Annotated in this window: 56 protein-coding genes and 1 other annotated feature (1 of these 57 running past the window's edge); of the genes, 49 read left to right on the top strand and 7 right to left on the bottom strand. The window is 47.2% G+C overall.

All coding sequences use genetic code 11. The features are described 5' to 3' along the window. The first annotated feature begins 232 nt into the window (after positions 1–232). From DWZ40_RS04225 to ugpC, 9 genes are all read left to right on the top strand, one after another. The gene (locus DWZ40_RS04225) at positions 233–1909 is read left to right on the top strand and encodes an alpha-glucosidase (protein WP_118541088.1); all 1677 of its coding nucleotides are present in this window, start codon (positions 233–235) and stop codon (positions 1907–1909) included. A gap of 24 nt (positions 1910–1933) precedes the next feature. Continuing rightward, complete coding sequence (locus DWZ40_RS04220; RefSeq protein ID WP_118541086.1) at positions 1934–4423, top strand: glycoside hydrolase family 31 protein; 2490 nt, start codon at positions 1934–1936, stop codon at positions 4421–4423. A gap of 177 nt (positions 4424–4600) precedes the next feature. Further along, positions 4601–5926 carry an extracellular solute-binding protein gene (locus tag DWZ40_RS04215; RefSeq protein WP_118541084.1) on the top strand — a complete coding sequence of 442 codons (1326 nt, stop codon included), beginning with the start codon at positions 4601–4603 and terminating at the stop codon, positions 5924–5926. A gap of 92 nt (positions 5927–6018) precedes the next feature. Beyond that, complete coding sequence (locus DWZ40_RS04210) at positions 6019–6948, top strand: sugar ABC transporter permease (RefSeq protein WP_118541082.1); 930 nt, start codon at positions 6019–6021, stop codon at positions 6946–6948. Between the two features lie 12 nt (positions 6949–6960). After that, positions 6961–7788 carry a carbohydrate ABC transporter permease gene (locus DWZ40_RS04205; protein WP_118541080.1) on the top strand — a complete coding sequence of 276 codons (828 nt, stop codon included), beginning with the start codon at positions 6961–6963 and terminating at the stop codon, positions 7786–7788. 48 nt (positions 7789–7836) lie between these two features. Continuing rightward, on the top strand, positions 7837–9621 hold the full coding sequence (locus DWZ40_RS04200) for a histidine kinase (protein WP_118541078.1): 1785 nt from the start codon (positions 7837–7839) through the stop codon (positions 9619–9621). Next, positions 9596–11107 (top strand): response regulator, encoded by a 1512-nt coding sequence (locus DWZ40_RS04195; RefSeq protein ID WP_118541076.1) that lies wholly within the window; start codon positions 9596–9598, stop codon positions 11105–11107. The genes DWZ40_RS04200 and DWZ40_RS04195 overlap by 26 nt, the downstream gene beginning before the upstream one ends. Next, entirely contained in the window at positions 11104–11568 is a 465-nt protein-coding gene (locus tag DWZ40_RS04190) for a DUF6106 family protein (RefSeq protein ID WP_118541074.1), read from the top strand. Before DWZ40_RS04195 ends, DWZ40_RS04190 begins: the two co-directional genes overlap by 4 nt. 27 nt (positions 11569–11595) lie before the next feature. Further along, the gene (ugpC, locus tag DWZ40_RS04185) at positions 11596–12708 is read left to right on the top strand and encodes a sn-glycerol-3-phosphate ABC transporter ATP-binding protein UgpC (protein WP_118541072.1); all 1113 of its coding nucleotides are present in this window, start codon (positions 11596–11598) and stop codon (positions 12706–12708) included. Between the two features lie 93 nt (positions 12709–12801). Here the strand turns inward: ugpC and DWZ40_RS04180 are convergent, their stop codons facing one another. Beyond that, positions 12802–13671, bottom strand: coding sequence for a MerR family transcriptional regulator (locus DWZ40_RS04180; protein WP_118541071.1), 870 nt, complete (start codon positions 13669–13671; stop codon positions 12802–12804). 256 nt (positions 13672–13927) lie between these two features. On the opposite strand from DWZ40_RS04180, the gene DWZ40_RS04175 reads away from it, so the two are divergent. The 8 genes from DWZ40_RS04175 to DWZ40_RS04145 all read left to right on the top strand — a co-directional run bounded on the left by DWZ40_RS04175 (position 13928) and on the right by DWZ40_RS04145 (position 20137). Then, positions 13928–14518, top strand: a complete 591-nt coding sequence (locus DWZ40_RS04175; RefSeq protein ID WP_118541069.1) for a DUF3793 family protein — start codon at positions 13928–13930, stop codon at positions 14516–14518. Positions 14519–14564: 46 nt separating this feature from the next. Continuing rightward, complete coding sequence (locus tag DWZ40_RS04170) at positions 14565–14990, top strand: flavodoxin (RefSeq protein WP_118541067.1); 426 nt, start codon at positions 14565–14567, stop codon at positions 14988–14990. A gap of 348 nt (positions 14991–15338) precedes the next feature. Then, positions 15339–15569, top strand: coding sequence for a hypothetical protein (locus DWZ40_RS04165; protein WP_118541065.1), 231 nt, complete (start codon positions 15339–15341; stop codon positions 15567–15569). Between the two features lie 18 nt (positions 15570–15587). Beyond that, entirely contained in the window at positions 15588–15713 is a 126-nt protein-coding gene (locus DWZ40_RS20285; protein ID WP_279220623.1) for a hypothetical protein, read from the top strand. Between the two features lie 167 nt (positions 15714–15880). Continuing rightward, positions 15881–17200, top strand: coding sequence for a metal ABC transporter substrate-binding protein (locus tag DWZ40_RS04160; protein ID WP_118541063.1), 1320 nt, complete (start codon positions 15881–15883; stop codon positions 17198–17200). Continuing rightward, entirely contained in the window at positions 17200–17910 is a 711-nt protein-coding gene (locus DWZ40_RS04155) for a metal ABC transporter ATP-binding protein (protein WP_118541061.1), read from the top strand. Before DWZ40_RS04160 ends, DWZ40_RS04155 begins: the two co-directional genes overlap by 1 nt. After that, complete coding sequence (locus tag DWZ40_RS04150; RefSeq protein ID WP_118541059.1) at positions 17907–18734, top strand: metal ABC transporter permease; 828 nt, start codon at positions 17907–17909, stop codon at positions 18732–18734. The genes DWZ40_RS04155 and DWZ40_RS04150 overlap by 4 nt, the downstream gene beginning before the upstream one ends. 818 nt (positions 18735–19552) lie before the next feature. Then, on the top strand, positions 19553–20137 hold the full coding sequence (locus DWZ40_RS04145) for a hypothetical protein (RefSeq protein WP_147354130.1): 585 nt from the start codon (positions 19553–19555) through the stop codon (positions 20135–20137). Between the two features lie 146 nt (positions 20138–20283). Here DWZ40_RS04145 and DWZ40_RS04140 read toward each other — a convergent pair whose 3' ends face one another. Next, a complete protein-coding gene (locus DWZ40_RS04140; RefSeq protein ID WP_118541055.1) occupies positions 20284–21573 on the bottom strand; it encodes a sensor histidine kinase in 1290 nt (429 codons plus the stop codon). 310 nt (positions 21574–21883) lie between these two features. Between DWZ40_RS04140 and DWZ40_RS04135 the strand changes: the two genes are divergently transcribed. The 12 genes from DWZ40_RS04135 to DWZ40_RS04080 all read left to right on the top strand — a co-directional run bounded on the left by DWZ40_RS04135 (position 21884) and on the right by DWZ40_RS04080 (position 32082). Next, entirely contained in the window at positions 21884–22099 is a 216-nt protein-coding gene (locus tag DWZ40_RS04135; protein WP_347560041.1) for a FeoA family protein, read from the top strand. A gap of 183 nt (positions 22100–22282) precedes the next feature. Then, positions 22283–22501, top strand: a complete 219-nt coding sequence (locus tag DWZ40_RS04130) for a ferrous iron transport protein A (RefSeq protein WP_118541053.1) — start codon at positions 22283–22285, stop codon at positions 22499–22501. 129 nt (positions 22502–22630) lie between these two features. Next, positions 22631–24814 carry a ferrous iron transport protein B gene (feoB, locus tag DWZ40_RS04125; RefSeq protein WP_118541051.1) on the top strand — a complete coding sequence of 728 codons (2184 nt, stop codon included), beginning with the start codon at positions 22631–22633 and terminating at the stop codon, positions 24812–24814. Between the two features lie 224 nt (positions 24815–25038). Beyond that, positions 25039–25203 carry a FeoB-associated Cys-rich membrane protein gene (locus tag DWZ40_RS04120; RefSeq protein ID WP_118541049.1) on the top strand — a complete coding sequence of 55 codons (165 nt, stop codon included), beginning with the start codon at positions 25039–25041 and terminating at the stop codon, positions 25201–25203. 109 nt (positions 25204–25312) lie between these two features. After that, positions 25313–25588 carry a transcriptional repressor gene (locus DWZ40_RS04115; RefSeq protein WP_118541047.1) on the top strand — a complete coding sequence of 92 codons (276 nt, stop codon included), beginning with the start codon at positions 25313–25315 and terminating at the stop codon, positions 25586–25588. Between the two features lie 213 nt (positions 25589–25801). Beyond that, on the top strand, positions 25802–26122 hold the full coding sequence (locus DWZ40_RS04110) for a DUF6110 family protein (RefSeq protein ID WP_118541045.1): 321 nt from the start codon (positions 25802–25804) through the stop codon (positions 26120–26122). Positions 26123–26307: 185 nt separating this feature from the next. Continuing rightward, positions 26308–28398 carry a heavy metal translocating P-type ATPase gene (locus tag DWZ40_RS04105; protein WP_118541043.1) on the top strand — a complete coding sequence of 697 codons (2091 nt, stop codon included), beginning with the start codon at positions 26308–26310 and terminating at the stop codon, positions 28396–28398. A gap of 228 nt (positions 28399–28626) precedes the next feature. Beyond that, positions 28627–28992: a metal-dependent transcriptional regulator gene (locus tag DWZ40_RS04100; protein WP_118541041.1), complete on the top strand. Its 366-nt coding sequence runs from the start codon at positions 28627–28629 to the stop codon at positions 28990–28992. A 169-nt stretch (positions 28993–29161) separates the two neighbouring features. Continuing rightward, positions 29162–30409 carry a CobW family GTP-binding protein gene (locus DWZ40_RS04095; RefSeq protein ID WP_118541039.1) on the top strand — a complete coding sequence of 416 codons (1248 nt, stop codon included), beginning with the start codon at positions 29162–29164 and terminating at the stop codon, positions 30407–30409. Between the two features lie 75 nt (positions 30410–30484). Continuing rightward, positions 30485–31435 carry a GTP-binding protein gene (locus tag DWZ40_RS04090; RefSeq protein ID WP_118541227.1) on the top strand — a complete coding sequence of 317 codons (951 nt, stop codon included), beginning with the start codon at positions 30485–30487 and terminating at the stop codon, positions 31433–31435. Positions 31436–31561: 126 nt separating this feature from the next. Next, positions 31562–31750, top strand: coding sequence for a hypothetical protein (locus tag DWZ40_RS04085; RefSeq protein ID WP_147354129.1), 189 nt, complete (start codon positions 31562–31564; stop codon positions 31748–31750). 29 nt (positions 31751–31779) lie between these two features. After that, complete coding sequence (locus DWZ40_RS04080) at positions 31780–32082, top strand: GGDEF domain-containing protein (RefSeq protein WP_243035190.1); 303 nt, start codon at positions 31780–31782, stop codon at positions 32080–32082. A 215-nt stretch (positions 32083–32297) separates the two neighbouring features. Here DWZ40_RS04080 and arcC read toward each other — a convergent pair whose 3' ends face one another. Then, the gene (gene arcC / locus DWZ40_RS04075) at positions 32298–33236 is read right to left on the bottom strand and encodes a carbamate kinase (protein ID WP_118541035.1); all 939 of its coding nucleotides are present in this window, start codon (positions 33234–33236) and stop codon (positions 32298–32300) included. 192 nt (positions 33237–33428) lie between these two features. On the opposite strand from arcC, the gene DWZ40_RS04070 reads away from it, so the two are divergent. The 18 genes from DWZ40_RS04070 (at position 33429) to leuS (ending at position 53766) form a co-directional block, all read left to right on the top strand. Next, positions 33429–34382: a CPBP family intramembrane glutamic endopeptidase gene (locus DWZ40_RS04070; RefSeq protein WP_118541033.1), complete on the top strand. Its 954-nt coding sequence runs from the start codon at positions 33429–33431 to the stop codon at positions 34380–34382. After that, complete coding sequence (locus DWZ40_RS04065; protein ID WP_118541031.1) at positions 34379–35398, top strand: glycosyltransferase family 2 protein; 1020 nt, start codon at positions 34379–34381, stop codon at positions 35396–35398. Before DWZ40_RS04070 ends, DWZ40_RS04065 begins: the two co-directional genes overlap by 4 nt. A 539-nt stretch (positions 35399–35937) precedes the next feature. Beyond that, positions 35938–36429: a TRAP transporter small permease gene (locus DWZ40_RS04060; protein WP_118541029.1), complete on the top strand. Its 492-nt coding sequence runs from the start codon at positions 35938–35940 to the stop codon at positions 36427–36429. Further along, on the top strand, positions 36426–39770 hold the full coding sequence (locus DWZ40_RS04055) for a TRAP transporter large permease subunit (RefSeq protein ID WP_118541027.1): 3345 nt from the start codon (positions 36426–36428) through the stop codon (positions 39768–39770). Before DWZ40_RS04060 ends, DWZ40_RS04055 begins: the two co-directional genes overlap by 4 nt. 230 nt (positions 39771–40000) lie before the next feature. Next, the gene (locus tag DWZ40_RS19375; RefSeq protein ID WP_182430554.1) at positions 40001–40420 is read left to right on the top strand and encodes a hypothetical protein; all 420 of its coding nucleotides are present in this window, start codon (positions 40001–40003) and stop codon (positions 40418–40420) included. 78 nt (positions 40421–40498) lie between these two features. Next, positions 40499–40720, top strand: coding sequence for a hypothetical protein (locus DWZ40_RS19370; protein ID WP_182430555.1), 222 nt, complete (start codon positions 40499–40501; stop codon positions 40718–40720). Beyond that, entirely contained in the window at positions 40686–41528 is an 843-nt protein-coding gene (locus DWZ40_RS04045) for an ATP-binding protein (RefSeq protein ID WP_182431609.1), read from the top strand. The genes DWZ40_RS19370 and DWZ40_RS04045 overlap by 35 nt, the downstream gene beginning before the upstream one ends. Positions 41529–41579: 51 nt before the next feature. Beyond that, entirely contained in the window at positions 41580–42158 is a 579-nt protein-coding gene (locus tag DWZ40_RS04040) for a M48 family metallopeptidase (RefSeq protein WP_118541023.1), read from the top strand. Between the two features lie 61 nt (positions 42159–42219). Continuing rightward, positions 42220–43236, top strand: coding sequence for a tRNA-dihydrouridine synthase family protein (locus DWZ40_RS04035; protein ID WP_118541021.1), 1017 nt, complete (start codon positions 42220–42222; stop codon positions 43234–43236). A gap of 129 nt (positions 43237–43365) precedes the next feature. Further along, complete coding sequence (locus tag DWZ40_RS04030) at positions 43366–43737, top strand: response regulator (protein ID WP_118541019.1); 372 nt, start codon at positions 43366–43368, stop codon at positions 43735–43737. Positions 43738–43793: 56 nt separating this feature from the next. Next, complete coding sequence (locus tag DWZ40_RS04025) at positions 43794–44951, top strand: FprA family A-type flavoprotein (RefSeq protein ID WP_118541017.1); 1158 nt, start codon at positions 43794–43796, stop codon at positions 44949–44951. Between the two features lie 266 nt (positions 44952–45217). Beyond that, positions 45218–45604, top strand: coding sequence for a metalloregulator ArsR/SmtB family transcription factor (locus DWZ40_RS04020; RefSeq protein WP_118541015.1), 387 nt, complete (start codon positions 45218–45220; stop codon positions 45602–45604). A 94-nt stretch (positions 45605–45698) separates the two neighbouring features. Next, the gene (locus DWZ40_RS04015) at positions 45699–45923 is read left to right on the top strand and encodes a cation transporter (RefSeq protein WP_118533398.1); all 225 of its coding nucleotides are present in this window, start codon (positions 45699–45701) and stop codon (positions 45921–45923) included. 15 nt (positions 45924–45938) lie between these two features. Next, the gene (locus DWZ40_RS04010; protein ID WP_118541013.1) at positions 45939–47801 is read left to right on the top strand and encodes a heavy metal translocating P-type ATPase; all 1863 of its coding nucleotides are present in this window, start codon (positions 45939–45941) and stop codon (positions 47799–47801) included. A gap of 246 nt (positions 47802–48047) precedes the next feature. Next, entirely contained in the window at positions 48048–49385 is a 1338-nt protein-coding gene (glnA, locus tag DWZ40_RS04005) for a type I glutamate--ammonia ligase (protein ID WP_118541011.1), read from the top strand. Between the two features lie 67 nt (positions 49386–49452). After that, positions 49453–49995 (top strand): ANTAR domain-containing protein, encoded by a 543-nt coding sequence (locus DWZ40_RS04000; RefSeq protein WP_118541009.1) that lies wholly within the window; start codon positions 49453–49455, stop codon positions 49993–49995. A 92-nt stretch (positions 49996–50087) separates the two neighbouring features. Next, a complete protein-coding gene (gene dapF / locus DWZ40_RS03995) occupies positions 50088–50906 on the top strand; it encodes a diaminopimelate epimerase (RefSeq protein WP_118541007.1) in 819 nt (272 codons plus the stop codon). Between the two features lie 108 nt (positions 50907–51014). After that, positions 51015–51290 (top strand) — a binding site (T-box leader). A gap of 64 nt (positions 51291–51354) precedes the next feature. Further along, positions 51355–53766 carry a leucine--tRNA ligase gene (gene leuS / locus DWZ40_RS03990; RefSeq protein WP_118541005.1) on the top strand — a complete coding sequence of 804 codons (2412 nt, stop codon included), beginning with the start codon at positions 51355–51357 and terminating at the stop codon, positions 53764–53766. 18 nt (positions 53767–53784) lie between these two features. Here the strand turns inward: leuS and DWZ40_RS03985 are convergent, their stop codons facing one another. Both DWZ40_RS03985 and DWZ40_RS03980 read right to left on the bottom strand, forming a co-directional pair. Then, positions 53785–54072, bottom strand: a complete 288-nt coding sequence (locus DWZ40_RS03985; protein ID WP_118541003.1) for a hypothetical protein — start codon at positions 54070–54072, stop codon at positions 53785–53787. Then, positions 54069–54398: a hypothetical protein gene (locus tag DWZ40_RS03980; RefSeq protein ID WP_118541001.1), complete on the bottom strand. Its 330-nt coding sequence runs from the start codon at positions 54396–54398 to the stop codon at positions 54069–54071. The genes DWZ40_RS03985 and DWZ40_RS03980 overlap by 4 nt, the downstream gene beginning before the upstream one ends. 216 nt (positions 54399–54614) lie before the next feature. Here DWZ40_RS03980 and DWZ40_RS03975 point away from each other — a divergent pair, with 216 nt between their 5' ends. Continuing rightward, complete coding sequence (locus tag DWZ40_RS03975; RefSeq protein ID WP_118540999.1) at positions 54615–54821, top strand: hypothetical protein; 207 nt, start codon at positions 54615–54617, stop codon at positions 54819–54821. 259 nt (positions 54822–55080) lie between these two features. Here the strand turns inward: DWZ40_RS03975 and DWZ40_RS03970 are convergent, their stop codons facing one another. Both DWZ40_RS03970 and DWZ40_RS03965 read right to left on the bottom strand, forming a co-directional pair. Continuing rightward, a complete protein-coding gene (locus tag DWZ40_RS03970) occupies positions 55081–55305 on the bottom strand; it encodes a chorion class high-cysteine HCB protein 13 (RefSeq protein ID WP_118540997.1) in 225 nt (74 codons plus the stop codon). 144 nt (positions 55306–55449) lie between these two features. Then, entirely contained in the window at positions 55450–55686 is a 237-nt protein-coding gene (locus tag DWZ40_RS03965; protein ID WP_118540995.1) for a polya polymerase, read from the bottom strand. Between the two features lie 337 nt (positions 55687–56023). Here DWZ40_RS03965 and DWZ40_RS03960 point away from each other — a divergent pair, with 337 nt between their 5' ends. Further along, positions 56024–57671: the 5' portion of a VanW family protein gene (locus DWZ40_RS03960; RefSeq protein ID WP_118540993.1), read on the top strand. 332 nt of this gene lie beyond the right edge of the window; the window shows 1648 of its 1980 coding nt (coding positions 1–1648); the start codon lies at positions 56024–56026; its stop codon lies beyond the right edge, outside the window.

The raw sequence follows: 57671 nt of genomic DNA, 5'->3' as shown, positions 1-57671 counted from the left end.
AGGAAGACGGAATAAGAAGAATAAAATAAGAAGAATGAAGCACGGATAGAAAGAATTACCGTAAAAACCATCCCATAATGAATGAAAACTCTCTGTAAAAAAGGGACCTGTAAAAAGGTCTCTTTTTTTATTTGTATCTTAAAAAAGTGCATACATCCAATAAAAATGCACAACGACTTTCTAAAAGAAACATGTTACGATAAGTTTATCATAAAAAGAGTGGAGGTACTTTATGAAAAAATGGTGGAAGGAAGCGGTTGTCTATCAGATTTACACAAAGAGCTTCTATGATTCCAATGGGGATGGCATTGGAGATTTGCAGGGAATTATCCAGAAGCTAGATTATATTAAGAAGCTGGGGGCAACGGTCATCTGGCTGAATCCGATCTACAAATCACCGGATGTCGATAACGGTTATGATATCTCGGATTATCAGAGTATTGATGAGCGTTACGGCACCCTGGACGATTTTAAGGAGCTGTTGGAAAAGGCGCATGCGCGCGGCATCCGTCTGATCATGGACATGGTGCTGAACCATACATCCGATGAACACCGGTGGTTCCAGGAGTCAAAGAAATCAAAGGATAATCCTTACCGGGATTATTATATCTGGCGTCCGGCAAAGAACGGGAAAGAGCCGAACAACTGGGGCAATTATTTTTATGAGGGACGTGGTTCGGCCTGGGAGTTTGATGAAACCACCCAGGAATATTATCTCCATAATTACTCGAAAAAAATGCCGGATTTGAACTGGGACAACCCGAACATGAAAGAGGATATGTGCCGCATGATGCGCTGGTGGCTTGATCTGGGGGTCGATGGGTTCCGTATGGATGCGGTGAACCGCCTGGTAAAGCCGAAGGGGCTTCCGGATTCTCCGAATCCGCCGACACCACCGGTAGGAATCTATGGTTATGTGGTCGACCGGACCATGTGCGCAAACTGCCCGGGTATTCATGAACTGCTTCACGAACTGAACCAGGAAGTGTTCCAGAAATACGATATGATGGTTGTCGGGGAGACCGGAAACGTCGATGCTGCCATTGCGATCGATTACGTGAAAGAGGAACGGGAAGAAATCAATATGGTATTCCATTTTGAGATCGCAAAAAATCCGGTCTTAAAAACGGCGGTAGAGATTAAGGAAATTGAGCGCCGCTGGAATCACGTGGTTATGGAACAGAACGGATGGATCACCCAGTATCTCTCCAATCACGATACGCCGAGACAGGTTTCTTTCTTTGGAAACGACAAAGAGTACCGCTATGAGTCTGCCACGATGCTGGGACTGCTGATGCATACCCATCCTGGTACGGTTTATATCTACCAGGGAGAAGAAATCGGCATGACCAATGTGGATTTTCCGTCGATCGAATATTATAACGAAAAATATACCGTAGGAAAATATGAGACGATGGTAGAAAGCGGAGTGGATCCGGAAACAGCCCTCAATTCCCTGAAGCATACCAGCCGCGATAATGACCGGACCCCGATGCAGTGGGACGACAGCGACAATGGAGGATTTACAACAGGAACCCCGTGGATGCACAGCAATCCGAACTATGTTGATATTAATGTTGTGCGGGAAGAAGAACGGGAACATTCGGTTCTGCGTTTTTACCGGACACTGACTTCCTTAAGAAAAGAACATCCGGTTATGGTATATGGCGATTATCACCAGATGTTAGAGGACGATGAGGATCTGATCGTTTACTTAAGACAATATGAAAAGGAAACATGGCTTGTGATCTGTAATTTCTATGGGAATGAGCGCAGCATGCCGCAAAAGGTTCAGGAAATCCTGGATCAGGAACATGGGACACTGCTTCTTGGAAATTATGACGATGTGACAAATGAGACTGCAGAACAGATTCGTCCGTATGAAGCAAGAATTTATCAGTTATCATAAACAATCACCCAAAGGAGGAAAAACATGGCAAAACTGGATTCAAGATTTGCGTTGGGTCTGGATGGAAGCTGCTATCCGGACTGTGTCGTACAGGGAGAAAAATACCGCTTTACGGTTCTGACCTCCCGGATGCTGCGCATGGAATACGCGGAGGACGGAGTATTTGAGGACCGTCCGACCCAGGTGGTGTGGAACCGTAAATTCGATCATCCGCAGTTCCAGGTAAACGATCAGCCGGACTGTCTGGAAATCGATACGGAATTTTTCCATCTGGTTTATGACAAAAAAGAATTTGGTCCGAATCATCTTTACATTGATGTAAAATACAACTTTACAAACTACGGCGGCAGATGGTATTATGGCCGGACTGATTATGGAGATCCGCTCAGAGAGCATAATTTAAAGGGAACGACACGTACCCTGGACCGATGCGACGGGGAATGGTTTGTAGGAGCAAATATTCTGGAAAAAATGCGCACGAACGGTACCACAACCAACCGGGAGGATGGAGATGTGGATCTTGGCATGGGACTGTGCGATACCAGCGGACGCACCTTTTTTGAGGATGGAAAATCCCTGATCATCGATGAGGAAGGCTGGGTACATCCGCGGAAGAAAGGGTGCATTGATACCTATTTCTTCGGATATGGTCGGGATTATTTTGGGGCGATCCATGACTTTTACCAGTTATCCGGCGCAGCACCGCTTCTGCCGAAATATGTTCTTGGCAACTGGTGGAGCCGTTACTGGAAGTATACGGAAGAAAGCTATATGGCTCTTTTAACAAAATTTGAGGAGCTGGATATCCCGTTTTCCGTTGTCGTGATGGATATGGACTGGCATCTGGTTGACATTCCGGAAAAATACGGAAAAGGCTGGACCGGATATACCTGGAATAAGGATTTCTTCCCGGATCCAGAACGTTTCCTAAATTGGCTGCATGAGCACAACTACCGCATTACCTTAAACCTGCATCCGGCTGACGGCGTGCGGGCCTTTGAAGAGCAGTATCCGGAGATGGCAAAAGCCCTGGGGGTTGACCCGGATTCCGGATTCCCGGTACGTTTTGATTTTACCAACAAAGAATTTGTGGAGGCTTATTTTAAATATCTGCATCATCCGGAGGAGAAAAAAGGGGTTGATTTCTGGTGGATGGACTGGCAGCAGGGCAATGTTTCTGCCGTGGAGGGCATGGATCCGCTCTGGATGCTGAACCATTATCACCACTATGACTTAAGACGTAACGGAAAGAGAGCCGTTATGCTGTCCCGTTACAGCGGTCTTGGAAGCCACCGTTACCCGATGGGCTTTTCCGGCGATACCCATGTGACCTGGAATGCGCTCCAGTATCAGCCGTATTTTACAGCAACGGCAGCCAATGTCGGATATACCTGGTGGAGTCATGATATTGGCGGTCATATGAATGGAATCAAAGACAATGAGCTATATATCCGGTGGCTGCAGTTTGGTGTACTGTCTCCGATCAACCGTCTTCACAGCAATTCCAAGCCATTCTGCGGAAAAGAACCGTGGCGCTATCCGAAGCCGTACGATGAAATCGCGGCGGATGTCCTGCGGCTTCGCCACAGACTGATGCCGTACATTTACACGATGAATTATCAGTGTCATACGGATATGGTGCCGATTCTGGTTCCGGCTTACTATTACTATCCGATGGATCCGGACAGCTACCGTTACCGTAACGAATATTTCTTCGGAAGTGAGCTTCTGGTTCAGCCGATGGTGCATCCAACCGACAAAGAAACCGGATATACAACCGAGCCGACTTGGCTTCCGCCGGGAATCTGGACCGATGTCTATGAAGGTGCCGTATATCATGGCGGAGAACATGGCGGTTTAAGACAGATCAGCCGTCCAATCGAACAGCAGGGAATCCTGGCAAAAGCAGGCGCGATCATTCCGATGGCAGCACATACACAGGGAAGCAACAGCATCGAAAACCCGGAGACGCTGGAACTTTCTGTATTCCCTGGCGGAGACAATGAATATGAACTTTATGAGGATGCCGGAGATGGTTTTGCTTATGAACAGGGTCAGTATGTGAAAACGGCCATGAAACTGACCTGGACTCCAAAGAAGGCTTCTTTCACACTTCACCCGGCAGGTGATTTCACCGTTCTGCCAGAAGCGCGCCGCTATGTGCTGCATTTCCGCGGCTTCCGGAATCTCGCAGTCAGCCAGATAAACGCAAGCGAGGCGTTTGCAAAGCAGTACGATGAAAAGACCCGTACCCTGACCCTGACATTGGAAGGAACCGATGTGAAGCGCGATATTTCCGTGATGCTGGAAGGCGAACTGCTGCCGCAGGATGAAAATCTTTCCGAACGTGTATTTGAATTCCTGGACCGTGTGCAAGGCAGTGTTGTGCGAAAAGATGAAGTCATGAAATGCTTCCGTCAGGCATCTGGAAAAGAAGAGATCGCCAGTGGACTGATGGGCATGGATCTTCCAGAAAGCTGGAGAGCGGTGCTTATGGAAATGGTGATGCGCTAAAAATTAAAGTAAAATCCATTGTATGATCTTAAAAAAGTGCAGACAGAAATTTATTAATGCACAATAGATAAAAAATCGGGAAAAACAATTATTCCATCATACAAAAATACCAAATATAATAAAGACATCTTAAACATCTCGTGGAAAAGATGAGAAAACGAAGGAGGTATTTGTTTTATGAAAAAAGTTTTGGCCGTATCGATGGCAGCGCTGATGGCAGCGGTTTCCTTAGCAGGCTGTGGTGGTGGTTCCTCCACTACAGAGACAAAAGCAGCAGACACGACGGCTGCAGCAGCTGAATCCAAGACCGAAGAAACCACAGCAGGAGAAACAAAAGAACTTACCGGCGACCTGGCAGTGATGGTAAATAATGCATTTACCGGAATGGACGACCCGGCAATCATGCGGGCAGTAAAACAGTTCGAGGCAGACCATCCGGGTGTCACCATTACGATCGAAGGTTTATCTGGTAAAGAACTGGTCAGCAAATTTACCACATCCGCAATGGCAGGCTCTGGTCCGGACATTGTTGCATTGGACAATGCCGGCTGGCCGATCGACCTTGCAGCGATGGGACTGATCACACCGCTTGATGATCAGATCAAAGCGTCTGAGAACGATTATTTGCAGGGACCGCTGGAATCCGGACTGTATGAAGGCAGCTATTATTCTGTTCCATGGTATTTCAACAATACCGGATTATACTACAACAAGCGGATCCTGGAAGAGATCGGAAAGACCGAAGCACCGACCACCTGGGATGAACTGGAAGAGGATATCAAGCTTGCAACCGAGAAAGGTTATGCAGGTATCTCCACCAGACTGGATGGCTACGCAATCTTCAATGCATTTATGGAGAATGACAACCCGATCATCGATACCTCAGGTGAGACACCGGTTGTAACGGTAAACAATGAGTCTGGTAAGGAAGCATTCGACTTCTGGACAGGCCTTCACACCAAGTACAAAGCATTCCCGGAAGGCATGAAAGATGCTTCTGACTGGGCAACTGCTTACACCACATTCGTGTCCGATGACTGTCTGTTCTTTGTCTGCGGTGACTGGGCTTACAAGAACATCGCGACCGGCAACCCGGATATGCAGTTTGGTCTGGCTCCGATGCCGAAAGGAAAAGTAAACGCCGTATGTCTTGGCGGTTACAACCTGGCGATCAACGAGAACAGTGCAAACAAAGATCTGGCATGGGCCTTTGTTGAGTATTTGACCAGCAAAGAGTGCGATTATGTTTTAACCGAGCAGGGTCGTATCCCGGGCAGAACCGATGTGGATTACGCACCGATCATTGAGATGAATCCGGATTATCAGGTATTTATCGATGAGGCTGCTTATACCGTTCCGAGACCGCGTGTAAAGAATGCATCTTCTGTTGATGAGATGGTTTGCGACGCATTCAAGAAGGTATTTTTCGATCAGAGCACTGCTGAGGATGCACTGAATGAATTAGAGACCGAACTGAACGATTTCATTACAGAAAACTACTAATTTGGTTGTAAGGACCGCCAACGCCTTATAAGCAGGCGGGCGGTCCTTTTTTTACGGTTGACTTCTGAAAAAATCTGGAAAGAGAGGGCAGCATGAAGGCAAAAACAAAGAAAACAAAACTGCGTCTGAGGGAATATTCATTCCAGCAGAATATGCATGGTTATATGTTGATTGCCCCGGCAGTCATTGCAATTATCCTGTTAAGTATTTACCCGCTGCTGCAGGGTATCTGGATCAGCTTTTTGAACTATGACATGACGAAAGCAAACAGTGCAGCATTCGGTACGTTTACCGGATTAAAAAACTATCACGTCATTTTCAGCAATTCCAAATACCGGAATGCGGTAGCCAATTCGGTTGTGTGGACTCTGGTCAATATTGTCGCACAGCTGGCACTTGCCATGGTTGTGGCACTGGTTTTAAATGAAAAACTGAAAGGACGCGGCCTGTTCCGTACCATTGCTCTTTTGCCATGGGCAATCCCGGCAGCAATCAGTGCCCTGACATTCAGTGCCTTGTACGATACCAAGATCGGTATTTTTAATGTTATTTTGATCAAACTCGGTATCCTGAAAGAGGGATTTTCCTTCCTTGGAAATGTGCAGACAGCGATGCCGGCGGTTATCCTGGCCAACGTCTGGAAAAGCACCCCGTTTTTGATGATCTTTATCCTGGCAGCCTTGCAGGGCGTGTCCTACGACATGTATGAGAGTGCTGCAATTGATGGCGCAGGAAAGCTGAAACGCTTCTTATACATCACCCTGCCGAATATCAAAGAGCCCATGGCCGTAGCGGTAATCCTGAATGTGATTTCTATATTCAACAACTTCAATGCAATCTGGCTGCTGACCAAGGGTGGTCCGCTTGACAGCACCGAGATCATGTACACTTATGCATACCGGCAGGCATTCGTGGATCACAAATTCGGTTATGCAGCAGCAACATCGGTGGTCATTTTTATCGTCATTGCAATTCTTACCGTAATCTATGTAAAGATGATCGCGTCAGACCGGAAAGAGTAAGGAGGAGACAGGATGAAGAGGACAAAACTGGAACTGGCAGTGCTGTATATCCTTTCGATTATCATAGCATTGTGTGCGGCTTTGCCGTTTGTATGGGTACTTCTGACCGCATTAAAATCACCGGAACAGATCTTTAATGCAAGCCAGATCATCCCGACTTATATCACATTTGACAACTTCAAACAGGTATTATTTCACTCAAATTTTGCACGTTATTTCTTAAACAGTGCCGCGATTTCCATTGCAGTTACCCTGATTTCCATGATATTTGCAGTCATGGCAGCGTATGGATTTTGCCGTTATCACATCATGGGATCTGAGCGGATCAAGATGGGAATCTTGTTCACCAAGATGTTTCCGGGCGTGTTGCTTTCCATTCCTTACTATGTTATCATGAAAAAAATGGGCCTGATCGATACACATCTTGGCCTGGTTATTATTAACTGTTCGTTTGTTTTGCCGTTTGCAGTATGGAATATGTGCACCTTCTTTGCACAGATGCCATGGGAGATCGAGGAGGCTGCGCTGGTAGACGGATGCAACCGTTTCCAGGCATTTACCAGAGTCATTTTCCCCCTTGCAAAGCCAGGTATTTCTGCAACAACACTGTACTGTTTTTTGATGTCCTGGGATGAATTTATGTATGCAAATACGTTTATCAATACCGCAGTCAAGAAGACCGTACAGGTCGGAATCCGCGACTATATCGGAGAGTATTCTACCGAATGGGGACCGCTGATGGCGGCTGTTATTTTGAGCCTGATTCCGGTAATCGTATTCTTTGTATTTGTCCAGGATAACTTGGTTGGAGGACTTTCTGCAGGAGCAGTAAAAGGTTAATCGTTTCCCCGCGGCAAAAGAAAAACAGCACAGAAAAGGGGATCAAGTTTGAGGAAAAAGCAGCAGGCACCAAGCATAAAATTCAGTCTGATCATCAGCATTATCGCAGGGGTTTTATTACCGTTATTTGCAGCACTTCTGGTATTGTGTGTGATGATGCAGCGGACCATTTCTTCCAACATTGCAGAATCTTATCAGATGATGTTTGACCAGAATATCCGGGAAATTGACATGGCGATTCTCCAGTCGAACTATGTCAGCAGTGCAATGATCACTTACACGGAAAATAATGGTCTTCTGCGGGAATACTATCAGGCTGGCAATGCCTATGAACGGAGCGTGGCTGCTAAAAAGATCCGGGATATGATCTTAAACCGTAATGTCATAAACCTGGCGAGCTTTGGCGGTGAGATGATCCTTTTGATGAACGATGGTCTTCTGATCAGCTCGGAAAAAGCAGTGGAAACGGGATTGTCGCTGGAGGGGCAGGCGTGGCTGAAAAAGGTGCGGGAAGAAAAATCCAATCCTTACTGGGACACCGCAATCAGTGCTTTATTTGACCAGTTGAATCCAGATAATTACGTGACATACGGAAGAGAGTTAACCCGTTATGGTCAGAAAGTTTACGGATATGCCCTGATCGCACTTCCGAAAAAACTGTTTTTTCAGTCCCCGGATGATATCCGTTATCAGAAGGGAAGGCTGTTCATGTTTTCTTCGGATGAGCGTCTTTTAACCGGTGCATGCGAACACTATTCCGAAGAAAGACTGGCTGAAATTTTGCAGCAGTGGAAAGCAAATGACCAGAAAAACGGAAACTATGATGACTGTTACGTGCTTGGCAAACGTCTCTCTTCCTGCAGCAATGTAGTCCTTTATGTGGGAAACCGGCATGCGATCTTTGAGCGGAGTGAACAGATCTTTTATTATCTCTGGATCTTTATGGCTGTGATCACGGCGCTTTCCGTTGCCATTACCTGGTGCATTTCCCAGTATATCACAAAGCCAATTCTGCTTCTGGCCGGAAAAATCCAGCAGATTGAACAGATTGACACAAAGGAACTGGTACTGGAAAAGAATCATTTCCAGGAGACACTGGAACTGGAACATGGAATGCTGCGTGCAAAGGAGCGAATCCGGATTTTACTGGAAGAAGTTCGGCATGAAGCGAAAATGAAAGAAAAAGCCCGGTTTGATGCATTAAAGGCACAGATCAAACCGCACTTTCTGTTTAATACGCTGAATGCGATTCACTGGAAAGCTTCGATCAATGGAGATCAGGAGGTTGCAGAAGTTTTATCCAATCTGGGTGTGCTTCTGAGTGAAACTTATAAAAATGATAATGAACTTGAGACCATAGACAATGCGATCTATATCCTGGAAGCTTATGTCAAGATCATGGAGGTCCGGTTTGGCAATAAGGTGGAATTTTTCTGTGTGAATTCGGATGAACTTGGAGAATACCTGATTCCAAGATTCTGTCTTCAGCCGCTTGTGGAAAACTCCTTTATCCATGGCATGAGTCACACGGAAAACGGACTTATTGTTTTAAGGGGAGAACAGAATGGAAACGATATTGAGCTTACCCTGATCGATAACGGAGAAGGTCTGCATGGAAAAGAATTGGATCTCTCAAAAGAAAGTGAGGACAATAAACGCGGAATTACGGGAATCGGATTATCCAATATCCATAAGCGGATCCAGACACTTTATGGTCCGGATTATGGACTGAACATCGATACAACCGTGGAAATCGGGTTTAAAATATCGCTGCGGATTCCGGCGATGAAACGGGAGGCAAAAGCAGATGAAAGCGCTGATAGTAGAAGATGAATTACTTGCAAGGTTGGGAATGCGCTCTCTGATTGACTGGGAGTCTTTGGGAATTACATTGTTAGAAGACGCAAGTGACGGGGCGGAAGCATTAAAGAAAATGGAAAAGGAACAGCCGGATCTAATCCTGCTGGATCTGAACATTCCGGAGATCAACGGACTGGAACTTCTGCAGATGATCCGGCAGAGAAATCTGCCGTGCAAAGTGATCGTAGTCAGCTGTTATGAGGATTTTGATACGGTAAAAAAAGCGATGAAACTCGGAGCTGCAGACTATATCCGGAAGTTTGGATTATCGAAAGAAGAATTGTTATCTTCTTTAAAAAATGTGATGGAAATGCCGGCAGAAGTCCCTTCTTATCTGCAGCAGTCAGCGGTGCAGAGCAGCATGAAAATGCGGAAAAAACTGCAGCAGATTCCAGAAGAATTTCTTTCCGGATATGTTTTAAGCTTCTATATGCTTTGGAAATATTCGGAAGAAATCACGGACATGAAAATCGTAGAAACGGTTGCCTGTCAGTATTATCAGAAGCTTGGAAGAACCCTGATGAGTGCTTTTTATGAAGGGAAACTGCTCATTCTTTTGAAAGAAGAAACAACGCTGGAAGAGGTGGAAAAACTTCGGAAACTGATCTTTCAGTTTGTCACAAACCGCTGTTACATCAGTATCACACCGTATCATTTCAAGGAGCAGGATGACCAGTTTTTTATCCATGTGGCAAATGCCATTGAGGTATATGGTTTCTACGAATGTGGTCCCAAAACCGTATTCATGGAGAAACCGCTGGAGATCAACAAAACTTTTCCTTTTGATGTGGGAAGTTACATGGAACAGCTGGAGCATGGAATTGCAAAGATTTCGGAAACAGATATCAAAAATACGCTGCAAAAGCTGTTCGATGAGATTTCCGGGAATCCGTATTTGTCTGTGAACCTGGTAAAAAAACTGATGATTGAAATCCTGAGCCGGTTTTCCAAAAAGGCCGGACTTCTGGGCGGGTCGATTGAGGAGATTGAAGTCCAGGAAAGCTACAAGCACTATCAGAAAATTGTAAATATGACCAGCTTTCAGGGACTTCAGAACTGGTGGATGGATTTTATCCCCAAATTTACCGGTCAGTTTTTTACAAGACAGAAAAAATCGGAATCCGATATCATTCAGAGTGCACTGAATTATATCGAAGAGAATCTGGATAAGCCGATTCAGTTATCCGATGCGGCAAGACTGATCGGAGTATCGGAGCCGTATTTAAGCTCATTCTTTAAAAGTTCCATGAATGAGAATTTTATTCCATATGTGAACCGGCAGAAAATGAAACGGGCAAAAGAACTGCTGGCGGACGGAAAACTGGTTTACCAGGTGTCAGATATTCTGGGATATGAAAATACAACCTATTTTTCCAAAGTATTTAAACGGGTCGAGGGTATGACACCGGAGCAGTACCGGAAAAATCTGTATGAAAGAAATGGGGGCGGGAATGAATGAACGATGTTGCATTTGAATGGAGCATCCCCTATGTGCCAGGAAGAAAACAAAAATGTTTTAAAGTTCTCCTGATTGTAGAAACGATCGTTTTTTTATTCAACGGCCTGTTTCTTATAAGGGCACTTCTGGTAGTCAGTGCTGCGCTGGCTGTGATCAGTTTTCTGCTGATTCAGAGCTGGAAAATAGAATATGAATTTGAGTATGTAAATGGAAGTATGACAATTTCCAAAATCATACGAAAAGAAAACCGCAGAGAGTTATATCAGGTTTCTGTAAGTGAAGTGGAATCTTTTGTAAAAGGCAGACAGCCGGCTGGCAGCCGCCGGGTGCGCGATTATACATCAAACCGTCCGGATGCTTCTGTTTTTACATTAAACACGAAAAACGATGCGATTTATCTGGAGCCGAATGAAGCATTTTTAAATGAGATGCATTACAGAAGGCTGTGGAATGAGAAGTAAAATAATGGTAGAAAGAAGGATGGGCATATGGCTAACGTACAGTTAAAAAACGTATTCAAGAGATATCCGAACGGATTTGAGGCAGTAAAAGATTTCAATCTGGAAATTGAAGATCAGGAATTTGTAATTTTTGTCGGACCATCTGGCTGTGGAAAATCCACGACGCTGCGTATGATTGCCGGTCTGGAGGAAATTTCGGATGGCGAATTGTATATCGACGGACAGCTGATGAACGAAAAACAGCCAAAAGACCGCGATATTGCCATGGTATTCCAGAGCTATGCATTGTATCCGCATATGACAGTTTATGATAACATGGCATTTTCCCTGAAAATGCATAAGGTTCCGAAAGATGAAATCGATAAGGCAGTAAGGGAAGCTGCGAAAATCCTGGATCTGGAACCGCTTCTGGAACGTAAGCCAAAGGCTCTGTCTGGTGGTCAGCGTCAGCGTGTGGCGATGGGACGCGCCATTGTCCGCAAGCCAAAGGTATTTTTGATGGACGAGCCGCTTTCCAACCTGGATGCAAAACTGCGCGGACAGATGCGTGTGGAAATTTCCAAGCTGCACCAGCGCCTGGGAGCAACCATTATCTACGTAACCCACGACCAGACCGAGGCCATGACCCTGGGTACCCGGATCGTTGTTATGAAAGACGGTGTGATCCAGCAGGTAGACAGCCCGCAGAACTTATACAGCTGCCCATGCAATAAGTTTGTTGCCGGTTTTATCGGTTCCCCGCAGATGAATATGATAGAAGCACAGGCGGTTGAAGAGGGGAATACCGTGATCCTGGAGTTTGGCGGCATCCGGGTTCCGTTAAACGAAAAAAAATCGAAAGCACTGCGAGACGGCGGATACATTGGAAAGAAAGTCATCATGGGAATCCGTCCGGAGCATATTTATGGGGGAGAAACAGAAAAAGAGAAAGCAGACCTGGTACATTTTGATGTGGATGTCAAGGTATATGAGATGCTTGGAGCAAATGCGCTGATCTATTTCGATGTGGACCAGACCGGATGGGTTGCATCCTTAGATACTTCCATTCCGTTAAAGAGCGGGGATCAGGTCCGGCTTGGACTGGATGCTGAGATGGTTCACGTGTTTGACTGTGATACAGAAAAAACCATTACAAACTAAAAAAGAAAAGCGGACGTGCCGGTTGGTGCGTCCGCTTTTGAATTTTCGTACGGCTGAAAAAGCCTTTCGCAGCAGTTTTTCAGCCTTTCGTTTTTAACAACCCGATACTGCAAGAAAAAGCTGCATGTAATAGCATTGCTCTTGTCCGCGTATTCCCTGTATAAGAAAGGTGGAAAACAGCTGATTTTGGCAGTTCAGACCATTCTTTTGCGCATGTGCGATCATATCCTTTATCACCTGGACGGGCGGAATGCGGTCCTGCGAAGTGCAGAATGCAGACAGATACTGTCTGGACGGATTTGTACAGGGAATGTCGGTGGGAATCGGGTAATCAGCATATTCTGCCATATCTTTATGGAGCAGGAGAGAGGAACGCTGATAATTGAGACACAGGGCATCCTTTTGTGCTGCATGCCGGGAAACTGTCAAGGGCGTTTCTGACGATGTTGTCTGGAGCTGAAATTCATCAAACAGATACATCGTGTCCAACCCGTTGTATTCCCTTGCATACTGGAACCATTGTTCCAGACCATCCTGAAAGGTCAGGTTGGACTCGATCAGATAGGAATCCGGAATAGAGCAAAGAAAAATCTGCCCCGCATATTTCTGCATGTTTTCACAGTCATTTTTAGTGAGTTTTAAGCGGGCAATTTTGCGTTTGTGTTCCAGGATCGCTTCCTCTTCTTCTTCCAGACGATGGTCGATGATCCGGTTTAACTGTTCATTTGAATCGGCAGAATCCTCTGCGTTCCATAGTGAAGCAAGATCATCCAGGCCGATATCCATTTTTCTCTGGTAAAGGATACCGAGAAGCCTGGAAAGATCTGTTTCTGTATAATAACGGTAACCATTTTCTGCTTTTTGTGCAGTGATCAGTCCGCGTTTTTCATAATGGCGGATGGTGTCGCGGCTCATGCCCATAAGGCTTGCCACATCTCCAATCCGGTATTTTCGTTGATTCATGCTGCTTGACCTCCTGGCAAGATGGTATCAGGAGAACGAAGAAAAATCAACCGGTGTAATAAAATCGTAAAAATGTGTAAAAATAAATCAAAAGATACCGGACAGATCACAAGAAATTCTCAATAAACAGTTAATGAAAATTTTCCTCAGAAAACTGGATTGACTTAAAAGTTAGCTTATGCTAACATAAACACATCGGGTTAGCGACGGGTAACCAGATGCGAGCCAAGAAGAAACCTTACAGGAGGAATGGCACATGTCAGCAGAGACCATGCTTCATTTTCTGAACAACTGTACATCGGAAGAAAAGTTTGGCTTCCGGGTTGTGACACAGTGTGCCCCGGTTTTAAAAGGAGTAAAGATTTCGAATCTTATTACCATGAAACCGGGCGGATGGCGTAAGATCCGTGCATATCTGAAGAAAAGCAGGATTATCTGTATTCCGCTTTATATGGATGCAGAAAAAGAAGTTTTATTTCTCTACCGCTATGAACAGCTGGAACGGCATTTGAAAAGCCGGGAAGTCCGGGAGTTTTTGGAAAACTGCGGCTATGACCGGTTTGATGTAGCGTCTGTGCTGGCGAGACTTCGGAGACGGTATCAGCGGTATGCCGGGACTGCGAAAGAATTTCCTCATGAACTTGGCGTTCTGCTTGGATATCCGGTGGGAGACGTGAAAGGGTTTATCATCAACCGCGGAGAAAACAGCCTGACATCCCGCTACTGGAAAGTATACCAGAATCCGAAGGAAGCTGAAAAAATCTTTGACCTGTATGACCGGGTGAAAGAACAGGCTTTGAGGGAAATCATGTGCGGACGGACCTTGTCCCATGTGGCAGTGTCCTAAACATGAAAATACCATGCAGCCGGAAATAGAAAGGAGAATAACGAACATGAAAGAAGTAAACGTAATCTACTGGAGCAGCACAGGAAATACACAGGCTATGGCTGAGGCTGTAGGTGCAGGTGTGGAAGAAGCAGGCGGAAAGGCAAATGTCATCGAGGTATCCGCAGCAGACGTTTCTATGTTAAAGGATGCAGACAGCTTCGCACTGGGCGCTTCTGCAATGGGTGATGAGGAACTGGATGCAGAAATGGATGATTTTGTGACCGCAGTAGAGGGAATCTGCTCTGGCAAGACCGTTGGCCTCTTTGGTTCTTATGACTGGGGCGATGGCGAATGGATGCGCAAATGGGTAGAGCGTATGCGTGCAGCTGGCGCAAATGTTGTAAACGGTGAGGGTGTGATCGCAAATCTGACTCCGAACGATGATGATGAGGCAGCATGCAAGGCACTTGGTGCAGCACTGGCAAAATAAAAAGAATCATATCGATAAAAATCCTGTTGTCGCTTGTGTATCCGTGAATTGTAATATTGCAGGTTGAAGCAACGGTAAAAAATCAGCGGACGCGCCACCGGCGCCTCCTCGATATGCCACGTAATGATAAATGCCCCGTGGATGCCGGATGAAAAGTCTGGGTCGCGGGGCATTCTTGTGCTTTCCTGTGAAAATTGTTCTGTAAAATAATGCAGGAATGTGGATGGGATTTCACAGAATGAACACAGAATTTCCATTTTCAAATCACATTCGCTATATAAAATGGACGGCATGAAAAGGAGTGCATATCATTATGAAGCGGAATAAACGATTTTACCAGAGCGGTTTATGGCTTGCGGCAGTGACCGCAGCAGCTGCGATATCTGGATGCCAGACCGGATGAAGCGGGAAAGCTGGACGATGCGGGAAAACCAGGAGAAGCAGACCGGACGGCAGATGCAGAAGAAACGGAAGCAGCCGGTCAGCCAGAGAACGCAGACAGAACGAAGCCGGAAGCAGGGAGCACTGAAACCGGGAATGCAGGACGCACTGCTGGAACCGAAAAAGGGACGGATCTGAGCACTTTCCTGAGCTGGGATGGCTCTGAGTCTGGAGAACAAGACCGACGCCGATGTAGATTATGCACTGGTGTGGGATCAGCCGCATGGAGATGCTGATTATGACGGAGAACTGGTCCAGTGGATCGAGAAAATCTGTAAATAATGATTCTTTTCATAATAAAAAGAATGTGGTATACTTAAACTAACTATGCAACCAAATGAGACAGCTTCAGTCACAATGCATGATGACTGAAGCTGTCTGATGTTACAGAGACATATCACTGTGCAGGTTTGTCTGCAGCGGTGAGACAGCAACAGAAAGAAATGAACATGAAATTAAACAGACACAATACAGTTTGGAAAAGCCACAGGCTGCCGAAATGTCTGCTGGCAGTATTTCTTGGTGCATCCGTGTTTCTTAGTGGATGCGGACCGGCTGAAGGAAGCCAGGGCGCCTTTGATGCTTCTTCGGAAGAAAATGGGAAATTAAAGGTGGCGGTGACTCTGTTTCCGTACTATGATTTCGTGCGGCAGATTGCTGGTGACCAGGTAGACCTTCAGATGGTCATTCCGGCAGGCATGGACAGTCACTCATTTGAGCCAACCCCGGCTGACATCCGGACAATCCAGCATGCGGATGTGCTGATCAGCAACGGCGGAACCATGGAACACTGGCTGGAGGATACCTTGGGGGCCCTGGATACCTCCAACATGACGATTGTTACTATGATGGATTATGTAGATACCGTAGAAGAGGAAATCGTGGAAGGCATGGAAGATGCCGGGCACGATCACGACCATGATCATGTGCATTCCCATACAGACAGTGATGATCACGACCACAGTCACGAGACGCCGGAGGAACACGCGGCGCATGCACAGGAAGTTGACGATCACGACCACAGTGGAGAGACGCCGGAGGAACACGCGGCGCATGCACAGGAAGTTGACGATCACGACCACAGTGGAGAGACGCCGGAGGAACACGCGGCGCATGCACAGGAAGTTGACGATCACGACCACAGTGGAGAGACACCGGAGGAGCATGCAGCGCATGCCCAGGAGACCGACGATCATGATCATAGTGACTACGTGGATCACGATGGTCATGAAGAAACGATTGAGTACGACGAGCACATCTGGACTTCGCCGGTGAATGCCATGAAGCTGGTGGATGTGATCGGAGAAACACTGGCAGAGGCAGATCCGGCACATGCAGAGGTATTTCGGCTGGGGGCTGAAAATTACAAAAAGGAACTGGAAGAGATCGATGCAGGCTTCCGTGAGGTGTCCAGAAATCGCAAACGAAACATGATCGTGATGGGTGATAAATTCCCATTCCGCTATCTGGCGGATGAATACCAGCTGGATTACCGGGCGGCTTTCTCGGGCTGCAGTTCCGACACGGAGCCGAGCGCAAAAACGATCGCCTATCTGATCGACAAGGTAAAAGAAGAACAGATTCCAGTGGTATACTACCTGGAACTGAGCAGTCACCGGGTATCTGAAATCATTGGAGAAGAAACCGGGGCAGAGCCGCTGCTTCTTCACTCCTGTCACAATGTTACCAGGGCGCAGTTTGATTCCGGCATTACGTACGCGGAACTGATGCGCCAGAATATCGAAAATTTAAGAAAAGGAATTGACTGATGAATCCGATTATCAAATGCGAACATGCTGATTTTGGATATGAAAACCAGGACGCGGTTGTTGATCTGAATCTGGAAATTTATCCGGGAGATTATCTCTGCGTAGTAGGGGAAAACGGCTCGGGAAAGAGTACGCTCATTAAGGGCATGCTGGGTCTTTTAAAGCCAACGGGCGGAACGCTTACTGTGGCAGATGATCTGAAACGTGGGGGGATTGGTTATCTTCCCCAGCAGACCGCGGCTCAGAAGGATTTCCCGGCTACCGTGCAGGAAGTTGTACTGTCCGGAACTTTAAGCCGCAGGGGAAACCGTCCATTCTATTCTATGGCGGAACGGAAACTTGCAGCGCATAATCTGGAACGCCTGGGCATTGAACATCTGAAAAATAAATGTTACCGGGAACTTTCCGGAGGTCAGCAGCAGCGTGTCCTGATCGCGCGTGCCCTCTGTGCCACGGAACAGCTTCTGATCCTGGACGAGCCGATCACTGGTCTTGATCCGTCCGCAATCCAGGATTTTTATCATCTCGTTAAGAAGCTGAATAAAGAAGACGGGATCACCATCATCATGGTATCCCACGATATTGGCAATGTCATCAGCCAGGCCAACAAGATCCTGCATCTTCACCGGAACGTTGTATTCTGCGGAACAGCAGAAGAATACAAAAAAAGTGTGGCCGGCAAAGAATTTCTGGGAGGTGAAGAGGCATGAGTATGATTCTGGAAATGCTTTCCTATCCGTTTGTGGTCCGCGCCCTGGTAGGCGGAATCCTGGTATCGCTTTGCTCCGCCCTGCTGGGTGTCAGTCTGGTGTTAAAGCGCTATTCCATGATCGGAGACGGCTTATCCCACGTTTCCTTTGGTGCGTTATCCATCGCCATTGCCGTGGGCTGGTCTCCGCTTAAGGTATCAATCCCGCTTGTTGTGCTGGCAGCCTTTTTCCTGCTCCGCATCACTGAAAACGGAAAAGTGAAGAGCGATGCAGCCATTGCCATGATCTCCGCAAGCTCCCTTGCCCTTGGCATTATTGTCACTTCCCTGACAACCGGTATGACAACCGATGTCAGCAGTTACATGTTCGGAAGCATTCTTGCGATGAGCCGTGAGGACGTTATCTTAAGCGCAGTACTTTCTATCATTGTGCTATGCCTGTTTGTATTTTGCTACAACAAACTGTTTGCTGTAACTTTCGATGAAAACTTTGCGAAAGCGACCGGCGTGCGGGTGGAGTTATACAATGTTCTGATCGCTGTTTTAACGGCGGTCACCATTGTACTCGGCATGCGGATGATGGGCGCCATGCTCATTTCCAGCCTGATCATTTTCCCGGCACTGACCTCCATGAGAATCTTTAAAAGCTTCCGCGGTGTAGTCATCTGCTCCGGAGTTCTGGCTGTTGTATGTTTCCTCCTTGGAATTATTTTTTCCTACGGATTTTCCACCCCGGCAGGTGCCAGCGTCGTCATGGTGAATCTGGCTACATTTGTGTTGTTTACGATCGCACAGAGTGTGCTTATGCGCGTTGTAAAGAAATAAACAATATTGCACAGTAAGTCCGAAAGCCCCCGCCCCGCCATACGTAAACGCATTCACGCGAATTTTCGCCCGTTTTGCTCCGTTGCCTATAGATCGTTCCTCCGCTAACTCGCTCACTGCGTTCGCTCAGACAGAGCTCCGAAACGATCGCTATACTCACAAAACGGGCAAAATTCGCTAACGAATGCTTATTACGCATGGCGGGGCGGGTGCTTTCTACTGTACTGGCTCCACTACATACGAAAAACCTGCAGCCACTACTGAAATGGCAGAGATAGGCTAACTATCTGCCGAATCAGTAATGGTTACAGGTTTTTATTCTAGTAAAGCCAGTACACAGGAAACGCAAACCAGCCGGTACAGGATAAGCATTTGTTTGAAAATCCGTGAGTGGGCGAGCATAGCGTTGGAACGGAGACCCTTGTTTGAGCACGCAGCGCGTGCGAGTTTGGGTCGCAGTTCCAACAATAGGCGGCGCAGCCCACGAGCAAAAGGATTTTCACCCAAATGCGTTCCTGTACCGGCTGGCTTGTGTTTCCGTATCTACAGAGACTTACTGTGCAATATTGTTTATATAAAGAAGATTTCCCTTGCCAATGCAGCATAAAAATGGTATGTTATAAGCAAAGCAGGAACATTCTTTTAGCCACAGCATGGGAACCTCTATTTCACCGTGCGGTTTATCTAATTTTCTATGGCATTGCCATTCTGAACAATCTACTGGAATTTTTCTATGCTTGAGAAACCACGAAACAATCAAACAGGGAATTCCAGAAGAGAAGAACAGAAAAAGCTGGAATTCTCACCTGGAAACAATTGTGTTAAACATCAACAAAGGGCATAATGTGGCATTAATGGAAAAATGCAGGGAGCTTCATGATTATTCAACGTTTGTAGCGTTGGTACGCGAAAAGCAGAAAAGCGGTCTCCCGTTGGTTCTGGCAGTGAATGATGCAATGGAGGAATGTATCAAAAATGATGTGCTGGCAGATTTCCTGCGAAAAAATCGTGCGGAGGTGTTAAAAGTGAGCATCTATGAATACGATGAAGAGCGAAATTATCAATTACTGCAAAAACAATACAGAAATGCTGGATTAGCAGAGGGCCGGGAAGCTGGTCTTGCGGAGGGTCATAAAGCTGGTCTTGCAGAGGGCCGGGAAGCTGGTCTCGCGGAGGGTCATAAAGCTGGACTGGAAGAGGGGCAGCTTCTGGAACAGGTTCGGCTTATTGTAAAGAAAATGCAGAAAAACGATTCCGTATTACGGATCGCAGAAACTCTGGAATTGGACGAAGCCTTTGTGCAGCTTATTTACCAGATTGCAAAACAAATGGCACCGGATTATGATGTTGAAAAAGTAATGGAGCTTTATCAAAAGAAAAATATGGGCTCTGACGAACAATAGAAGAAGTGTATTCTTAATACACAGGTCATGAAAAACGAAAACGACTGCTTTCTCATGTGGTTTGACATGAAAGGGCAGTCGTTTTTGGTGTATTGCATGTCGAGGAGGCGTCAGTGACGTGTCCAATAATTTTTACAGGAAAAGAATTATTGCAGGTTCAGCATAACCGATGCGTAGAACACTCCGTCCTTCCACTCAAAGCGTGCATCACCTTTGCAGCGTTTCGCAATATAACGCACGGATTCCGTTCCGATTCCGTTTCCAGGGTGTTTGCTGGAGAGAAGCTTTTGTCCATCCCAGACTGGACGATAGAAGCTGGAATTGTCGACTGCGACCGTGATCGAAGACATCTGGTTTTGCTGGATCAGAACGCGGATAAAGGGATCGCTGACCTGCGCTTTGCAGGCTTCGAGGGCATTTTCCAGAAGATTTCCGATCAGGACGCAAAAGTCGGTTTCCGGGATGAGCAGTTTTTCCGGCAGTTCGATTTTGAGTGTTATGGGTATGGAATATTGTTTTGCCTGGTCTGCATAATAGGAGAGGACAGCATTTAAGGCAAGGTTTCCGCAATACAGCTGGTCGGATGAATCGGGAAACTGCTGTTCATATTCCTCCAGGTAATTTTTTAAGGAATCTAAGTCCCCGCGGCTTACCAGGTCACGGATCACGGCCCTGTGCTGACGGAAATCGTGTCTTGCCCTGCGGTTTTCTTTGATGCGTGTCTGGAGCTCTTCGGACTGTTTCCTCTGAATTTTTAACAGATTTTCCATCGCTTTGTTTCGTTCCTGTTCCATGATCTGTTCCTGTAGATTCCGGATAAACAAAAGAATCAGATGGCTGATGAGAAACATGCAGACCAGAAGCAGGATTCTTGCCATAAGTGCATTGTTTTTTATGACCCCGCTGCGGATGTTCCCGGTAAGGAGCAGGACTATGACGGTTGCAGAGCATGGGAGCAGCCAGGCAGTTTTCCAGAATTCCGGCAGCTGCACAGAGAGTAGGTCAGAAAGAATCCCTCTCAAAAACTTTGACATGAAAAATACAGTCGTCAGGGTGAGCACCAGGGTGATGATCCCGGCCTGCCAGGTAAGAAATGAAAAATGAAAAATTTTCTGGCAGAGACAAAAGGTTGCAGCCCGGATAACCAGAAGATAATCGATTGTAAATAAAAAAAGAAATGCGGCAATGCCAATATCCGTTTCAACCAAAAATACCATCAGGGCGAACAGCACTGGTATTGCCAGATACTGGGCGGAAACACTGGGCGATCCGAAAATCACGAGCAGGGCAAACAGGCAAAGATAAACGGATTCCCAGACGCACATGATCAGGAAGGATTTTTTGAATGCAAAACGCATGCGGTCGCAGACCGGCAGATAAGCCAATATAAAAAATGGAAATGTGCTGAGAAATTCATTAAAAACCAGTTCAATCATATCGATAACCTCTCCAAAACACGTCTAAGATATGCCTATCATACCATATTTTCCTGGAAAAATCTGTCAAGCTTACAATAGTAATAAAAATTTCTCAATAAGAAAACTTGCGGTTAGCAACAACTAACAAAAATGACAAAATTGCTGCAAAGTTATTGACTGCTAACCGAAGTTAGCCTATACTAATTTAAAGTTAGCGGGTGCTAATGCTTCCGCCTGACTGTATTTGGTGTAAGTGTCAGATTAAATTATTACATCAGTTACAATGCAGCTTCATTTATATACTATAAGAAAAGAAAGAAGATGAGTTATGATGCCACTTACTATGGCGCCGGTTGGACAGGCGAGCAGAATCCACAAGGTTGGAGGAAATGAGGAGTGCAGACGTTTTCTGGAGAATCTTGGTTTCGTGGCAGGAACCGAGGTTACCGTGATCTCAGCGATCGGAGGCAATGTGATCGTGAACATCAAGGATTCCAGAGTCGCAATTAACCAGGATATGGCACGTCACATCATGGTAGCGTAAGTTTCCGTGAGGTACGTAACTATATACAAATGAAAACATATCTGCCAGGATCAAATGGCTGCAGAGGGCCGGAACGGAGAACGCAAAGAATCAGGGCATAAAACCATTAAGAATTCGAACGGAAGCCACGAAGACCCAGGGCGGTGATCAGGCAGTGATCTTTGGGAAAGGAGATTTAAGACGATGACTTTAGGTGATGCAGCAGTTGGAAGTACCGTTGTGGTAACCAAAATCAGTGGTGATGGTGCTTACAAGCGTCGTATTATGGACATGGGTATCACGAAAGGAAGCGAGCTTTACATCAGAAAAGTTGCTCCTCTTGGAGACCCGGTTGAGATTACCGTCAGAGGCTATGAGCTGTCTGTCAGAAAAGACGATGCCCAGTGCGTAGAGGTAAAATAGTTATTGTACGCGGCAGGAAACTTTGGGATTGAAAGTTCTGCGCGATACAGTTTTTGTGACAAACAAAGAATCATACATAGGACAACATTGAAGAATGAAAGCCAGGATCTGGCTTCAGGGAGGAAGAAAATGGCAATTAAGATTGCACTTGCCGGAAACCCGAACTGTGGTAAAACAACCATGTTCAATGCCCTCACCGGTGCAAACCAGTATGTAGGTAACTGGCCGGGCGTTACGGTAGAGAAAAAAGAAGGCAAATTAAAAACAAAAGGAAAACATGAGGATGTGATCGTAACCGACCTTCCGGGTATTTACTCCATGTCTCCATATACACTGGAGGAGGTTGTCAGCCGTGACTACGTGCTGAAAGAAAATCCGGATGTGATCGTGGACCTTGTGGATTCTACTAACATCGAGCGTAACCTGTACTTAACCACCCAGCTCATTGAGACCGGTGTTCCGGTTGTCATCGCATTAAACATGACGGATCTTCTGGAGAAGAGAGGCATGAAGATTGATGTTGAACGTCTTTCCATGTTAATGAACTGCCCGGTGGTTGAGACCTCCGCATTAAAGCAGACCGGTCTTGACAAGCTGATCGATAAGGCAGTTGAAGTTGCCCACAAGAAAGAGGCAGCACTGCCGAAGGAAATCTTCACTGAGGAGATGGAAAAAGCAGTTGCCAAGGTTGCAGAGGTTCTTCCGGACAGCATCACTGCTGACAAGAAAAGATGGTATGCAGTCAAGTTCCTTGAGAACGACAGCAAGGTTGTTGAGAGCATCGCACTTCCGGCTTCTGCTGCAAGTATCGTTGAGGCAACCAGAAAAGAAATCGAAGAAAAGCATGATGATGATATGGAGAGCATTGTAACCGATGAGCGTTACAAATTCATCCAGAAGGTCGTTTCCTCTTCTGTTAAGAAGGGAAAAGACAAGATGACCGTATCCGATAAGATCGACCAGATTGTAACCAACCGTATTCTTGGTATTCCGATCTTCATCGCGATCATGTGGGTTGTTTATTACATCTCCGTATCTACCGTTGGTACCTTCGTCACCGACTGGACCAATGATACCTTTGTAGGTGCTATTCAGGATGTTGCAACCAACTTCCTTACCAACGCAGGCGCAAGCGATTTCATCATCAGCCTGGCTGTTGACGGTGTCATTGGTGGTCTGGGTGCCGTCCTTGGATTCATGCCGCAGATGGCAATCCTGTTTTTGTTCCTGTCTATCCTTGAGGACTGCGGTTACATGGTACGTATTGCATTCGTTATGGACCGTGTGTTCCGTCACTTCGGACTTTCCGGTAAGAGCTTCATTCCGCTGCTGATTTCTTCCGGCTGCGGCATTCCTGGAATTATGGCTTCCAAGACCATTGAGCAGGATAACGACAGACGTCTTACCATTATGACTGCAACCTTTGTTCCGTGTGGTGCAAAGCTTCCGGTTATCGCTCTTATGGGCGGTGTTATGGCTGGTTACGTAACCGGCTGGGATGTCGCTGGCATGATCACTCCGCTGATGTACTTCATCGGTATCGCAGCAGTTCTGATCGCAGCTATCATGTTAAAGAAAACCAAACCGTTCTCCGGTAAGCCGGCTCCGTTCGTTATGGAGCTGCCGCAGTACCACATTCCGTCTGCAAGAACTGTCCTGCTTCACGTTTGGGAGAGACTGAAAGGCTTCTTCATCAAAGCAGGTACCGTACTGTTCTTAGCATGTGTAGTTATGTGGATCTTAAGCACCTTTGGTGTACAGGATGGCGCATTTGGTATGGTTGAGGATTCCGCAGACAGCTTAATGGCTATCATCGGCGGCGCGATCGCACCGCTGTTCGCACCGCTTGGCTGGGGCGAGTGGCAGCCGGTTGCAGCAGCAATCTCCGGCTTCAGTGCAAAAGAGGGTATCGTTTCTACCATGGGCGTTCTTGCAAACGTTGCAGGCGATGTCGAGGATGCAGATACCGTTGCAGCTGGTGTTGGCATGTGGTTCCCAACTGCTCTGGCTGGTTTCAGCTTCCTGCTGTTCAACCTGCTTGATTCTCCGTGCCTGGCAGCAATCTCTACCATGGCAAAAGAGATGCAGAGCCGCAAATGGTTCTGGTTTGCAATTGTGTTCCAGAATGTATTTGCTTACGCAGTAACCTTGGTTATTTATCAGGTTGGTTCCTTCTTACTGTATGGCACCTTCGGTGTTGGTACTGTAGTTGGATTCGTTGTATTACTCTTCATGCTTTTCATGCTGTTCCGTCCGGATCCGTATAAAGACCAGAAGACCTACGCAAAGAGATCAGTACAGGCTGCTTCATAACGTTGTAAGAAGCTCTGAAAACAAATGATACATAAGATCTTTACAGCTCCGGCTTTCACCGGCCGGAGCTGCATTCATAGCATGGATACTGTACAAATACAGGAACTGGTGCTAAAATGAAAAGCTGTTTGTCCATGACATTATGATACACTGGAATTACAGAACAGCTAAAATGTGCTGCTGTCTACACAACCTGTGAACAGCATAGAAAGAAGGGAACGGAAGTGTTAGCAGATATTATCGTAGTGGCCGTCATCGCCGGATATTGTTTCTATGTGATCCGAAAGCGTCACCAGCAGAAAAAATCAGGTGGATGTTCTGGAAGCTGTGCCGGCTGTTCCGGCTGTGCAAGCTGTCATCCTTCCACTCCGAAACCAAAAACAAAATAAGAAACAAACAGATCAGGGCAGTTTTGTCTGCCCTTTCTGTAAAACCATAAGTTAGCAAAAACTAACCAAAATCAACCGGAAAGAGCAAACAACCAAGAGGAGGTATCATATGTCAGCTGAGGCAAAAAAAGGATTTATTATTTCGGAATTGAAGAAGAATGGCTGCCGGATTACCAGCCAGAGAAAACTTTTGATTGATGTGATTTTACAGGATGAGTGCAGCTGCTGCAAGGAAATTTATTATAAGGCAGCAAAACGTGACCCAAGCATTGGCATGGCTACGGTTTACCGTATGGTGAAAACACTGGAAGAAGCTGGTCTGATTCAGAGAAAAAACATGTATCGGATTGATTACGGTATGGGAGAACATATGGCGTTCGCATGAAATGAAGAAGACGGTTCTGCCTCCGGACTGAAACAGGAAGTTCATTTTCCGGGCGGAGAATCGTGAAAAGGAATGTTAATGAGAAAGATTATCATTAACATTCCTTTTCTTCCATTATTAATAATTTTTATCAAAAAGACTCTTGAATTTTGAAAAAGAATGCGTTAGAATACCCGATAAACAAAAAAATTACATATGAGGAGGAATCCAGTCATGTTAAAATGTTTAAAAGCTTTCGATGTTAAGAAATCCGGAATTTTTGCAGCAGGTGTTCTGTTTGGCACCGCAGGCGTAAAAGTTCTTGCAAGTGAGGATGCAAAGAAGTTTTATACCAACTGTACTGCAGCTGTTCTTCGTGCAAAGACATGTGTTCTGAACGTAGCAGCAAGCGTACAGGCAAACGCAGAGGACATCTACGCTGAGGCTCAGCAGATCAACGAGGAGCGTGCAGCGAAAGCTGAGGCAGCTGCATTTGCAGATGAGGCAGCTGAGGCTGAAGCAGAAGAAACCGAGGCAGCAGCAGACGCTGAGTAATGCTTGTGTTTTAGGGCGGTATCTGTGACTTGCCGCCCGGTTTTTGCAGGAATGTTACGGTGTTGGATGATACAGAATCGTAACGTGAAAACAGGAAAATGGGGGGATGCAGCAGAAGTGATTGCATCCCTTTTCCTTTGAAATACATACAAAATACATATCCGTAGTGAAAAGAGGGATATCTCATGAAATTTGTAATCAAACATGAAATCCGCGGCAGAATCCGTGTCCAGATCCTGCAGGGCCGCATGAGCTTCGAGCAGGCTGACACTCTGCAGTATTACTTCAACGCGAAGCCATATGCGATTTCTGTAAAAGTACGGGAACGTCTTGGCGAAATGGTCATTCATTTTGACGGAGACCGGAATGAGGTTGTCCGCGATCTGCAGACATTCTCTTATGAGAAGGCAGAGGTCCCGGAGTCTTATCTGCAGAATTCCGGTCGCGCCTTAAACAGTGAATACTGGGACAAGCTGATGACCCGCGTGATCCTGCGTGCAGGAAATACCATGTTCCTTCCGGCCAGCATCCGGGCAGTGATCACGTCGGTGAAATCCGTGAAATATATATGGAAAGGAATCCGTACACTGGCAGCCAGAAAGATTGAAGTTCCGGTTCTGGATGCGACCGCGATTGGCGTTTCGATTATAAGAAGCGACTTCGATACGGCAGGTTCCGTCATGTTCCTGCTTGGTGTTGGTGAAATCCTGGAAGAGTGGACGCACAAAAAATCGGTGGGAGATCTGGCACGCAGCATGTCCTTAAACATCACCAAAGTATGGCTGGTGAGCGATGGACAGGAGGTACTGGTTCCGACCAATACCATCCAGAAAGCAGACCTTGTCCGTGTTCACATGGGCAATGTGATCCCGTTCGATGGCGAAGTGGTCGAAGGAGAAGCCATGGTCAACCAGGCATCCTTAACCGGCGAGTCGGTTCCGGCAGCCAAGACAGCAGGTGCCTCTGTTTATGCAGGCACTGTTGTCGAGGAAGGTGAGATCACCATCCGCGTCAAAGAAACCGGTGGTTCCAGCAAGTTCGACAAGATCGTTACCATGATCGAGGAATCAGAAAAATTAAAATCCTCCCTGGAGGGCAAGGCAGAGCATCTGGCTGATACGTTGGTTCCGTACAGCCTGCTCGGCACGGGTCTTACCTGGCTCATCACCAGAAATACCACGAAGGCACTGTCGATTCTGATGGTTGATTTCTCCTGTGCCTTAAAGCTGGCTATGCCAATTTCTGTTCTTTCCGCAATCCGTGAGGCCAATATGTATGACATTACGGTAAAGGGCGGCAAGTATCTGGAGGCGATGGCCGAGGCAGATACCATTGTCTTTGATAAGACTGGAACCCTGACCAAGGCGCAGCCGACGGTTGTGGATGTAGTATCCTTTAACGAGATGGGCAGCGATGAACTGCTCCGGATCGCGGCATGCTTGGAGGAGCATTTCCCGCACTCCATGGCAAAGGCAGTGGTTGATGCAGCAAAGAAGAAAAAACTGGTTCATGAGGAACTTCACAGCAAGGTGGAGTACATTGTGGCACATGGCATTTCCACAACCCTGGAGGATAAAAATGGCGAGAAGAAAGCCATCATCGGCAGTGCTCATTTTGTCTTTGAAGACGAGAAATGTACCATACCGGAAGGAAAACAGGACGTATTCGATGCCCTTCCGCCGGAATATTCCCATCTGTATCTGGCAATCGACGGTGCCCTGGCAGCCGTGATCTGCATTCAGGATCCGCTGCGTGAGGAGGCGCGCGATGTCATTGCTTCCTTAAAAGAGGCAGGCATCAGCAAGGTTGTCATGATGACGGGCGACAGTGAACGTACGGCAAAAGCGATCGCTGCAAAGGCAGGAGTCGATGAGTACTATTCCGAGGTGCTTCCGGAGGATAAGGCAAGCTTTGTGGAGAAAGAAAAGAATGCAGGCCGCAAGGTCATCATGATCGGTGACGGAATCAATGATTCCCCGGCACTTTCCGCAGCGAATGTGGGTATTGCCATCAGTGATGGTGCGGAGCTTGCGAGAGAGATCGCAGATGTAACGATTGGTGCGGACAACCTCTACGAGGTGGTAACATTAAAACTGATCAGCAATCATCTGATGAAGCGGATCAACTGGAACTACCGCACGATCGTAGGGTTTAATGCAGGTCTGATCGCGCTTGGCGTTCTTGGCATTCTGCCGCCTGCCACCTCTGCGCTTTTGCACAATACTTCGACACTTCTGATCAGCTTAAAGAGCATGCGGAATCTACTTCCGGAATAAAGCGGGTGTCTGCTTTTCCGGAGAAGAAGTTTTTTATATGGAGAAATTCGAACAACTTCAGAATGAAATGATGAATTGAGAATTTTTTTATAGAAACAATTCGTACAACTTCGGAAAAGTGCTGGACTTGCATGGGATTATCGTTTATGATTATAGTATTCGCAGCCCGTTTTTTCGTTTGTCAGACTTGCTGCGGTATCCCATGATGGGACAGGAGGTTGTTGTTGTATGCACGAATCAGGGGAGAACTATCTGGAAACAATACTGATGATCAAAGAAAAAAAAGGAGTTGTGCGTTCCATTGACGTGGCACGTGCGCTGAATTTTAGTAAGCCGAGTGTCAGCAGGGCCATGGGACTTTTACGTGACCAGGGTTTCATTTCCATGGAGCAGGGTGGTGACATCCAGCTTACCGAGGAAGGGCTTGTCAAGGCAAAGTCTATTTACGCACGCCATTTGCTCCTCACTGCATTCCTGCAGGAGGTAACGGGTGTTTCTGAGGAAATGGCAGAGGAGAATGCCTGCCGCATGGAGCACATCCTGGATCAGGAAGTGGTTGACGGCATCAGTGCTTATATGGAAAAAAGAAAATAAAGGTTACCGGTCACATATGTATAACCAGTAACCAGCAATAACATGATATGCCGGGCACAACCTGCCCGGCATATTGACATTCTGGACATTTTGTGACAGAATGGGAAACGATAGCGATAGCAGCTGCTAACAGCTGCTTGACAGAGCATAAAGAAAAGAAGGGATCATCATGACAAAGATTGATATTATTTCCGGCTTTTTAGGCGCAGGAAAAACAACATTTATTAAGAAGCTTTTACAGGAGGCCATCAAGGGTGAGCAGGTTGTCCTGATCGAGAACGAGTTTGGTCAGATCGGCATTGACGGCGGATTCTTAAAAGATTCCGGCATCGAGATCCGTGAGATGAACTCCGGCTGTATCTGCTGCTCTCTGGTAGGAGATTTCGGAAAATCCCTGGAAGAGGTACTGACCAAGTACAAACCAGAGCGTGTTATCATCGAGCCGTCAGGTGTTGGCAAGCTTTCTGACGTTATGAACGCAGTGCGCGATGTGGCAAAGAACCTGGATGTAAAACTGAACAGTGCAGTAACCATCGTAGATGCAACCAAGTGCAAAATGTATATGAAGAACTTTGGTGAGTTCTTCAACAACCAGATCGAAAATGCAGGAACCATCGTTATGAGCCGTACCGATGTGGCAGATTCCAAGAAGGTTTTAGCCGATGTTGATCTGCTTCGCGAGCACAATAAGGATGCAAGCATCGTGACCACTCCGATCGACCAGCTGACCGGTGCACAGCTTTTAGAGCTGATTGAAAAGCCGGACACCATGATGGAAGAACTGCTGGCCCAGGTAAAGGAGGAGCACGCACACCACCATCACCACGAGCATGGCGAGCACTGCGGCTGTGGCTGCGAGGATCATGACCACGATCATGAGCACCATCATCACGACCATGACGAGGAGTGCGGCTGTGAGGACCATGATCACGATCATGAGCATCATCATCACGACCATGATAAGGAGTGCGGCTGTGAGGACCATGACCACGATCATGAGCACCATCATCACGACCATGACGAGGAGTGCGGCTGTGAGGACCATGACCACGATCATGAGCATCATCATCACGACCATGATGAGAAATGCGGATGCGGCTGCCATGACCACGACCATCACCATCATCATCATGCAGACGAGGTATTCAGCAGCTGGGGGCTTGAGACCATCGATGCCTGCAGCAAGGAAAATCTGACTGCAATTCTGGAAGAACTGGCTTACGGCAATGAATACGGTGATGTTCTCCGTGCAAAAGGCATGCTTCCGAGCGAGAAGGAAGGCGAGTGGTACTATTTTGATATGGTGCCGGAGCAGTATGAGATCCGCACCGGAGCACCGGATTATACCGGTAAGGTATGTGTCATCGGTGCCAACTTAAAGGAAGACGAATTAAAGAAAGCATTTGGAAGAAACTAATTGCCCAAATAGATCAGAAGAAGGCGCTGAATGCATCAGCGCTTTCTTAAAAAGAAAAAAGGACAGGTACAAAATATGGGACCAATGATTGACGATGAAGTAACGCCGGTATTCTTGATCAATGGATTTTTGGAAGCCGGAAAAACCGAGTTTTTGTCCTTCACAATGGAACAGGATTATTTCCAGACAGAGGGAAAGACCCTTTTGATCGTTTGTGAGGAAGGCGACACGGAATACGATGATGCCCTTTTAAAAGATACAAAGACTTCCGTTGTATATGTAGACAGTTTAGACCAGATCACACCAGAGCAGTTAACCGATCTGGAACTTTTGCATCAGCCGGAGCGTGTGCTGATCGAGTGGAATGGCATGTGGAATCAGGATGATTTAAAGCTCCCGAAAGACTGGACCATTTATCAGCAGATCACCATCATCGATATGTCTACGTTCGATTTGTATGTGAAGAATATGAAGTCTCTGTTAAATGCGATGGTGAAAAATTCTGAACTTATCATCTGTAATCGCTGCGACGGCATTGATGATCTGGAACGTTATAAGCGCATGCTCAAATCCATGAACACCAAGTGTGAAATTGTTTTTGAGGATGAAAATGGCGAGATCGATGAGATTTCGGAAGAAGATCTTCCGTATGATATGAAGGCTGATGTCATCAAGATCAGTCCGGAGGCTTATGGCATCTGGTATATTGACTGTATGGACAAGCCAGAACGTTATAAGGGCAAAGTTGTGGAATTTACTGCTATGGTCATGAAATCTCCGAATTTCCCGAAGAACTATTTTGTGCCGGGACGTATGGCTATGACCTGCTGTGCAGAGGATATGACATTTCTGGGTTACATCTGCAAGTCCAAGGAAGCCAGAAACCTGGAAACCAGACAATGGGTCACTGTACGGGCCAGAGTTGAGATTGAGTACTGGCAGGATTATAATGGCGAGGGACCGGTGCTTTATGCAGAGGAAGTTGTTCCGGCACAGCCGATCAAAGATGTAGTACAATTTGGATAACCATGATGACCAGGACAGCGACTAAAACCTCAAAGTCTTTTATTGCTGCAAAAAAGAAGAATAGGGATGGGCAAAAAAATTAAGATCAGAAGAGTAAGCTCCTAGAGCATAGGCATTACCGTGTTTGTGGCGGCTCTGTTTCTGATTATTTCCATGATCAGTGAGCGGGAGTTTTTGATTCTGCATGACACGACGGAATCGTATATCCAATGTGAGCGGGCAGCAAAGCAGCTGCAGGATGATTCCGATTACCTGACGGAGCAGGTTCGGCTTTATGCCATGACCGGTCAGCGCACCTATATGGAATTGCCCTGATTCTGGTAGATGTAGATACCTTTAAATCGGTGAATGATACTTATGGGCATGCAACAGGGGATGAAATCCTGAAAAAGGTAGCAGACACCCTGCAGAAAGCATTTCGAAGCATTGATTATGTATGCAGGATCGGCGGGGATGAGTTTGCAATTGTCATGGTGGAAATGACCAGCGATTTAAACTATACGATCGAAGACAAGATTGCCGCTGCAAATGAACGTTTTGCTTCTGGAGCAGATGGTCTGCCGGCGGTATCGTTAAGCGTCGGAGCAGCTTTTTCAGACCAGGAGAATCCATTTTTAAAGATGCCGATCAGGCTCTTTACTATGTGAAAGAACATGGCAGGAGCGGATGCAAGATATATGGGTCATAAAAGTATGGACGATAACAGATAACGGATTTAAAAAACGGAGTTTTGCGGTTTTGCAAAACTCCGTTTTTCATCGTGTGCGCCTGGCGGAGCACGTTTCCAATTTGAAATGGTTGTTCATGTTGCTGGGCATGCATGCGTGAACAGTAACAAATATTTTTTGGATCAGATATCAGATTACTCGATGGTAGTTCCGGCCTTACCGTTTACGGCTTCTTCCGCTTTTGCCATGGTTGTGATGATGGCACTGCGGCCCTTTCCGGACTTGATGAAAGAAACAGCAGCATCAATCTTAGGAAGCATGGAAGTTTCACCGAACTGACCTTCAGCAGCATATTTCTCTGCTTCTTCCACAGTCAGGTGGGAGAGCGGGGCCTCTTCCGCTTTTCCATAGTTTAAGCTTACCTGTGCAACATCGGTCAGGATCATGAGAACATCGGCATCGATCTCTTTTGCGAGGAGTCCGCTGACGGAATCTTTTTCGATGACAGCACTGGCACCGCGCAGTTCACTGCCCTGTTCCAGAACCGGAATACCGCCACCGCCGCAGGAAATGACGATCTGATCAGCATCCATTAAGGTGCGGATGGTATCGATCTCGACAATACCAACTGGTTTGGGTGCAGATACGATACGCTGCCAGCCCTTGCCTGGAATTTCGGTAACATAATTGCCTTTTGCCTCTTCCGCATCGGCCTCTTCTCTGGTCATATAACGACCTACCTTCTTGATTGGATTGTAGAAGGATTCATCGTAAGGGTCAACCATAACCTGGGTAAGTACGGTGGATACCGGCTTATAGATACCACGTTTTAACAGCGTGGAACGAATCCCATTCTGAAGGTCGTAGCCGATGTAGCCCTGGCTCATGGCAGAGCAGACAGACATGGGAGCAGGAGTATAACCTTCTCCTTCATGGTTAAAACAAAGCTCATTCATAGCGGTGTGGATCATGCCTACCTGAGGTGCATTGCTGTGAACGACAGCGACTTGCCAGCCATTCTGGATGAAATCCGCAATTAATTTTGCGGTGGAAGCTACTGCTTTTTTCTGCTCCGGGAGATTGGTACCAAGAGCGTCGTGACCAAGCGCAATAACAATTCTTTTCTTTGCCATATGATTGAACCCTTTCTGTATGTAGTTTTTTATTTAGGTAGTCCCTGTTTGGATTCATTATAGTGTTTCTGCTTGAAAATTGCAACCGGTTTGTGGTATAGTGAAATAGTTATAGGAAAAAGGATGACATTGTTGAAAAATTAGTCCGTGGATGCGCCATTGGTGCCTTACGGATACGCAATGCAATGAAATATGTATAAGAAAACACGGAAGAAACGATTGAAAATGGAAGCGTTCCAGACTGCATGTTTGCTGCTTGGACCGCTTGTCTTTTATGAACTGTGTACAGAGGCAGCCATGGCAGGCTGTTCTTTGTTTGCGGAACATGCGAAAAATGCACAGATCCGTTCCCTGCTGTCAGGATCGGAAGCCGGTCTTGTGGTGACTGGGGCAGGTGCGCTTCTGGCATTTCCCGTTTTGTTCTCCGTATACCGGAATCTGACAAAAATGCAGATTCTGGCACAAAACGCAGGAATGCTGCAGCTGCAGAAATCAACGCAGAGAACAGCGGGTGAAACACTGCAGAAAACAGAAAAAAACAGGTCTGACGGGAGAAATCGCTTTATGGAAGGCTGTTTTTTTGCTGCACTGACCGGGATTGGGGCATGTCTGTGCCTGAATATGGTGCTGCAGGTACTTTTTGCACCGTCAACAGGCTGGAGCCGTGTGCAGGAAACCATATACCGCACACCAGGTGCGCTCCGGATCCTGATCACGGTGGTGCTTACGCCATTGACGGAAGAACTGATATTTCGGGGGTTTATCCATAAGGGACTGTGCATGTATATGGGGACGCGCCTGTCCGTGATTTTTTGTGCCTTGCTGTTTGGACTGTATCATGGAAATCTCGGTCAGGGAGTGTATGCTTTTTTGCTGGGTATTTGCCTGGAACTGGTGACGGTCTGGAGCGGCAGGCTGGCTCCGGCGGTATTTCTGCATGCAGGAGCAAATATGGCTGCAGCGGCATTTTCCGTGGCAGCCGCTTATGTAAGGCAGGCATCCAAAATTCCATCGTTTCCGGACGGGCTTTCTTTTGGAAATCTGCCGGTCCTGCAGACCCAGACAGCGGTAATTTTGGCAGCAGCTGGCTTTTTGGTGGCTGTCACATCGTTATATAAAACCAAGGAGGTTTTTGAAAAAGTATGAAATTATTATCGATAGCAATTCCATGTTACAATTCTGAAGGCTATATGAGAAACTGTATCGAGTCTTTGCTTCCGGGCGGAGAGGAGGTAGAAATTCTGATCGTGGACGACGGCTCCACGAAGGACAATACGGCTCAGATCGCAGACGAGTACGAGGCACGTTACCCTGGTATCTGCAAGGCCATCCACCAGGAAAACGGAGGTCACGGTGAGGCAGTCAATGCCGGTCTTAGGGCAGCGACCGGTGTCTATTTTAAAGTGGTAGACAGCGATGACTGGGTCAATGAGGAGGCATATAAAGAAGTTCTGCAGACGCTTAGAAGCTTTGTCATGGGCAACCAGACCCTGGATATGCTTATCACTAACTTTGTCTATGAGAAGCAGGGGGCAAAGCACAAACGGGTCATGCAGTACCGTACGGCACTTCCAAAGCGTCAGCTTTGCACCTGGAAAGATGTAAAGGTATTTATGCTGGGTCAGTATATTCTGATGCATTCGGTCATTTACCGTACGCAGATGTTAAAGGAGTGTGGCCTGGAACTGCCGAAGCACACCTTCTATGTCGATAATATTTTCGTATTCCAGCCGCTTCCGTATGTAAAGACATTTTATTATCTGGATGTAAACTTTTACCGGTATTTCATCGGAAGACAGGACCAGTCAGTCAACGAGCAGGTCATGATCGGGCGTATCGACCAGCAGCTTTTGGTAACCCGTCTGATGCTGGGGTATTACCATGATGCGAAGATCACAAATTACAAGCTGCGTCATTATATGGTGCGCTACCTCGAGATCATGATGACGATCTGCTCCATTCTTGCCATTAAGTCTGGAACCGATGAAAATATGGAGAAGAAAAAACAGCTTTGGAAGGATTTGAAGGAGCAGGATTTTGCCCTTTATATGCGCCTGCGCTGGGGCTTCTTAGGTCAGAGCATGAATCTGCCTGGAAAGAGCGGACGCACCGTATCCATTGCCGGTTATAAGATCAGCCAGAAATTCTTCGGATTTAACTAAATCCCGTGGCTGGGCACGCATGTGCGAACAGGAACGAAACTTTTATAAAGTTTAGGAAAAATTTAGAATTGACGATAGTTTTAAAATAGTGTATCATTATCTCGTTCATACTTTACTGAGAAAAAGTAATAATGAAAGATACCGGTACACGTGTTTGTATCTGTTTCTTACTTGAAACAGGGTGGTTTCAAAAGAGAAATGAAGGTCCGTCCCTGAATGGGATGGACCTTTTTTTTCTGTAAAACCAGAGTGCGCATATCGCGTATCTGAAGGTGATCTGATTTCTGAATGTACGGGGCGACTGCCGACAGCAGGTCTTATGCATTTGGTGTCTGAAAATCAAAATCTGTAACTGGGAAGCTCTATACGGAACAGTTACCAAAACTCTTAATACATAGGGTGTCTGCCGACAGCAGGTTCTTTGTATGCCAAAAATTCCAAAACAAAACAGGTAGTATCAAAACAGGTATCGTGACTGTGTCTGTACTTGTATGCAGGACAGTTACCATTTATCACAAGGGAAAGGGGTTAAAAGGTATATGAAAACCTACAAAAAACTCATGAATGCCCTCGCAGGACTGGAAAAACTGGTGCTGGAAATCGCAACCGTGCTCATTCTTGTTCTGACCGTGGGAAATGTATTTTCACGAAAAGTCATTCATCAGTCCTGGTCTTTTACCGAGGAACTGGTTGTTGCAGTTTTTGTACTGATCACGCTGCTTGCAGCAGCACTGGCATGCCGTGACGGCGAACTGGTCAATTTAACACTTCTGACTGACCGTCTTCCGGCACAGGCAAGAAAGGGATTTCTGCTTCTGAGCACGATCCTTTCTGTAGCCTTCACCGCAGTTTTATTCAAGTATGGTCTGGATAAGGTCATCACCCAGATGCAGAACGGCAAGCGCACGTTTGTGCTGAACTGGCCGGAGTGGATCTTCTGGTCCTTCGTGCCGATCGGCGCAGCCTGCATGATCCTGCATTTTATCGAATTTTATCTGGACAGCTGTGGAAAGGAGGGCGATGACAAATGATCAGTGCGGTACTGTTTATCTCATTTTTCATTTTCCTGATCATGGGTATCCCGATCGGAATCTGCCTCGGACTTTCCTCCGTTTGTGCGATCCTGTATTCCGGGACATCCTTAACGATCGTTGCAACCAACATGTATTCCGGTATCAGCAAGTTTTTGCTGCTTGCCATTCCGTTCTTTGTACTGTCCGGTAACATTATGGCGAAGGCAGGCATTTCCAAACGTCTGATCAAATTCGTGAATACCTGTGTCGGACACAGAAGAGGCGGTATCGCGATCGTGTGCGTTATCGTAGCCTGCTTCTTCGGTGCGATCTCCGGTTCTGGCCCGGCAACCGTGGCTGCACTGGGCGCCGTGCTGATCCCGGCTATGATCGAGCAGGGCGGCTTCTCCGCTCCGTTCTCCGCGGCTCTTATGGCAACCGCCAGCTCCATCGCGATCGTCATTCCACCGAGTATCGCATTCGTGGTATATGCATCCATCACCGGCGTTTCCATCGCAGATATGTTTACTGCAGGTATCGTTCCGGGTATCTTAATGGGTGTGGCTCTGGTCATCGTGGTTATGATCGAGGCGCGCAAAAATAACATTCAGTCCAGCCAGAAACGTGCAAGCGGCAAGGAACGCTGGGAAGCATTTAAGGATGCATTCTGGGGTCTGCTGATGCCGGTCATCATCCTGGGGGGGATTTACGGCGGTATCTTTACTCCGACTGAGGCAGCAGCCGTTTCTGTTGTATACGGTCTGTTTGTTGGTATTTTCATTTATAAAGAAGTTACCTTTAAGGATTTAAGAGGACTTTTGGTAGAATCCGGAAAGACCACCGGCGGCATCATGCTGATCGTAGCCAGTGCGTCTCTGTTCTCTTTTGTATGTACCAAGTTTGGTATCGCACAGGCGGCATCCGACCTGCTTGGAAGCATTGCACACAACCAGTTCACCTTCCTTCTGATCGTGAACGTGATCTTCCTGATCGCAGGCTGCTTCATCGATGCAAACTCTGCGATGTACATCTTCATTCCGATCATGCTGCCGGTATGTAAGGCACTCGGATACGATGTCGTTGCCTTTGGTATCGTTGCAACCGTAAACCTGGCGATCGGACAGGTAACCCCGCCGGTTGGCGTAAACTTATTTGTTGCAATCTCTGTCAAGCTGAAAAAGGGTATGGAGGTCGATATTCCGAAGATTTCCCGTGCGGTTATGCCGATGATCGGCGCATCCGTGATTGTCCTGCTTCTGATCACCTATGTGCCGGTTGTGTCCACCTTCCTGCCGAAGGCACTGGCCGGGGATTCCTACAGCGGGGCAGTTACTGCTTTGGCAGATAGTGATCAGAGCACAGCAGCAGATGGTGGAAGCGCAGACTTTGACACCATTGGCGATTACAGTGACTTAGACTGGAAAGAGCAGACCTGGAACTTTACCTGTTCTACCACCGAGACCAGTACCTGGGCTGAGGGCGGACGGAAGTTCGGCGAACTCATGGAAAAGGCAACCGGAGGCAAGGTAAAGGTCAATGTTTACGCAGCTGACCAGCTGACCAACGGAAACCAGTCCGAGGGTATCCAGGCACTGATGAACGGAGATCCGGTTCAGATTTCCATGCACAGCAACTTGATCTACTCTGCATTTGACCCGCGCTTTAACGTGGTATCCCTGCCGTATCTGTTTGGCTCTGTCGAAGAGGCAGATGCGATGTTAGACGGCAAGGCCGGTGATATGTTAAAAGACATCTTAAGCGAGTATGGCCTGCACTGCATGGGTATTGCAGAGAACGGCTTCCGCCAGCTGACCAACAGCGTCCGCGAGATCAGATCCGTGGATGATATGAAAAACTTAAAGGTCCGTGTTGCAGGAAGCAACCTGCTGATGGAGTGTTACAAGAGATGGGGCGCAGATGCCACCAATATGAACTGGTCCGAGACCTACACGGCCCTGCAGCAGAAGACCGTAGAGGGCCAGGAGAACCCGCTTCCGGCAATCGACGCAGCAAGCGTACAGGAAGTACAGCCGTATTGCTCCTTATGGAACGCAAACTACGACTGCCTGTTCTTCTGCATCAACCAGAAGATTTATGATGCTCTGACACCGGAGCAGCAGGCTGTGGTCGATGAGGCAGGCCAGAAAGCGGTTGATTATGAGCGTTACATCAACCGTGCCGGTGATGAGGAGATCATGGACCGCTGGCAGAACACCAACGGCGTTACCATTACCAAATACGAGGATATGGATGTAGATTCCTTCAAAAATGCTGTTTCCGGCGTAGCTGAGTGGTATCAGAAAGAGCTGGAGAATCAGGGCTACAAAGATGCAGCAGACCTGATCGCAGTCTTTACCGAGAAATCAGACAGCAGCATCGGTGCGGATTCCGTAGAGGATCACAGTAATCTTGGATGGAAAGAGCAGACCTGGAACTTTACCTGTTCCACCACCGAGACCAGTACCTGGGCCGAGGGCGGACGCAAGTTCGGCGAGCTCGTTGAAAAAGCAACCGGCGGAAAGATCAAGGTGAATGTATACGCGGCAGACCAGCTGACCAACGGAAACCAGTCTGAGGGGATCCAGGCTTTGATCGATGGGGATCCGGTTCAGATTTCCATGCACAGCAACCTGATTTACTCTGCGTTTGACCCGCGCTTTAACGTGGTGTCCCTTCCATATCTGTTTGATTCCGTTGAGGATGCAGACGCCATGCTGGACGGTGAGGCCGGTGAGATGTTAAAAGACATTTTAAGCGAGTATGGCCTGCACTGCATGGGCATCGCGGAGAATGGTTTCCGTGAACTGACTAACAGTGTCCGCGAGATCAAGTCCGTGGATGACATGAAGAACTTAAAAATCCGTGTAGCAGGAAGCAACCTGCTGATGGAGTGCTACAAGAGATGGGGCGCAGACGCCACCAATATGAACTGGTCCGAGACCTACACGGCCCTGCAGCAGAAGACCGTAGAAGGTCAGGAGAATCCGCTTCCTGCAATCGACGCAGCAAGTGTACAGGAAGTACAGCCGTATTGTTCCTTATGGAACGCAAACTACGACTGCCTGTTCTTCTGCATCAACCAGGAAATCTACGACAAGCTGACTCCGGAGCAGCAGGCTGTCATCGACGAGTGTGGCGCTTTAGCTACCCGCTACGAGCGTGAGATCAACCGCGCCGGAGACGAAGAGATCATGAGCCGCTGGAGCAGCAAAAACGGTGTGACCATCACCCCGTATGCAGATCTGGATATCGATTCCTTCAAAAATGCAGTAGACGGAATCGACAACTGGTTCATCAGTGAGCTGAAGGCACAAAATTATAATGATGCCGAGGCACTGGTAGCAGCATTCCGCAAATAAAAAATAAACAATATTGCACAGTAACGAACGAGGGGCGAAAGTTCCCGCAGCCGCCATGTATGGCGGCTGTGGAAACTTTCGCCCCTTTGATTTACTGTGCGATATTGTTTAGTTGGCTCTGCGATTGCCTGCGCCAGAAATCTGTGCTATGATGGATGATAAGGATTACAACAGAGCTGTTTGGGAGGAACGATATGAGAAAGTGAAGAAAATTTGTGGTGGCGGGCAGTATGGTAGCTCTTACAGCTGTGCTTTCTGCCTGCGGCGCAAAAACAAAAAATACAAAAAGCAGCAGTATTCTGGATCCGGACAATCCGGTTTCCCTGACTGTCTGGCATTATTACAATGGAGCACAGCAGGCGGCGTTTGATGAGCTGGTTTCTGAGTTTAACGGAACGACAGGAAAGGATCTTGGCATTTATGTCGAGGGATATAGCCAGGGCTCAATTTCAGATCTGGAAAAGGCGGTATCGGATGCGGTGAACGGAACTGTGGGCGCAGAGCCGCTTCCGGATATTTTTTCTACCTATGCGGATACAGCATATGCTGTTCAGCAAAAAGACATGCTAATCTTCGCTTTGTGTGTGAGTCGGCTTATCTTCCGGTCCGCAAGGAAGCGAATTCCATGGATGCGTTGGATGAGGTGGTAAAACAGCAGGAACTCCAAGGGAGGATGCGGTGGCACCTTACGTGACAGAAGAAGCATTTGAAAGCTGGTATGACGATTTTTGCGCACAGCTTCAGAAAAAATCAAGCTTGGGTACTGGGCGGAGCCGTTTATCCTCGAAGACCATAAAATGGATGACCACCGCATGATTACCTATTCGCTGCCTCTGATCCATAATGGTGTGGTATATGGGATCCTTGGCACGGAGGTTTCGACCAGTTATCTCATCAACTCCTATTTTGATGTTCGTGAGCGGAACCGGGACCAGAACATTCTTACATGAGCTGGCACAGCAGTTTACTTCCCTGACAAAAAATGATCTGGAATTGCGTTTCCATGCCGGAGCATATTTTGGAACCCGCACGGATCTTTTGTTAAAACGTGTAAAACGGGCTGCTGCGCAGGCTGAGCTTCAGGATACGCTTCTGTGGTTCTGGACAGAAGCGGCACGTGATACCGGAAAAGAAAAGAAACTGGGGCGGATTGTATCGGCTGGCTATGTAGAACAGATGGGACTTGCATCACTTGCGCTCAATCTTTTTGACCGGAGCAGCTCGCTTGCTGCCGCACTGGATCTGCTGGCACTGCGCTTGGAACATCATTTTGGATTAAGCAATCTGTTTTTGACGACTTTTCATGCGGATTTTCAGGTGAACAGTCTGGATTATCAGTGGAAGAAACTTGCAGAGGAAGAAGAAACACAGATTGACCGCAGTGCCATCAAACAGCAGGGAACGGGTCTGGGACTGGCCATCAGCAACCAGCTGGTACGAATGATGGGAAGCAGTATTGCATTGGAGAGTGAAATTGGAAAAGGAAGTACCTTCAGCTTTCGGATAGTTTTGGAACTCGCCAGTCCGAAAGAAAAACAAGAAGAAAAAGCAGCCATCTCACTGGAACATTATGCAGGAATGCGCATCCTTGTGGCGGAGGATAATGAGCTCAACATGGAAATCATACGCTGCATTTTGGAAGATCTGGGATTTCAGGTGGATGAAGCAGAAAATGGAAAAACTGAAGGAGACGTTACAGCGGATTCTTGGGTGACAGAAAACAGGTGCAATGCGGAAAACAAAGATATCAAAACATAAGGATGTAGAAAATACAAGGACATAGAAAATACAAGGACATAGAAGACAACTATGATACAGGAACTAAACGTAAAGGGTATCAATCAGACAATCCGGATTCTCGTCATCCGATCCGCACGTAAGAGCCTTGGGCTGGAGGTGCGTGACCAGAATACGGTTTTTGCCCGGATACCTGCCCGTCTTTTAGATCGGGAACTGAAACAGTTTGTGGAGGCACACCGGGAATGGATTCTGGAAAAAACAAAACTCACGGCACAGCGGGAAGAAAACAGGAAGAAGACGCCGGCTCCTCCGCTGGAATCTCTGTCAAAAACAGACCGGATGAAAATTCAGCTGAAAATCGGAAAACGGGTGCGGCACTACTGCGAGGTTATGGGAGTGACAGTAGGCTGGGTTACCGTTAAAAATCAGAAAACGCGCTGGGGCAGCTGCAGTGCCAAAGGCAACGTGAATTTTAACTATCAGCTCGCATTTATGCCGGAAGAATTACTGGATTACGTGGTGATCCATGAACTGGCACACCGGAGGCATATGGACCACTCCAGGGAATTCTGGGCGGAAGTGGAAAAGTACTGCCCGGATTACAAAAAACGAAGAGAAGAACTAAAGAATTATTGCATAGAAGGATAGACATATCCCATTGCGGGCATGTATGCATAAACAGCAACAAAAAGTACAGGAGTTATAAAATATGGATTATTTATTTGCGCCGATGGAGGGAATTACCGGTTATGTGTTCCGGAATGCCCATCACCGGCACTTTCATGGGATCAGACAATATTACACCCCGTTTCTCTCTCCGAATCAGACGAGAAAACTGACACCACGGGAACTGAACGATGTGCTTCCTGCGCATAATGAAGGGGTACCGGTTATTCCGCAGATTCTGACCAATAAGTCGGATGACTTTTTATGGGCAGCCGGACGTTTGCAGGAATTTGGCTACCGCGAGGTGAATCTGAATCTAGGATGTCCTTCCGGGACTGTTGTGGCAAAAAAACGCGGTTCCGGATTTTTGGAATATCCCATGGAACTGGACGAATTTTTATACAAGATTTGCGAGGGCATGGCGAAAATGGGAATGGAGCTGTCAATCAAGACACGGATTGGAAAAAATACTCCGGACGAGTGGGAGGAACTGCTTGCAATCTACAACCGGTATTCCCTGAAAAATCTGATCATTCATCCGCGGGTACAGAAAGATTATTATAAGAATCATCCACATAGGGAAGTATTTGAGATGGCGCTGAAAAAAAGCAAAAACCAGGTATTTTATAATGGAGACCTGTTTGATTGCGCAGAAATTAAAACATTTCAGGAACGTTATCCGACGGTCTCTGGCATCATGCTCGGGAGGGGATTATTAACAAATCCGGCGCTGGCGGAAGATGCAATGCAGATCTGCAATCAGAAAGAAACAGGAAGTATGGCAGAAAACGGAGAGACTGCTCTTACCATAGAGCGGATTCGGGCATTTCACGAGGATGTATTGGAAGGTTACCGGAAGGCAATACCTGGAGATAAAAATGTTCTTTTTAAGATGAAAGAATTGTGGACCTATCTGGGAGAAGCATTTGCGGACAGCGCAAAACCTGTGAAAAAAATCCGCAAAGCCCAGCGTATGGAAGAATACAAAAGTGCAGTGGAGAATCTTTTATCGGGAAATTCGCTTTGCGATATGCCGAAATTTCCGGGATGGAATCCGTGATTATGGAAATTACTGATCTGGAAAGCGAAAAATCCGGAAAATTTGGGAAATCCGGTTGCCGGACACGTGCACATGGCGCAAAGGCAGATGGTTGCAGAAATGGATCATTACAGGAATGGAGGATGGGAAATGGCAGTCAATGTTGTTGCGGTGGACAATGCGCCGGATCTTCTGGAAAAGATGGAGCGTATTTTTCAAAATATGGAGGATGTCAATCTGCTTGGCACCTTTGAAGAAGCGGTGGCTGTGGTAGAGTTTGTGAAAGAAAACCCGGTGGATATGGTATTTACGGATATTGTGATGCCGGATATCAGCGGGATCAGTCTGGCATCGGAGCTTCAAAAATTAAAAAATACTCCGGCAGTGGTGCTGATGTCCAGCATTCCGGGCTTTTCTCTGGAAGCATGGAAAATCCGGGCATTTGGCTTTATCGAAAAGCCTTATACAACCCATGATGTTGTGAAGATGGTAGAACGCTTCCAGAAAGAAAATGTTCGTTGACGCAATTTTTAAGCCGCATTATAATAAAACCAATCGAAAACAGGAGGAGACAGACAATGCGAGGTATTTCTATTTCAGATTCTATTTTATATGTTGGAGCCGATGACAAAACACTGGATATTTTTGAGAGCCAGTATCCGATCCCAAACGGAGTCAGCTACAACTCTTATGTGCTCATGGACGAAAAAGTAACCGTTATGGATACCGTAGATAAGCGCGCTACTGATGTGTGGTTCGCAAACCTTGCCGCAGTGCTGGGTGACCGGAAACCGGCTTATCTGGTGGTATCCCACATGGAGCCGGATCATGCCGCAAATATCAAAAACTTTGCAGACCGTTATCCGGAAGCAAAAATCGTAGGGAATGCAAAAACCTTTGCCATGATGGACCAGTTCTTTGAGATGGATCTGACAGACCGCAAGGTTGTGGTAAAAGAGGGAGAAACCTTAAGCCTTGGTGCACATACCCTGCAGTTTTTCATGGCGCCGATGGTACACTGGCCGGAGGTTATGGTAACGTATGAGCAGAGTGAAAAAATCCTGTTCTCTGCAGATGGCTTTGGAAAGTTTGGTGCACTGGATACCGAGGAAGAATGGGCAGAAGAGGCAGCACGCTATTTTCTGAATATTGTAGGAAAATATGGCGTGCAGGTTCAGGGACTGTTAAAGAAAGCATCCGGTCTGGATATTCAGATGATCTGCCCGCTGCATGGTCCGATCTTAAAAGAAAATCTTGGCTATTACATTGAGAAATACCAGACCTGGAGCACTTACCAGCCGGAAAAACATGGCGTTATGGTTGCCTATGCTTCCATTCATGGCAACACGGCACAGGCAGCACAGGAAATGGCAGAACTGCTTCGTGCAAACGGGGAAGAAGTGGAAGTCTTTGATCTGTCCCGCACCGATGTTTCCCTGGCTGTGCGCAAGGCCTTTTACTACGACCGTCTTGTACTGGCAGCAGCAACCTACGACGGAGGCATATTCCCGTGCATGGAAGAGTTCCTGCTTCACTTAAAATCCAAAAACTTCCAGAAGCGTACCGTCGGACTCATCGAAAACGGTTCCTGGGCACCATTGGCAGCAAAGATCATGCGCGGCATCTTAGAACCGATGAAAGACATCCACGTTCTGGAGCAGGTGGTAACCATCAAATCTGCGGTGCATGAAGATACCAGAGAAGCAATGAAAGCGATGGCAGATGCGCTGAAATAGAGAAACGGTTAAGCTCCAAAAAAGAATCTTCTATGGTGAGGGGAATGAAAGCATTTCCCTAAGCAGTATCAGTGGTATGAAATTGGAAATGAAATCCAGAAAAAGTAAAAAATGAAAATTGAGGAAAACAGCCTGTGATTTGAAAAAATCGCAGGCTGTTTTTGCAAGGGATCGATCATATGCAGAAGTACTTGACAATACTGCAATATGTGGTAATATAAACATATGAATAGTTGTTCATTTAATAAAAGAAACGGAGGAATGCTATGACCGAGGCGGAGAAAATTCAGATCGAGCAGGAAGTGGAAGAGGGCTCCTGCGAATTCATGCATGTCCATGAGGAAATCGTAAAAAAAGTAGAAGGTGTTATGCCGGATGAGCAGCAGCTTCTGGATCTGTCGGAATTCTTCAAAGTGTTTGGGGATTCCACCCGGATCAAGATTTTGTATGTTCTCAGTCAGTCGGAAATGTGTGTCTGTGACATTGCAACACTTTTGCAGATGGGGCAGTCGGCAATTTCCCATCAGCTGCGCGTATTAAAGCAGATGCGTCTGGTATCGTTCCGACGCGATGGAAAAACCGTATTTTATAAACTGGCAGATGCCCATATCCAGGCAATCCTGGCTCAGGGTATGGAACATATCAGCGAGTAGAGCGGCTTTGGAAAAGGGATAATTCAAAAACACGGCAGCGAAAAGAAGAAAAAGAAAACAATAATAAAAGAAAAAATAAAAAGGAGATTTTATCATGAAGAAGATCATCAAATTAGAAGGTTTATGCTGTGCAAACTGTGCTGCAAAAATTGAGGAAGGTGTCAAAAAATTAGATGGTGTGAACAGCGCAAGTTTAAGTTTTATGACCCAGCGTCTCATTATGGAAGTAGAAGATGGAAAAGAAGACGAGCTGGTGGAAGCAGCAAGAGCTGTAGCTGCTAAGGTCGAGCCGGAGGCAGAGTTTAAAGTGCTTCGTTAATGGAAAGGAACTTGTATGACAAAAAAACAGAAAAAAATGGTGATCCGCCTTGTGACCAGTGCTATTTTCTTTGTGATTGCCATGAGTGTGGAGAAAAAGGTTTCCTGGGCCTGGATCCTGTTTGTACTATCGTATCTTGCCGCAGGCTATGACATTCCGCTGCGTGCCTGCAGAAACTTAAAAAATGGCCAGGTGTTCGATGAGAATTTCCTAATGACAGTTGCGACCTTTGGTGCTTTTGCGATTGGTTCTCTTGAAGAGGCGGTTGCAGTTATGCTGTTTTACCAGGTTGGCGAACTCTTCAACGATTATGCGGTAAACAAATCCAGAAAATCCATCACCGACCTGATGGATATCAATCCGGAGTATGCCAATCTGTTAAGAGACGGAGCAGAAGAGCAGGTCGATCCTTACGAGGTAGAAATTGGTGACACCATCATCATCCGTCCGGGGGAAAAGGTACCACTTGATGGCATTGTCCTGGAAGGAACTTCCACACTGGATACCAAGGCGCTGACTGGAGAGTCCATGCCGGCAGAGGTGGAAGCAGGACAGAATATTGTGAGTGGTTCGATCAACTTAACCGGTGTTTTGAAAGTACAGACGACAAAACTGTTCGATGATTCAACCGTAGCAAAGATTCTGGAACTGGTGGAGAATGCAAGCTCCAGAAAGGCAAAGGCAGAGGCATTTATTACCCGTTTTGCTCGTGCATACACACCGGCTGTTGTAATTTTAGCAGCTCTCCTGGCTGTAGTTCCGCCGCTCGTTCTTGGCGGCAGCTGGAGTACCTGGGTTTACCGTGCCTGCAGTTTCCTGGTTGTTTCCTGCCCGTGTGCACTGGTGATTTCCGTTCCGTTAAGCTTTTTTGGCGGTCTTGGTGCAGCATCCAGACAGGGCATTCTTATGAAGGGAAGCAACTATCTGGAGGCGATGGGCAGCCTGGATACAGCAGTCTTTGATAAGACAGGTACCCTGACAACCGGCCGATTCGAAGTGACTGACGTTGCGCCGGTGCATGGCAGCAGGGAAGAACTTCTGGAACTGGCAGCACTTGGGGAGTATCATTCCAACCACCCGATTGCCCTGTCAGTTAAGAATGCTTATGGAAAAGAGGTTGATACCAGCCGGATTGGTGATGTAGAAGAAATTTCCGGTCATGGCATTCATGCGCAGATCCAGATCGATGGAGCGTGGAAAGATCTGTACATTGGCAACCAGAAGCTGATGGACAGCCAGAATGTAAAAGTGGATACTCCGGCAGCTGTCCTTGGAACTACGCTTTATCTGGCAGAGAAGAGTACGTATTTAGGCTGTATCGTAATTTCCGACAGTGTGCGCCCGGATGTCCCGGCTATGCTGGCAGGACTGAAAAAGCAGGGTGTGGGCAAACTGGTCATGCTGACTGGTGACAAAGAAGAAGTTGGAAAGAAAGTGGCAGAGTCCATTGGGATTACCCACGTATATGGAAATCTTTTGCCAGGCGATAAAGTGGCAAAGGTGGAGCAGCTTCTGAAAGAAAAACCGGAAGGAAAGACACTGGCCTTTGTAGGAGACGGCATCAACGATGCTCCGGTTCTGGCCCGCGCGGATGTCGGCATTGCCATGGGCGGAATCGGTTCCGATGCAGCAGTAGAGGCAGCAGATGTGGTCATCATGGACGATGAACCGTCCAAGATCGTGGATGCGATCTGCATTGCCAGAAAAACCGTTGGAATCGTAAAGCAGAACATCATTTTTGCGATCGCGGTGAAGATTGCAGTCCTGATTCTGGTAGCGCTTGGTGTTGTTGGCATGTGGGCGGCAGTATTCGGCGATGTTGGTGTTTCGGTGCTGGCGATCCTCAATGCGATCCGGGCACTGGACTATAAAAAATAATGCTGTTTTTGACATGGAAATATGGAAAAGTTATACCTGATAAGCAAATTTGGCATAGCTTGCAGGAACGTTCCTGTGTTGACAAAAAAGAGGGAAGCTGTTATCATCAGTAACATGAAAATCCCTTTGTTGTTGGTGCAATGGGACGTAGCGAGACGAGGGCGTTTCAGAAAAGCCGTGAAAACGGTTTTCTTGACGCCCTCGTTTCTTTGATAGAATCATGTATATCATGGAAGGGAGATTGACATGAGCAGATATACAAAGAAAGACATTATCCGCATGGCGGAGGAAGAGGACGTAGAGTTCATCCGCCTTCAGTTTACAGATATTTTCGGAATGCTGAAAAATGTGGCAATCACGGCAAGTCAGCTGGAAAAAGCATTAAACAACCGCTGTATGTTTGACGGTTCTGCGATTGAGGGGTTTGTGAGAATCGAGGAATCCGATATGTACCTGTATCCGGACCTGGATACCTTTGCAATTTTTCCGTGGAGACCGCAGCAGGGGAAAGTAGCCCGCCTGATGTGCGATGTATACCGCCCAAACGGGGAACCGTTTGAGGGAGATCCGCGCTATGTGCTGAAGAAGGTATTAAAAGAGGCAGCAGACATGGGCTATGAGTTCCATGTAGGACCGGAGTGTGAATTCTTCTTATTCCATACCGATGAGGAGGGAAGACCAACCACCAATACCCATGAAAATGCCGGTTACTTTGATGTGGGACCGATCGATCTGGCAGAGAATGTCCGCCGGGACATTGTTTTGAATCTGGAGGATATGGATATCGAAGTGGAAGCGTCTCACCACGAGATTTCCCCGGCCCAGCATGAGATTGATCTGGAATATACCGAAGGTCTTGCGGCGGCAGACAATATCATGACCTTTAAGATGGCGGTCAAAACCATTGCCAAACGCCATGGACTTCACGCAACCTTTATGCCGAAGCCAAAGGCCGGGGTAAATGGTTCCGGCATGCATATTAACATGTCCCTGGGTGATGTACATGGAAATAATATGTTTGTGGATGAGAGCGACAGCCTTGGTTTAAGTAAAGTAGCTTATCAGTTTATGGCAGGAATCCTGGCTCATATCCGCGAGATTACGCTGCTTACCAATCCGCTTGTCAATTCCTATAAGCGCTTGGTTCCGGGATATGATGCTCCGGTCTGTGTTGCCTGGTCTTCTCTGGCAAACCGCAGTGCCCTGATCCGCATCCCAAGTTCCAAGGGCGACAGCACCCGGATTGAACTGCGCTGCCCGGATTCTGCCGTGAATCCATATCTTGCCCTGGCAGCTTGTCTTGCAGCAGGACTGGATGGAATCAAAAAAGAGATGACCCCGCCGCCGAGTGTAGACCGCAATGTATTTGCGTTGACGGATGAGGAAATCCGTGCACTTGGCATTTCCCAGCTTCCGCAGACACTGGGGGAAGCGATTGAAGCGTTTGAAGGCAGTACGTTTGTAAAAGAACTGCTTGGAGATCATATTTATAACAAATACCTCGAGGCAAAAAACACAGAGTGGAAAAAATTCCGTGCAGAAGTGACAGACTGGGAGGTCCAGGAATATTTGTATAAATTCTGATGATTTTCTGCTGTGGAAAAAAGAAGCTTTTCAAGTCACCTGACAACAACCCCTGGAGGTGAGAATTTTGGCGAATATCATTGTAGCATTTTCTAAGCCGGAAGACGCAAAAAGCATAAAAAACATACTGATGAAAAATGGGTTTCCGGTTATCGCCGTATGTACCTCCGGAGCACAGGTTTTGGCGCAGTTAGACGATCTGAACAGTGGAATTATCGTGTGCGGCTACCGTCTGACAGACATGCTGTATTCAGAACTTTATGACTGCATGAGTCCGGAATTCAGTATGCTGATGATCTCATCCCCAAATAAATGGTCATCTGGCACGCCGGAACAAGTGGTGTGTCTGCCGATGCCGCTAAAGGTTCATGACCTGATCGGAACACTGGAGATGATCGTTCAGGCGCAGACGAGACGCAGAAAAAAACTGCGGCAGCAGCCGAAACAGAGAGATGAGAAGGAGCGGGCCATCATCAATCAGGCGAAAGCTCTTCTCATGGAGCGCAACAACATGACAGAAGAGGAAGCGCACCGGTACATACAAAAGTGCAGCATGGACAGTGGAACTAATATGCTGGAGACGGCGCAGATGGTCATCAGTCTGATGTAGGGAGAAGACAACAGCTGCCGCAAATGTCTCACGGATGTCTGCGGTTGGATGCAAATCATGAAAAAATTAGATAAATACAGTTGGAGGAGTTTATGAAATTTACAAAAATGCAGGGAATCGGAAACGATTACGTTTATGTGAACTGTTTTGAGGAGCATGTGGAGGATCCGGCGCGCGTGGCAGAACTGGTCAGCGAACGCCATTTTGGCATTGGTTCCGATGGTCTGATCCTCATCTGCCCGTCTGAAGTGGCTGACTGCCGCATGCGGATGTTCAATGAAGATGGAAGCGAGGGCAGCATGTGCGGAAACGGCATCCGCTGCGTCGGAAAATATGCGTATGATCATGGAATCGTAGACAAGCCGCAGATCTCCGTGGAAACCCTTGGCGGCATCAAATATTTGGATATGCAGGTGGAAAACGGAAAAGTCAAAACCGTAAAAGTAGATATGGGGGTTCCCAAACTGACCAGTGAGCTGCCGGAGAAAATCCAGATCGAAGGAAGAATCCTGGAATTTACCGGAATCGATGTGGGAAATCCGCATGCGGTTTATTATGTTGATGATGTGGACTGCATGGATCTGGAGAAAATCGGACCGGCTTACGAGATGCATGAGCGCTTTCCGGACCGGGTGAACAGTGAGTTTATCCGTGTGATCGACCGGACGCATCTGCAGATGCGTGTCTGGGAGCGCGGCAGTGGGGAAACCTGGGCCTGCGGAACCGGGGCAACGGCCAGTGCAGTTGCCAGCATGATGCTGGGACTGGTGGAGAATACCGTCGAGGTCCAGCTGATCGGCGGAAACCTGGAAATCACCTGGGACCGTGAGAGCGGACATGTGTTTATGACCGGACCGGCAGTGGAGGTGTTCTCTGGCGAAATCGATCTGGGACAGTACGAAGAAAAATAAGGACATGCGAAAGCATGAGAAAATTTTCGTTGCGAAGGTGCAAGCGTGCTCAACAGGCGAATTCCACCCTTGACACAGATTTCCAATTATGCTAAATTAGATAACAGCGTAAATGCAAAGAAGAGAAGAAATATGCGTGACGGACTTTTCAGAGAGCTGCCGGAAGGTGCAAGACAGTAAGAATGTGCGCAGAAACTGGTCTCGGAGCAGCCCGCCGAACCCTTTTCGTTTCGTAATGGTTTCGTATTCATACCGTTGCGTTTCTAGTGGAAAGTAGGCCGGGACGGACATCCGCCGTTATCGGATCAAAAGCGCATGCGAAAGCATGAAGCAGAGTGGTACCGCGTAAGGATCAAAAGCGAAAGAATATCCTGCGTCTCTGACACTAAGTCCAGAGGCGCATTTTTTATTGCTTTCATTCCTTAAAAAGCAATCAGGAGGAAGAATCATGGCAAGTTACAACCATAGCGCCATTGAGAAAAAGTGGCGTGAAAACTGGGAGAAAAACCCGATCAATGTCAATGACGGCAAAAAGCCGAAATATTACTGCCTGGATATGTTCCCGTATCCGTCTGGCAGCGGACTTCATGTAGGTCACTGGAGAGGTTACGTTATCTCCGATGTATGGAGCCGTTACCAGATGTTAAAGGGTCATTATGTTATCCATCCGATGGGCTGGGATGCATTTGGTCTTCCGGCAGAGAACTATGCGATCAAGATGGGCGTTCATCCGGCAAAATCTACCGCCGAGAACATCAAGAACATCAAGCGCCAGATCAACGAGATCGCAGCAATCTACGACTGGGATATGGAAGTAAATACTACCGATCCGGAGTTCTACAAATGGACCCAGTGGATCTTTGTACAGATGTTCAAGAAAGGCCTTGCTTACGAGAAAGAGTTCCCGATCAACTGGTGCCCATCCTGTAAGACCGGTCTGGCAAACGAGGAAGTAGTAAACGGCTGCTGCGAGCGTTGTGGTTCCCCGGTTACCAAGAAGAACCTGCGTCAGTGGATGTTAAAGATTACCGCTTATGCGGACCGTCTCTTAAACGATCTGGACAAGCTTGACTGGCCGGAGAAAGTGAAAAAGATGCAGAGCGAGTGGATCGGCAAATCCTACGGTGCTGAGGTTGATTTCCAGGTTGAGGGAAGAGATGAGAAGATCACCGTTTACACCACCCGCCCGGATACCCTGCACGGAGCTACCTTCATGGTACTGGCTCCGGAGCATGCTATGGCAAAGAGCCTGGCTACCGACGAGACCAGAGAGACTGTTGAGAAATACATCTTCGATTCTTCCATGCGTTCCAACGTAGACCGTATGCAGGACAAAGAGAAGACCGGCGTATTCACCGGAAGCTATGCGATCAACCCGTTAAACGGTGCAAAGGTTCCGATCTGGCTGTCCGACTATGTACTGGCAGATTACGGTACCGGCGCGATCATGTGCGTACCGGCTCACGATGACCGTGACTTCGAGTTCGCTAAGAAGTTTAACATCCCGATCATCCAGGTTATCGCAAAAGACGGCAAAGAGATCGAGAACATGACCGAAGCTTATACCGAGGCATCCGGCACCATGATCAACTCCGGCGACTGGAACGGTATGGAGTCTTCCGTACTGAAAAAAGAAGCTCCGGAAATGATCGAGAAGATGGGCTTTGGTAAGAAGACCGTTAACTACAAGCTGCGTGACTGGGTATTCTCCAGACAGCGTTACTGGGGCGAGCCGATCCCGATCGTTCACTGCCCGAAGTGCGGCAACGTAGCGGTTCCAGAGGAGGAGCTTCCGTTACGTCTTCCGGAGGTTGAGAGCTATCAGCCGACCGGTACCGGTGAGTCACCGCTTGCTGCCATCGATGAGTGGGTAAACTGCAAGTGCCCGCAGTGCGGAGGCCCGGCAAAGAGAGAGACCAATACCATGCCGCAGTGGGCTGGTTCTTCCTGGTACTTCCTGCGTTATGTGGACAACCACAACGACAAAGAGCTGGTTTCCAAGGAGAAAGCTGCCAAGTATCTGCCGGTTGATATGTACATCGGCGGCGTAGAGCATGCAGTTCTGCATCTTCTCTACTCCCGTTTCTACACCAAGTTCCTGCACGACATCGGAGTCGTAGATTTCGATGAGCCGTTCAAGAAGCTCTTCAACCAGGGTATGATCAATGGTAAGAATGGTATCAAGATGAGTAAGTCCAAAGGAAATGTGGTTTCCCCGGATGATCTGGTAAGAGATTACGGCTGTGATGCTCTGAGAATGTACGAGCTGTTCGTAGGACCGCCGGAACTGGATGCAGAGTGGGATGACCGCGGCATCGAGGGTGTTTCCCGTTTCTTAAGCCGTTTCTGGAACCTGGTTCAGGACAGCAAGGATAAAGAGGTAGCTGAGACCAAAGAGATGGTTCGTCTGCGTCATAAACTGGTATTCGATATCGAGCAGCGTTTCAACCAGTTCAGCTTAAATACTGTGGTATCCGGTTTCATGGAGTACAACAACAAGCTGATCGAGCTGGCGAAGAAAACCGGCGGTATCGATAAAGAGACCTTAAAGACTTTCACTGTTTTACTTGCTCCGTTTGCACCGCATATTGGCGAGGAAATCTGGCAGGAGCTCGGCGGCACCGACAGCGTATTCCATGCTCAGTGGCCGGAGTGCGATGAGGAAGCCATGAAGGATGATGAAATTTCCATCGGTGTTCAGGTTAACGGTAAGGCAAGAGGCGTTGTGACCATTCCGTCAGACGCTTCCAAAGAGGTTGCCCTTGCAGCAGCAAAAGAGGCTGTTGCAGACAAGATCACCGGAACCATCGTAAAAGAAATTTACGTACCGGGCAAGATCATCAATATCGTTTGCAAATAAGAATTTTGAAAATGACTGTCAGGAGGACCTGGCAGCCATTTTTTTTGCAAGGATATGCAGCATTTCAATCTTCTTTTTTTCGTCGGGAGGCAGATTTGCCGTGATGGTGGAAACCAGAAGCTCCGTCTCTGCGTCGGTGAAAGAAATGTGATTCTTTTTTGCATCTGCCTGAAGGGAGAGCAGGGCTTGGAGCAGCTGTTCTTTTGACTGGGAAGAGATCTGCTTTGCAAGGGTTTCTATGTACTGCAGCTTGAACGGGTCCATATTGGCGAGTCTTGGGTCATTTTTCCATTCACCTGTGTTCATAATACCTCCTTGATGATCTGAAAATTTTCCAGCATCTCGATCATTTCCCGTTCCTTTGGACTGGCATACGGTTTGATGATCTGCAGAAGCTGCATGGGCGTTGCGGGTTTTGGCGTGGAGGGGGAAAGCCCCATGGCGGAAACTTCTTCACCTTCGAAGATGGATTGCGCCCGTTTCACTTCCTGAACTTTTACAAAGAGGGAAAAGATTCGCTGCTGTGCAACTGGAAGATAGGGAATGGCAGCTTTTAACATCTGCAGTTTTGGATCAGCGGTTAAATAATCAAAGTCCGTCATTTTGAACTGATTCTCCATTTTTTCACTCATAGACGAAGTCCCTGTGCTGCTGTTTGCGCTGCGCGAAAACAGCATTGTCCTTGTTTGTTTTGAAACAGTATATGCGACGAAAATTCAGATCATGCTGCAGGATGTGCGCATATCATAAAGTAGAAGAGACACTGTCCTGAACTGGATAAAACAGCCCTGTCCACGTTCGCTGTAGACGGTAGCAGGAAACCTGGTTCAGAACCCCGGAGTGATGAAATGAAGACAAGACTGATCATAGATGGAAATGCAGTATATGAGATTGACGAGGAGTGTGAAGCCTGTCTGCGCAGGCAAAATTCATTTTTGGAAGAACGAAACAAACATCCGGAGCAAAATCCCAAACCGGATCTGAAACAGGGTTCCAGTCGGGATCGAAAACAAAACGAAAATCCAAAGCAGAATGAAAAAGAAAAACAAGACTGAAAAACTGCAAAAAAAATTCCCCCTCGGTCTGTGAGGGGGATTTTTTTATTTCATAGGAAAGTGCGTCCTATGAAACAAAAACGCTCCGCGGGGATGCGCACTCGGCGCAAGGGTGGATGGTTGCTTCGGCAACCGCGCCTCGGCGCGAGAATGTGCCAAGACACATTCTTTCTTGTCCTGTGTCTGCATACCTGTCAGGCATTGCCTGGGACTGGCATACGAAATACTGACCATGAGACACGTTTTGCACGTGAGAGGATCAGCAGAAGCCGCCGCATCCACCGCCATTGCCGCCACAGCAGCATAACAGCAGGATGATCCAGATCCAGTTACAGCCGTTATTATGTTCGCATCCGCATCCGGAACCAAATCCGTTGCCGCCGCAGCAGCACAAGATCAGGATCAGCCAGATTATATTGCAGCCGTTTCCTCCTGAATTGCAGTCGCATCCACATCCACAGTTTGTTGCAGCCAGATCGCTCATATGAAAAGCCTCCGAAAAGATATTTACAATCCATCATATGAGAAGTGGCCTGTCACTGTTTCCGGTTTTGTGAAAAATAATTTGGTTTTTCGTATTCACAAAAAAAGGAACCGCGATGGAAGAACGGTTCCTTTTTTTGAAACATTATTCGCCCTGGTACATATATTTGATCAGACGCTCGATATCTTCTTTGTCCTGGGCAATGATGTCAAGTTCTTTGATGTAACCATTGGAAAACATGGTTGCCATGGAGAGATACTGGGACAGTTTGGATTTTAAGTTAATGCGGTCACCTTCCGGGGATACCAGCTCAACCGGCCCCTTGCACTGATCAATGATTTTGAAAAAGCTTTCTACGTTATCGATGTTCTGAATTTTCATTTGGGATTCCTCCTTGTTCTATTTCATTGCATATGGGGAGACGCCTTGGGCGCATCCGTAAATTAAGTTAGTTATCTTTTTGACAAACAAGAGTATAACAAAAAATTAACAATCGTTCAATTGCCAGAATTTCCAAAATTAGACAGAAAATCACCCTGATTCGATACAGAAAGACTACAGGCATAACTGGCAGACAGGAAAAATACCGTCAAAAAAACTAATAAAAAATTCTGTGTTTTTTATAAAAATAAGTGGTTCTTTTTTTGAACGAATATGCTATACTGTTTGAGTGCGTTATGAGCGTAAAGATTATTATAGAAGAAACACAGGTGAAATCATGAATCAGTATGAGAATGGCAAAAATTCCGGGACGGGGCGCTCCAGGGCCAGAAGCAGTTCCTATTCCGGCAGTGGAAGAAGTACTTCTGCTGGAAGACAGGCTAGAACCACAACCGGCAGTGGAAGAAGCACCTCAGGAACATCTTCCAGAAGCGGCGCTGCTTCGCGCAGCAGTTCTGCAAGAGGAACCGCGGCTGGCGCTGCAAGACGCAGCTCGGGAAGCAGAACATCGGCATCTTCCAGAACGGACCGTTATTATAATGAAACAAGAAGAACTTCTTCGGGCAGACGCGGAGGCAGAAGAGGCGGCAAAGGACCGGATTTTGTAAAGATTGCTGTTGGCGGTGTGATCCTGATCCTTGCAATTTTCTGTGTCACATTTTTAATGAAGAAAGTGACCGGATCAAAACCGGATCAGACAGAAGCTCAGACGGAGATTACTGTTCCTGAGACGGAACTGGAAAAAGAAGTAACCGTAGATGGCATCAACATTACCGGCATGTCCAGGGATGAAGCAAAGGCTGCGATCCTGAAAGATTTTCCGTGGGCCATGAAAGTGACCTGGCAGGATCAGAGTTACGGCGTAAATGATCTGATGGCAGAAAAAGTGGATGCACTTTTGCAGGAAATCTACACCGGAGAACCGAAAGAAAGCTATACGCTGGATACCACCGGTCTGGAGGATGCAGTTGCGAAAGAAGCAGAGAGCGTGGCAGCGCTCTGGAATAAAAAAGCAAAGAATGGTTCTATTTCTGAATACGATTCCCAGAATGATAAGTTCTTATTTAAAGGGGCAGAAAACGGTCTGGCAGTCGATCAGGAACAGCTGAAGGCTGACATTCAGGCAGCTTTAAACCGCAAGGATTTCAGTGCATCCATTGCAGCGACGGTAAATGAGGTGGAGCCGGAGTTTTCCGAGGCAACCGCACGGGAAAAATATAAAACAATCGGCACTTTCACGACCAATACAACTGCAAACCAGAAGCGAAACACCAACGTCAAGCTGGCTGCCCAGGCAATCAATGGCATCGTGCTTCAGCCGGGGGAGGAATTTTCCTTTAACAACCGGGTGGGTGAGCGTACCGAGGCAAAGGGATATCAGGCGGCAGCTGCTTACAACAATGGTGAAGTCGTTCAAGAGATTGGAGGCGGTGTATGTCAGGTTTCCTCTACCATGTACAATGCAGTTGTGAAGGCAGGACTGAAAACGACCATGCGCCGTTCCCATACGTTCGAGCCTTCTTACGTAACACCGGGAACCGATGCAACCGTAAGCTGGGGCGGTCCGGATTATAAATTTGTAAATAACTCCAGCGCAGCGATCGGTATCCGCGCAAGTTATTACAACCAGACCTGTACGGTATCCATTTATGGAATTCCGGTCCTGGAGGATGGGGTTACCCATTCTTTGAAATCCACGAAGCTCAGTGAGACTGACCCGCCTGCACCGACCTATGAAGAGGACCCGACGCTTACACCGGGAACGGAGAAAGTCAAGAGTGCGGGAAGCAAGGGAAGCAAGTGGGAAACCCGTCTGATCGTTACGAAAAATGGAGAAGTAGTCAGTCAGGATGTGGATCACAGCGTTACCTACAAAGGACACACGCCGGTTATATTAAGAAACAGTACCGGTACAACAGCGGCAG

Source organism: Clostridium sp. AF32-12BH, assembly GCF_003477935.1.
Taxonomy (GTDB): domain Bacteria; phylum Bacillota; class Clostridia; order Lachnospirales; family Lachnospiraceae; genus Brotaphodocola.
This window is presented reverse-complemented; position numbering and strand designations above follow the sequence as displayed.

Coding starts and splice junctions, on each gene's coding strand:
- DWZ40_RS04225 (WP_118541088.1), top strand. CDS start 233: ATGAAAAAATGGTGGAAGGAAGCGGTTGTCTATCAGATTTACACAAAG.
- DWZ40_RS04220 (WP_118541086.1), top strand. CDS start 1,934: ATGGCAAAACTGGATTCAAGATTTGCGTTGGGTCTGGATGGAAGCTGC.
- DWZ40_RS04215 (WP_118541084.1), top strand. CDS start 4,601: ATGAAAAAAGTTTTGGCCGTATCGATGGCAGCGCTGATGGCAGCGGTT.
- DWZ40_RS04210 (WP_118541082.1), top strand. CDS start 6,019: ATGAAGGCAAAAACAAAGAAAACAAAACTGCGTCTGAGGGAATATTCA.
- DWZ40_RS04205 (WP_118541080.1), top strand. CDS start 6,961: ATGAAGAGGACAAAACTGGAACTGGCAGTGCTGTATATCCTTTCGATT.
- DWZ40_RS04195 (WP_118541076.1), top strand. CDS start 9,596: ATGAAAGCGCTGATAGTAGAAGATGAATTACTTGCAAGGTTGGGAATG.
- DWZ40_RS04190 (WP_118541074.1), top strand. CDS start 11,104: ATGAACGATGTTGCATTTGAATGGAGCATCCCCTATGTGCCAGGAAGA.
- ugpC (WP_118541072.1), top strand. CDS start 11,596: ATGGCTAACGTACAGTTAAAAAACGTATTCAAGAGATATCCGAACGGA.
- DWZ40_RS04180 (WP_118541071.1), bottom strand. CDS start 13,671: ATGAATCAACGAAAATACCGGATTGGAGATGTGGCAAGCCTTATGGGC.
- DWZ40_RS04175 (WP_118541069.1), top strand. CDS start 13,928: ATGTCAGCAGAGACCATGCTTCATTTTCTGAACAACTGTACATCGGAA.
- DWZ40_RS04170 (WP_118541067.1), top strand. CDS start 14,565: ATGAAAGAAGTAAACGTAATCTACTGGAGCAGCACAGGAAATACACAG.
- DWZ40_RS04165 (WP_118541065.1), top strand. CDS start 15,339: ATGGCTTGCGGCAGTGACCGCAGCAGCTGCGATATCTGGATGCCAGAC.
- DWZ40_RS20285 (WP_279220623.1), top strand. CDS start 15,588: ATGGCTCTGAGTCTGGAGAACAAGACCGACGCCGATGTAGATTATGCA.
- DWZ40_RS04160 (WP_118541063.1), top strand. CDS start 15,881: ATGAAATTAAACAGACACAATACAGTTTGGAAAAGCCACAGGCTGCCG.
- DWZ40_RS04155 (WP_118541061.1), top strand. CDS start 17,200: ATGAATCCGATTATCAAATGCGAACATGCTGATTTTGGATATGAAAAC.
- DWZ40_RS04150 (WP_118541059.1), top strand. CDS start 17,907: ATGAGTATGATTCTGGAAATGCTTTCCTATCCGTTTGTGGTCCGCGCC.
- DWZ40_RS04140 (WP_118541055.1), bottom strand. CDS start 21,573: ATGATTGAACTGGTTTTTAATGAATTTCTCAGCACATTTCCATTTTTT.
- DWZ40_RS04135 (WP_347560041.1), top strand. CDS start 21,884: ATGATGCCACTTACTATGGCGCCGGTTGGACAGGCGAGCAGAATCCAC.
- DWZ40_RS04130 (WP_118541053.1), top strand. CDS start 22,283: ATGACTTTAGGTGATGCAGCAGTTGGAAGTACCGTTGTGGTAACCAAA.
- feoB (WP_118541051.1), top strand. CDS start 22,631: ATGGCAATTAAGATTGCACTTGCCGGAAACCCGAACTGTGGTAAAACA.
- DWZ40_RS04115 (WP_118541047.1), top strand. CDS start 25,313: ATGTCAGCTGAGGCAAAAAAAGGATTTATTATTTCGGAATTGAAGAAG.
- DWZ40_RS04110 (WP_118541045.1), top strand. CDS start 25,802: ATGTTAAAATGTTTAAAAGCTTTCGATGTTAAGAAATCCGGAATTTTT.
- DWZ40_RS04105 (WP_118541043.1), top strand. CDS start 26,308: ATGAAATTTGTAATCAAACATGAAATCCGCGGCAGAATCCGTGTCCAG.
- DWZ40_RS04100 (WP_118541041.1), top strand. CDS start 28,627: ATGCACGAATCAGGGGAGAACTATCTGGAAACAATACTGATGATCAAA.
- DWZ40_RS04095 (WP_118541039.1), top strand. CDS start 29,162: ATGACAAAGATTGATATTATTTCCGGCTTTTTAGGCGCAGGAAAAACA.
- DWZ40_RS04090 (WP_118541227.1), top strand. CDS start 30,485: ATGGGACCAATGATTGACGATGAAGTAACGCCGGTATTCTTGATCAAT.
- arcC (WP_118541035.1), bottom strand. CDS start 33,236: ATGGCAAAGAAAAGAATTGTTATTGCGCTTGGTCACGACGCTCTTGGT.
- DWZ40_RS04070 (WP_118541033.1), top strand. CDS start 33,429: ATGTATAAGAAAACACGGAAGAAACGATTGAAAATGGAAGCGTTCCAG.
- DWZ40_RS04065 (WP_118541031.1), top strand. CDS start 34,379: ATGAAATTATTATCGATAGCAATTCCATGTTACAATTCTGAAGGCTAT.
- DWZ40_RS04060 (WP_118541029.1), top strand. CDS start 35,938: ATGAAAACCTACAAAAAACTCATGAATGCCCTCGCAGGACTGGAAAAA.
- DWZ40_RS04055 (WP_118541027.1), top strand. CDS start 36,426: ATGATCAGTGCGGTACTGTTTATCTCATTTTTCATTTTCCTGATCATG.
- DWZ40_RS19375 (WP_182430554.1), top strand. CDS start 40,001: ATGGTAGCTCTTACAGCTGTGCTTTCTGCCTGCGGCGCAAAAACAAAA.
- DWZ40_RS04040 (WP_118541023.1), top strand. CDS start 41,580: ATGATACAGGAACTAAACGTAAAGGGTATCAATCAGACAATCCGGATT.
- DWZ40_RS04035 (WP_118541021.1), top strand. CDS start 42,220: ATGGATTATTTATTTGCGCCGATGGAGGGAATTACCGGTTATGTGTTC.
- DWZ40_RS04030 (WP_118541019.1), top strand. CDS start 43,366: ATGGCAGTCAATGTTGTTGCGGTGGACAATGCGCCGGATCTTCTGGAA.
- DWZ40_RS04025 (WP_118541017.1), top strand. CDS start 43,794: ATGCGAGGTATTTCTATTTCAGATTCTATTTTATATGTTGGAGCCGAT.
- DWZ40_RS04020 (WP_118541015.1), top strand. CDS start 45,218: ATGACCGAGGCGGAGAAAATTCAGATCGAGCAGGAAGTGGAAGAGGGC.
- DWZ40_RS04015 (WP_118533398.1), top strand. CDS start 45,699: ATGAAGAAGATCATCAAATTAGAAGGTTTATGCTGTGCAAACTGTGCT.
- DWZ40_RS04010 (WP_118541013.1), top strand. CDS start 45,939: ATGACAAAAAAACAGAAAAAAATGGTGATCCGCCTTGTGACCAGTGCT.
- glnA (WP_118541011.1), top strand. CDS start 48,048: ATGAGCAGATATACAAAGAAAGACATTATCCGCATGGCGGAGGAAGAG.
- dapF (WP_118541007.1), top strand. CDS start 50,088: ATGAAATTTACAAAAATGCAGGGAATCGGAAACGATTACGTTTATGTG.
- leuS (WP_118541005.1), top strand. CDS start 51,355: ATGGCAAGTTACAACCATAGCGCCATTGAGAAAAAGTGGCGTGAAAAC.
- DWZ40_RS03985 (WP_118541003.1), bottom strand. CDS start 54,072: ATGAACACAGGTGAATGGAAAAATGACCCAAGACTCGCCAATATGGAC.
- DWZ40_RS03980 (WP_118541001.1), bottom strand. CDS start 54,398: ATGAGTGAAAAAATGGAGAATCAGTTCAAAATGACGGACTTTGATTAT.
- DWZ40_RS03975 (WP_118540999.1), top strand. CDS start 54,615: ATGAAGACAAGACTGATCATAGATGGAAATGCAGTATATGAGATTGAC.
- DWZ40_RS03970 (WP_118540997.1), bottom strand. CDS start 55,305: ATGAGCGATCTGGCTGCAACAAACTGTGGATGTGGATGCGACTGCAAT.
- DWZ40_RS03965 (WP_118540995.1), bottom strand. CDS start 55,686: ATGAAAATTCAGAACATCGATAACGTAGAAAGCTTTTTCAAAATCATT.